General features: G+C 55.8%; 47 protein-coding genes (2 of these 47 running past the window's edge). 38 read left to right on the plus strand and 9 right to left on the minus strand.

Annotated features, from left to right (window positions below; translation table 11 throughout):
* Window positions 1-37 carry the start of an ABC transporter permease gene (locus EOI86_RS23455; RefSeq protein WP_127768107.1) on the minus strand. 671 nt of this gene lie to the left of the window's left edge, so the window shows 37 of its 708 coding nt (coding positions 1-37); it begins with the start codon at window positions 35-37; its stop codon lies beyond the left edge, outside the window.
* Window positions 38-380: 343 nt separating this feature from the next.
* Between EOI86_RS23455 and EOI86_RS23460 the strand changes: the two genes are divergently transcribed.
* The 12 genes from EOI86_RS23460 to xrtD all read left to right on the plus strand — a co-directional run bounded on the left by EOI86_RS23460 (window position 381) and on the right by xrtD (window position 13,871).
* Window positions 381-1,001, plus strand: coding sequence for a hypothetical protein (locus EOI86_RS23460; RefSeq protein WP_127768108.1), 621 nt, complete (start codon window positions 381-383; stop codon window positions 999-1,001).
* A gap of 514 nt (window positions 1,002-1,515) precedes the next feature.
* A complete protein-coding gene (locus EOI86_RS23465) occupies window positions 1,516-2,109 on the plus strand; it encodes a DUF3305 domain-containing protein (protein WP_161973989.1) in 594 nt (197 codons plus the stop codon).
* Window positions 2,106-2,858 (plus strand): DUF3306 domain-containing protein, encoded by a 753-nt coding sequence (locus EOI86_RS23470; protein WP_127768110.1) that lies wholly within the window; start codon window positions 2,106-2,108, stop codon window positions 2,856-2,858. Before EOI86_RS23465 ends, EOI86_RS23470 begins: the two co-directional genes overlap by 4 nt.
* Before the next feature lie 201 nt (window positions 2,859-3,059).
* Window positions 3,060-3,677 carry a TorD/DmsD family molecular chaperone gene (locus EOI86_RS23475; protein WP_205032304.1) on the plus strand — a complete coding sequence of 206 codons (618 nt, stop codon included), beginning with the start codon at window positions 3,060-3,062 and terminating at the stop codon, window positions 3,675-3,677.
* A 119-nt stretch (window positions 3,678-3,796) separates the two neighbouring features.
* A complete protein-coding gene (locus EOI86_RS23480) occupies window positions 3,797-3,991 on the plus strand; it encodes a formate dehydrogenase (RefSeq protein ID WP_127768112.1) in 195 nt (64 codons plus the stop codon).
* 160 nt (window positions 3,992-4,151) lie between these two features.
* Window positions 4,152-7,028, plus strand: a complete 2,877-nt coding sequence (locus tag EOI86_RS23485; protein WP_127768113.1) for a formate dehydrogenase subunit alpha — start codon at window positions 4,152-4,154, stop codon at window positions 7,026-7,028.
* A gap of 11 nt (window positions 7,029-7,039) precedes the next feature.
* The gene (fdh3B, locus tag EOI86_RS23490; RefSeq protein WP_127768114.1) at window positions 7,040-7,636 is read left to right on the plus strand and encodes a formate dehydrogenase FDH3 subunit beta; all 597 of its coding nucleotides are present in this window, start codon (window positions 7,040-7,042) and stop codon (window positions 7,634-7,636) included.
* Between the two features lie 187 nt (window positions 7,637-7,823).
* Complete coding sequence (locus tag EOI86_RS23495; protein WP_240035794.1) at window positions 7,824-8,984, plus strand: formate dehydrogenase subunit gamma; 1,161 nt, start codon at window positions 7,824-7,826, stop codon at window positions 8,982-8,984.
* Window positions 8,985-9,017: 33 nt separating this feature from the next.
* Entirely contained in the window at window positions 9,018-10,385 is a 1,368-nt protein-coding gene (locus tag EOI86_RS23500; protein ID WP_161973992.1) for a c-type cytochrome, read from the plus strand.
* On the plus strand, window positions 10,385-11,380 hold the full coding sequence (locus EOI86_RS23505) for a S1C family serine protease (protein WP_127768116.1): 996 nt from the start codon (window positions 10,385-10,387) through the stop codon (window positions 11,378-11,380). Before EOI86_RS23500 ends, EOI86_RS23505 begins: the two co-directional genes overlap by 1 nt.
* Before the next feature lie 26 nt (window positions 11,381-11,406).
* A complete protein-coding gene (locus EOI86_RS23510; protein ID WP_127768117.1) occupies window positions 11,407-11,781 on the plus strand; it encodes a c-type cytochrome in 375 nt (124 codons plus the stop codon).
* A gap of 578 nt (window positions 11,782-12,359) precedes the next feature.
* Window positions 12,360-13,871 carry a VPLPA-CTERM-specific exosortase XrtD gene (gene xrtD / locus EOI86_RS23515; protein WP_240035806.1) on the plus strand — a complete coding sequence of 504 codons (1,512 nt, stop codon included), beginning with the start codon at window positions 12,360-12,362 and terminating at the stop codon, window positions 13,869-13,871.
* Window positions 13,872-13,901: 30 nt separating this feature from the next.
* Here the strand turns inward: xrtD and EOI86_RS23520 are convergent, their stop codons facing one another.
* Window positions 13,902-14,828: a glycosyltransferase family 2 protein gene (locus tag EOI86_RS23520; RefSeq protein WP_127768119.1), complete on the minus strand. Its 927-nt coding sequence runs from the start codon at window positions 14,826-14,828 to the stop codon at window positions 13,902-13,904.
* A gap of 314 nt (window positions 14,829-15,142) precedes the next feature.
* Between EOI86_RS23520 and EOI86_RS23525 the strand changes: the two genes are divergently transcribed.
* From EOI86_RS23525 to EOI86_RS23590, 14 genes are all read left to right on the plus strand, one after another.
* Window positions 15,143-16,597 (plus strand): undecaprenyl-phosphate glucose phosphotransferase, encoded by a 1,455-nt coding sequence (locus EOI86_RS23525; protein WP_127768120.1) that lies wholly within the window; start codon window positions 15,143-15,145, stop codon window positions 16,595-16,597.
* A gap of 65 nt (window positions 16,598-16,662) precedes the next feature.
* Entirely contained in the window at window positions 16,663-17,232 is a 570-nt protein-coding gene (gene rfbC, locus EOI86_RS23530) for a dTDP-4-dehydrorhamnose 3,5-epimerase (protein WP_127768121.1), read from the plus strand.
* Between the two features lie 4 nt (window positions 17,233-17,236).
* On the plus strand, window positions 17,237-18,310 hold the full coding sequence (rfbB, locus tag EOI86_RS23535; protein WP_127768122.1) for a dTDP-glucose 4,6-dehydratase: 1,074 nt from the start codon (window positions 17,237-17,239) through the stop codon (window positions 18,308-18,310).
* A gap of 27 nt (window positions 18,311-18,337) precedes the next feature.
* Entirely contained in the window at window positions 18,338-19,234 is an 897-nt protein-coding gene (rfbD, locus tag EOI86_RS23540) for a dTDP-4-dehydrorhamnose reductase (protein WP_127768123.1), read from the plus strand.
* 4 nt (window positions 19,235-19,238) lie between these two features.
* Window positions 19,239-20,111, plus strand: a complete 873-nt coding sequence (gene rfbA / locus EOI86_RS23545; RefSeq protein WP_127768124.1) for a glucose-1-phosphate thymidylyltransferase RfbA — start codon at window positions 19,239-19,241, stop codon at window positions 20,109-20,111.
* Between the two features lie 168 nt (window positions 20,112-20,279).
* Window positions 20,280-20,627, plus strand: coding sequence for a hypothetical protein (locus EOI86_RS23550; protein ID WP_127768125.1), 348 nt, complete (start codon window positions 20,280-20,282; stop codon window positions 20,625-20,627).
* Window positions 20,628-21,276: 649 nt separating this feature from the next.
* Complete coding sequence (locus EOI86_RS23555) at window positions 21,277-21,867, plus strand: hypothetical protein (protein ID WP_127768126.1); 591 nt, start codon at window positions 21,277-21,279, stop codon at window positions 21,865-21,867.
* Window positions 21,868-22,378: 511 nt separating this feature from the next.
* Complete coding sequence (locus EOI86_RS23560) at window positions 22,379-22,966, plus strand: hypothetical protein (RefSeq protein WP_127768127.1); 588 nt, start codon at window positions 22,379-22,381, stop codon at window positions 22,964-22,966.
* Between the two features lie 549 nt (window positions 22,967-23,515).
* Window positions 23,516-24,088: a polysaccharide biosynthesis/export family protein gene (locus tag EOI86_RS23565; RefSeq protein ID WP_161973998.1), complete on the plus strand. Its 573-nt coding sequence runs from the start codon at window positions 23,516-23,518 to the stop codon at window positions 24,086-24,088.
* Window positions 24,089-24,191: 103 nt separating this feature from the next.
* Window positions 24,192-25,376: a porin family protein gene (locus EOI86_RS23570; protein WP_127768129.1), complete on the plus strand. Its 1,185-nt coding sequence runs from the start codon at window positions 24,192-24,194 to the stop codon at window positions 25,374-25,376.
* Window positions 25,377-25,445: 69 nt separating this feature from the next.
* Complete coding sequence (locus EOI86_RS23575; protein ID WP_127768130.1) at window positions 25,446-27,251, plus strand: hypothetical protein; 1,806 nt, start codon at window positions 25,446-25,448, stop codon at window positions 27,249-27,251.
* 30 nt (window positions 27,252-27,281) lie between these two features.
* Window positions 27,282-28,058: a hypothetical protein gene (locus EOI86_RS23580; protein WP_127768131.1), complete on the plus strand. Its 777-nt coding sequence runs from the start codon at window positions 27,282-27,284 to the stop codon at window positions 28,056-28,058.
* Window positions 28,059-28,182: 124 nt separating this feature from the next.
* Window positions 28,183-29,130 (plus strand): CpsD/CapB family tyrosine-protein kinase, encoded by a 948-nt coding sequence (locus EOI86_RS23585; protein WP_205032305.1) that lies wholly within the window; start codon window positions 28,183-28,185, stop codon window positions 29,128-29,130.
* 441 nt (window positions 29,131-29,571) lie between these two features.
* Window positions 29,572-32,292: a LamG-like jellyroll fold domain-containing protein gene (locus tag EOI86_RS23590; RefSeq protein ID WP_127768132.1), complete on the plus strand. Its 2,721-nt coding sequence runs from the start codon at window positions 29,572-29,574 to the stop codon at window positions 32,290-32,292.
* A 90-nt stretch (window positions 32,293-32,382) separates the two neighbouring features.
* Here the strand turns inward: EOI86_RS23590 and EOI86_RS23595 are convergent, their stop codons facing one another.
* Together EOI86_RS23595 and EOI86_RS23600 are read right to left on the minus strand one after the other, a co-directional pair.
* Entirely contained in the window at window positions 32,383-33,642 is a 1,260-nt protein-coding gene (locus EOI86_RS23595; RefSeq protein WP_205032306.1) for a Coenzyme F420 hydrogenase/dehydrogenase, beta subunit C-terminal domain, read from the minus strand.
* 13 nt (window positions 33,643-33,655) lie between these two features.
* On the minus strand, window positions 33,656-34,960 hold the full coding sequence (locus tag EOI86_RS23600; RefSeq protein ID WP_127768133.1) for a polysaccharide pyruvyl transferase family protein: 1,305 nt from the start codon (window positions 34,958-34,960) through the stop codon (window positions 33,656-33,658).
* A 394-nt stretch (window positions 34,961-35,354) separates the two neighbouring features.
* On the opposite strand from EOI86_RS23600, the gene EOI86_RS23605 reads away from it, so the two are divergent.
* The 6 genes from EOI86_RS23605 (at window position 35,355) to EOI86_RS23630 (ending at window position 44,368) form a co-directional block, all read left to right on the plus strand.
* Window positions 35,355-36,380 carry a glycosyltransferase family 2 protein gene (locus tag EOI86_RS23605; RefSeq protein WP_127768134.1) on the plus strand — a complete coding sequence of 342 codons (1,026 nt, stop codon included), beginning with the start codon at window positions 35,355-35,357 and terminating at the stop codon, window positions 36,378-36,380.
* A gap of 279 nt (window positions 36,381-36,659) precedes the next feature.
* Window positions 36,660-39,050 carry a tetratricopeptide repeat protein gene (locus EOI86_RS23610; protein WP_161974001.1) on the plus strand — a complete coding sequence of 797 codons (2,391 nt, stop codon included), beginning with the start codon at window positions 36,660-36,662 and terminating at the stop codon, window positions 39,048-39,050.
* A 94-nt stretch (window positions 39,051-39,144) separates the two neighbouring features.
* Entirely contained in the window at window positions 39,145-40,041 is an 897-nt protein-coding gene (locus EOI86_RS23615; protein WP_127768136.1) for an ExeA family protein, read from the plus strand.
* Window positions 40,042-40,121: 80 nt separating this feature from the next.
* On the plus strand, window positions 40,122-41,852 hold the full coding sequence (locus EOI86_RS23620) for a hypothetical protein (RefSeq protein ID WP_127768137.1): 1,731 nt from the start codon (window positions 40,122-40,124) through the stop codon (window positions 41,850-41,852).
* An 86-nt stretch (window positions 41,853-41,938) separates the two neighbouring features.
* Complete coding sequence (locus tag EOI86_RS23625; protein WP_127768138.1) at window positions 41,939-43,441, plus strand: O-antigen ligase family protein; 1,503 nt, start codon at window positions 41,939-41,941, stop codon at window positions 43,439-43,441.
* A gap of 27 nt (window positions 43,442-43,468) precedes the next feature.
* Entirely contained in the window at window positions 43,469-44,368 is a 900-nt protein-coding gene (locus EOI86_RS23630; protein ID WP_127768139.1) for a glycosyltransferase family 2 protein, read from the plus strand.
* 3 nt (window positions 44,369-44,371) lie between these two features.
* On the opposite strand, the gene EOI86_RS23635 is transcribed toward EOI86_RS23630, so the two are convergent.
* Both EOI86_RS23635 and EOI86_RS25000 read right to left on the minus strand, forming a co-directional pair.
* The gene (locus EOI86_RS23635) at window positions 44,372-46,177 is read right to left on the minus strand and encodes a hypothetical protein (protein ID WP_127768140.1); all 1,806 of its coding nucleotides are present in this window, start codon (window positions 46,175-46,177) and stop codon (window positions 44,372-44,374) included.
* 363 nt (window positions 46,178-46,540) lie between these two features.
* Entirely contained in the window at window positions 46,541-46,960 is a 420-nt protein-coding gene (locus EOI86_RS25000; protein WP_127768141.1) for a GtrA family protein, read from the minus strand.
* A gap of 75 nt (window positions 46,961-47,035) precedes the next feature.
* Between EOI86_RS25000 and EOI86_RS23645 the strand changes: the two genes are divergently transcribed.
* Together EOI86_RS23645 and EOI86_RS23650 are read left to right on the plus strand one after the other, a co-directional pair.
* On the plus strand, window positions 47,036-47,992 hold the full coding sequence (locus EOI86_RS23645) for a glycosyltransferase family 2 protein (RefSeq protein ID WP_127768142.1): 957 nt from the start codon (window positions 47,036-47,038) through the stop codon (window positions 47,990-47,992).
* Window positions 47,976-49,514 carry a hypothetical protein gene (locus tag EOI86_RS23650; protein ID WP_127768143.1) on the plus strand — a complete coding sequence of 513 codons (1,539 nt, stop codon included), beginning with the start codon at window positions 47,976-47,978 and terminating at the stop codon, window positions 49,512-49,514. Before EOI86_RS23645 ends, EOI86_RS23650 begins: the two co-directional genes overlap by 17 nt.
* Before the next feature lie 19 nt (window positions 49,515-49,533).
* Here the strand turns inward: EOI86_RS23650 and EOI86_RS23655 are convergent, their stop codons facing one another.
* The 3 genes from EOI86_RS23655 to EOI86_RS23665 all read right to left on the minus strand — a co-directional run bounded on the left by EOI86_RS23655 (window position 49,534) and on the right by EOI86_RS23665 (window position 53,230).
* The gene (locus EOI86_RS23655; RefSeq protein WP_127768144.1) at window positions 49,534-50,508 is read right to left on the minus strand and encodes a glycosyltransferase family 2 protein; all 975 of its coding nucleotides are present in this window, start codon (window positions 50,506-50,508) and stop codon (window positions 49,534-49,536) included.
* Window positions 50,509-50,562: 54 nt separating this feature from the next.
* Window positions 50,563-52,059 (minus strand): oligosaccharide flippase family protein, encoded by a 1,497-nt coding sequence (locus tag EOI86_RS23660; protein WP_150132811.1) that lies wholly within the window; start codon window positions 52,057-52,059, stop codon window positions 50,563-50,565.
* Between the two features lie 190 nt (window positions 52,060-52,249).
* A complete protein-coding gene (locus EOI86_RS23665) occupies window positions 52,250-53,230 on the minus strand; it encodes an acyltransferase family protein (protein WP_127768145.1) in 981 nt (326 codons plus the stop codon).
* A gap of 59 nt (window positions 53,231-53,289) precedes the next feature.
* Here EOI86_RS23665 and EOI86_RS23670 point away from each other — a divergent pair, with 59 nt between their 5' ends.
* The 4 genes from EOI86_RS23670 to EOI86_RS23685 all read left to right on the plus strand — a co-directional run.
* Window positions 53,290-55,881: an AMP-binding protein gene (locus EOI86_RS23670; RefSeq protein ID WP_127768146.1), complete on the plus strand. Its 2,592-nt coding sequence runs from the start codon at window positions 53,290-53,292 to the stop codon at window positions 55,879-55,881.
* A gap of 37 nt (window positions 55,882-55,918) precedes the next feature.
* A complete protein-coding gene (locus EOI86_RS23675) occupies window positions 55,919-56,368 on the plus strand; it encodes a glycosyltransferase family protein (protein ID WP_127768147.1) in 450 nt (149 codons plus the stop codon).
* Entirely contained in the window at window positions 56,365-56,838 is a 474-nt protein-coding gene (locus tag EOI86_RS23680) for a glycosyltransferase (RefSeq protein WP_127768148.1), read from the plus strand. Before EOI86_RS23675 ends, EOI86_RS23680 begins: the two co-directional genes overlap by 4 nt.
* Before the next feature lie 110 nt (window positions 56,839-56,948).
* Window positions 56,949-57,671 carry the 5' portion of a DUF2336 domain-containing protein gene (locus EOI86_RS23685; protein WP_161974007.1) on the plus strand. The gene runs 549 nt beyond the window's last position, so only the first 723 of its 1,272 coding nucleotides appear in the window; it begins with the start codon at window positions 56,949-56,951; its stop codon lies off the right edge, out of view.

Consider the following 57,671-nt stretch of genomic DNA (forward strand, 5'->3'; position numbering starts at 1 on the left):
GACCTGCTTCCCAGAAGGCGGACTGAAGTTCCTGCACGCGGCGATGTCTCCCACCCGGACTATGTACTATGTGATGAATTATGTTTTTTTATGTTGTTTTCTTCGACGTTTTATCAGTTTCACTTGCTTGGTCAAGGGATCTGCGGGTTTGGCTGGTTTTGTCGGATTTGAAAGCGTTGCTCGAAGATTGGCTAACGCGTGCCGTTCGTTGACGATTCCCAGGATTTGGCTGGCGCTGTGAACGTCTGTTGACGATGTCCGGTGGTCAAGCGCGTGGAATACACGTTACGGTTTGGTGCTCATTCTCTTATATGACCGGCATGAGTGGCAGGCGATTTCTGGATGGGCGCTTGAACGCCTTGATGAAAAGGGAGATTGGCATGTTGAAGAGTGCAATTGCCGGGTTGGCGATGACCGGGTTGGCGATAACCGGGTTAGGTGCGGGCACGGCGGAGGCCGCCACGGTCGGTTTTGGCGATACTGAATTGTTCGGTGTCAGCAGCTATAGCGAGGGCGGGTTCACTTTTGAACGTTTTAGCGGAGACCAGATCGTCAAGGCCCCTAATGACCCCAACAATACCGGCAATTTCAATGGCTTCGATTCAGTCCTTCTCGAACTGGATATCGAACAGGGGGCAGCGGAAACGCGCATCACCTTCAATGGAGGGGCCGCTTTTTCATTCCTTTCCGTTCTTGCCAGCCAATCCCAGGCATTGAACCCTCTCATCTTTACCGGGGTTTTTGCAGATACGACGACGATTGTATCGGAAGTTTTCGCTTCCAACGCGCCTCTCGTCCCAGCCGCAACCCTGAATTTTACGGGGTTCACGAATATCGTTGAACTTCGGGTGGCAACCAACGGCAATACTTTCGGCCTTTTCGACAATTTTGTTTTTGAAGAGGGTGTCCAGGCAGTTCCCGTGCCGATGGCGCTTCCTCTTCTAGCGTCGGCCTTGGCGGGCCTCGGCCTGTTCGGTTTTCGAAAACGCCGACGCGCGTAACCGACCAATCTGGAAGATGGTGCAAGCGAAGTCCCTGCCTTCAGGTGGGGATTTTTCGTTGCGATGGATGGAAATCAGAGAATGCGGGACGCAGACTAATTCCGTGCGGTTGGCATGGCCTGTCCAAGAAAGATAGCGGCGCAGCATTTTATGTTTGTTGCCTAGGGCCCTCGAGCACTGATCGCGCCGGTTGCCGGATCGATGGGGTCTACGCTTCTTGGACCTTTTCTACGTGGATTCGGTCATTCACTCTTGGGGACGAATGTTGGGGGCATGGGATCGTCGGGTTTGCCGCTCCGTTTTCGCCGTCGGATATGTGATTTCTGTTGAAATTTGTCTTTATTTTCGATCTCCCGACCATTCATCCGCCGACTCGAAAAAATATGCTGCTACATAGGGTTAGACCCCTCGACGAAGCCCGGCCCGGTGCTATGTTGATTGGGTAAGGCCATCCGCGAAGAGATGTGTTTTACCGCGTCGGTGTGTGACTGGCGCAAGGGTTGGGAGAGTAGACGTGTCCGAACTGAATTCGGGGGCGAATCCAGGTTCAGAACTGAAAGACGAGCTTCCTGTGGGAATCGTCGCGGAAAAGCGGCGGATCGATCACCCATGGCAGGAGTTCAAGTGGTTGCCTGTCGCGGTTGTTCCGGGCGCCGGGCCGAATGACGGCTGGCTGAAGACTGGGGGCGGCGATGGGTACGAGCAATTTCTTATCGGGACTCTGACGGTCGAGGTCTTCCGGAAAGAGACGGAGGCCTACAAAGCCAACTTGTCCGGCACCCGCCCCAGCGTCTATGTGGTGCTGCGCACCGCGGAAGATCCTGACGATCCGGAAATCCGCGCCGTCTTCGCCACGGTGTCCCCTTATGAAGCGCAGGATTATCTGGATACGGGCGAAGACATCGTCGAGCCGGTCCCATTGCCCGAAAGTATGGCGGCTTGGCTGCAGGCCTTCATTGACCGGCACCATGTCGACGAACCGTTCAAGAAGAGAAAGCGTAAGGATTTCAAAGACGAAGAGCCTAAATTTGGTAAGGTTCTTCATCCCAGTGAGCAGCGCTTTTACAAGACCGGCGCACGCGATCTGTTGGGCGAGGGGGGCGAATGAGCGATAGCGGTTCCCGTCTCTCACGTTGGTCGCAGATGAAGTCGGAAGCGCGGCGTCAGAGCCGTGTGCGCTTCTCGGTGCCGGAGGAGGAAGTCGCCGCGCCTGTTGCCGCAACCGAGAATGCTGGTGAAACGGCAGATGAATGTGCGCCGTTGGATATCGAAGAAGCGGTGCTGTCTGTCGAACCCAGCAATGTCGCCGAGGCAAGCCAAGATCCGCGCGATGATGCCCCGGATTTGCCCGATATCGAGGATTTGGATGGGGCTTCCGACTATTCCGCCTTCATGTCGGACAAGGTCTCCGACACGGTGCGGAACATGGCCCTTCGGAAATTATGGCGCACGGATTCGGTCTTCGCCAATCTCGACGGTCTGATCGACTATGGGGAAGACTTCACGGATGCGGCGACCGTGGTCGAAGGGATGAAGTCGGTCTATACGGTTGGGCGCGGCATGGTCGACTACGAAGCCGAGGATGCCGCCAAGCTTGCGGCGCAAGAAGCGGAGGCAGCTGAGGCGCAATTGTCGGGCGGCGCCGGAGAGGCTCCGGCGGATACTGAAAATGACAATCTTGATGGTGCGGACGAAAGTGACGTCGTGCGTCGGGATGTCGCGGAGGATGGTGAGCGTGAGGCTCTCGATTCTAACATTGAACATCAGAGTGATTACATAATTAACTCTAATCAAAAGAAAATAGAGAGTTCTGATGGCGCAATCGTTGACCCGGAGAAGCGGGAGGCGAGTGTTTGATTGGTAAGAGTTTCGCCGCATGGGCGCGCGCTAAGAATTGTTGCCGGCGCATGGAGAAGTTTAGTAGACCTTAGAACGATTCAAGGATAGTCTGAGGCAAAGGTAATATAAGATTGGATGGATTCGTATGCCTGTATTCGTTTGGACGGCGGAGCGGGTAACGGAAAACCAGCCAAGGTGCAGGGTAGGGAAGGAACTTTGGTGCCAGAGTCTGTTGCAGCGGCCGTGAATGATATTGCTCCGGAAGATCGGGGACGGGCGATACTATACTCATTCCTCGCCAAGGTTCTCTATGCCGCACCAAAGCAGGACATCACCGAAACAGCCCAATATTATGCCAGCGACGATTCTGAATTAGGACGTTCTTTCAAAGAGTTCTTGTCTGCTTTCAAGGGTTCGGATGAGGCTGTCGTCGGGCGAGAATATCATGATCTTTTCATCGGCGTCGGGCGTGGTGAACTGCTGCCATTCGGCAGTTATTACCTGACCGGATTTCTGAACGAAAAACCGTTGGCAGAGCTTCGCGCCGACCTCAACGAGTTGGGGTTCGAGCGCGCGATGGGCGTCAGCGAGCCCGAGGATCATATCGCAACCCTTTGCGATGTGATGAGCCAACTCGTCGTCGGCACCGCGGATGGCGAATTCACGCTTTTCGATCAAGACAGGTTTTTCGCCGCCCATCTGAAGCCTTGGGCGGGCAAGTTTTTCGCCGACCTTCAATCGGCGAAGAAGGCCGATCTGTACCGAACCATCGGTCGGATCGGTGAAGTGTTCATGACGATTGAGGAGGACGGGTTCTCGATGATCGCGCGGGCCTGAAGGTCCGGCGGTCAATGGAAAGTCCCGGTCGCAGCGGCCGTCATGAAATTCACCGCCGGATTGGCAGGTTGCTCCGATAGGAGGAACGCCGGGCCGGCACATTTGGGAGACTTTTGAACATGGCAACGCAAAGCAAGGAAGAAGTCAGCCGTCGCGCTTTCTTCGGGGCGGCCGGTAAGGGCGCCGCGATTGGATTGGGCACGGTCGTGGCTGCGGCCAGCGGTGCGCAGGCGGCCGAGGTGGAAGCACCCGGCGGTCAGCACTATCGCGCAACCGACCACGTGAAGACTTATTACAATTCGGCCAAGTTCTAACGTGTCCCGGCGCGCAGACGGATGCACAGCATCCGCGGCGCCGACGATAACGAAAGAACCTGGGAAACAGGGATAGCAAAATCCGGCAAGCTTTTGAAATAACCTGGAAACAGGCTTTTAAAATCAAGATCGGATTGCTCAATCAGAAGGATAGAAGGGTATGCTTCGCAAAAAGACAAACGGGGTTGCATTCGGCCCCCGGGCGTCGCTAGCCGCCGGCTCAGGCCGCGGCGAAGTCGTCGATAGACGGACGTTCCTGACCCGCTCCGGCCTTGTGGCCGGAACCGCCGCCGCCGTAGCGGCCGCACCGGCAGGTCTCGTCACTCGGAAGGCTCGCGCGCAATCGGCAGGCGCCAGCCGCACGATCCAGACAGTGAAGAGCGTGTGTACGCACTGCTCCGTCGGCTGCACGGTGATCGCGGAAGTGGATAACGGCGCTTGGATCGGGCAGGAGCCCGGTTTCGACAGTCCGTTCAACCTGGGTGCCCATTGCGCCAAAGGGGCCTCGGTCCGTGAACACGCCCATGGTGAACGCCGCCTGAAATACCCGACGAAACTCGTCGACGGGAAATGGACGCGCGTTTCCTGGGAAGATGCGATCAACGAGATCGGCGACAAAATGTTGGAGATCCGCGAGCAGTCGGGACCGGATTCGGTCTACTGGCTGGGATCGGCGAAGCATAGCAACGAACAGGCCTATCTGTTCCGGAAGTTCTACGCTTTCTGGGGCACCAACAACGGTGACCATCAGGCGCGTATCTGTCATTCGACCACGGTTGCGGGTGTTGCGAACACCTGGGGCTACGGCGCGATGACGAACTCTTACAACGATATCCACAATTCCCGCGCCATCTTCATCATCGGCGGGAACCCGGCCGAGGCCCATCCGGTCTCGCTGCTCCACGTTCTGAAGGCGAAGGAACAGAACAACGCGCCGCTCATCGTCTGCGACCCGCGCTTCACGCGCACGGCCGCTCATGCCGATGAATATGTCCGGTTCCGTCCGGGCTCCGACGTTGCGCTGATCTGGGGCCTTCTCTGGCACATTTTCGACAATGGCTGGGAAGACAAGGAATTCATTCGCCAGCGTGTCTGGGGCATGGATCAGATCAAGGAAGAAGTGAAGCGTTGGACGCCGGAAGAGACCGAGCGCGTCACGGGCGTCCCCGGCTCGCAGCTGAAGCGGGTCGCGCGCACCATGGCGAACAACCGTCCGGGTACCGTGATTTGGTGCATGGGCGGTACGCAGCACACCAACGGTAACAACAACACCCGCGCTTACTGCATCCTGCAATTGGCTTTGGGCAACATGGGTGTTTCCGGCGGCGGCACGAATATTTTCCGCGGCCATGACAACGTTCAGGGCGCCACCGACCTCGGCGTGCTCTGCCATACCCTGCCGGGTTACTACGGCATCAAGACCGGCTCATGGAAACATTGGTCGCGTGTCTGGGATGTCGATTACGACTACATGCTCGGCCGGTTTGCCTCAAAGGACCTGATGGAGACCGCCGGCATGCCGGTGTCTCGCTGGATCGACGGCGTGCTGGAGGCGAAAGACAGCCTGCAGCAGCCCGACAATCTGCGGGCCATGGTGTTCTGGGGTCACGCGCCGAACTCTCAGACCCGTCTGAAGGAAATGAAGACGGCGATGGAGAAACTGGACCTGCTGGTGGTCGTCGATCCATATCCGACGGTCAGCGCGGTGCTGAGCGACCGGAAGGACGGTGTCTATCTGCTGCCGGCCGCGACGCAGTTCGAGACCTATGGGTCCGTCACCGCGTCCAACCGGTCCCTGCAATGGCGTGACAAGGTGTTCGATCCACTGTTCGAATCGCTGCCCGACCACACCATCATGTACAAATTCGCCAAGAAGTTCGGATTCGCGGACGAGATGTTCAAAAACATCTCGGTCGAAAATGACGAACCGAATGTCGAAGAGACCCTGTTGGAAATCAACAAGGGCATGTGGACCATCGGCTATACCGGCCAGACGCCGGAACGGCTGAAGAAGCACATGGCGAACCAGTACACCTTCGACAAGACCACGCTGCAGGCAGTCGGCGGGCCGTGCGACGGTGAGTATTACGGGTTGCCTTGGCCTTGCTGGGGAACGGCGGAAATGGGGCATCCCGGAACGCCGAACCTGTACGATCCGTCCAAGCCGGTGGCTGAAGGCGGTTTGACCTTCCGCGCCCGGTTCGGTGTGGAACGCGATGGGGACAATCTGCTTGCAGAGGGTTCCTATTCCGTCGGATCGGAAATCAAGGACGGGTATCCTGAGTTCACGATGGCCATGCTGACCAAGCTCGGCTGGGACGGTGATCTGACGGCGGACGAAAAGGCCGCCATCGATGCCGTCGCGGGCGAGAAGACGAACTGGAAGACCGACCTGTCCGGCGGTATCCAGCGCGTCGCCATCAAGCATGGTTGTGCGCCCTTCGGAAACGCCAAGGCCCGTTGCGTGGTGTGGAACTTCCCGGATCCGGTGCCGACGCATCGCGAACCGCTCTACACGTCGCGGCGCGATCTTGTCGCCGATTACCCGACCTACGAGGACCGCGTGATGTATCGTCTGCCGACGATGTTCGCGTCGATCCAGAAGAAGGATTTCTCACAGGACTTCCCGACGATCCTCACCTCCGGCCGTCTGGTCGAATACGAGGGCGGCGGGGACGAAACCCGCTCCAACCCGTGGCTTGCGGAGTTGCAGCAGGACATGTTCGTCGAGATCAATCCGCGCGACGCCAACAATCTCGGCATCCGGGACAAAGACATGGTGTGGGTCCACGGGCCGGAAGGCGCCAAGGTCAAGGTGATGGCGATGGTCACCGAACGGGTCGGTTCAGGTGTTGCCTTTATGCCCTTCCATTTCGGTGGGCATTTCGAGGGCAAGGACCTGCGCGACAAGTACCCGGAAGGGGCTGACCCATACGTCCTTGGGGAATCAACAAACACGGCACAAACATACGGCTATGACTCGGTGACCAATATGCAGGAAACCAAAGCCACCCTGTGCCGCATCGAACGCGCGTGAGGAGACGATAAATGGCTAGAATGAAGTTCCTCTGCGACGCCGAGCGCTGCATCGAATGCAACGCCTGCGTCACGGCGTGTAAGAACGAGCATGAAGTGCCCTGGGGCATCAACCGGCGGCGGGTCGTGACCATCAACGATGGCAAGCCCGGCGAACGGTCGATCTCGGTGGCCTGCATGCATTGCTCTGATGCGCCTTGCATGGCCGTTTGCCCGGTCGACTGTTTCTATCAAACCGATGACGGCGTGGTCCTTCACTCCAAGGACCTCTGCATCGGCTGCGGCTATTGCTTCTACGCGTGCCCGTTCGGCGCGCCGCAATATCCGCAGGCGGGCAATTTCGGAAGCCGCGGCAAGATGGACAAATGCACCTTCTGCAACGGCGGTCCGGAAGAAGACATGTCGGAAGCCGAATTCCAGAAATACGGCCGCAATCGCCTGGCTGAGGGCAAGCTTCCGCTTTGCGCGGAAATGTGCTCGACCAAGGCATTGCTCGCGGGTGACGGGGACGTTGTTTCCGGCATTTACCGCGAACGCGTCGTCGCCCGCGGCTTCGGCAGCGGCGCCTGGGGTTGGGGCACGGCCTATGATCAGAAGGGCGGGTCGTAACCCATCTTTCGAGGTTGTGTGACAGTTGATGGGGGAGGCGACCGTGCTGGGCAGGGTCGCCTCTCTTGTCGATTGCCCCGCTGGATGTCGAATCCAATGGAATGTCTACCCATGTGGAATGTCCGATAAACCAGGCCATTGATAAGCCCGCGAAGCCTTGGCGCCTGTCGGACCTTCGGAGGAAAAGATGAAACGGTCGATGATTGCTACGAGAAGACTGAGCGGCTTGATCGCGTCCATGGTGGTGGCCGCGGTATTGTTGATGCTGGCACAGCCGGTTATGGCGCAAAACTCATCATCCGTCCGGCCGCCCGAGAGCGCTGTCGGCGGGGCCGTTCCCGGCAATACGCTCGGTACCGAAAGCGATGCCGATCAGTGGCGCGCCATTGAATCGGGCGCGGCGGGAACAACCAGCGCCGGCGGTTTCAACGCCAATGTGCTGATCCAGAATCCGGTCCTGACCGCTGGCGCCAATGCGGGGACTATCGGCCGAACAGTCAGTTCCGGCATGCGTTGGTTGGAAGTCCGCAATGGGCCGTTGCAGAAATATGGCAGCTATGGCCTCGGCGCGATTATCGTGGTCCTCGTGTTGTTTTTCGCAATCCGGGGACGGGTCAGGATTGAGCACGGCGCGGCGGGCCGGACGATCGAGCGCTTCAAACTGATCGAACGGATCGGCCATTGGCTGACGGCGGTTTCCTTCGTGCTGCTTGGTCTGACCGGTTTGTGGCTGCTCTACGGCAAGACCATTCTCATCCCCTATATCGGCCACGAGGCCTACGCGTCGATCGCCTATGTCGGCAAGCATATCCACCATTATTTCGGCTTTGCTTTCATGGTTGGGCTGGTGCTGATCTTCGTGATGTGGGTCCGTCACAACATTCCGAACATGATCGACGTAAAATGGGCTGCGAAGGGCGGCGGCGTTCTGGTAAAGGGCGTTCATCCGCCGGCGGAGAAGTTCAATGGCGGACAGAAGGTCATTTTCTGGGCGACGATTCTGGGGGGCGTGTCCCTGTCGCTGTCCGGTCTTGCCTTGATGTTCCCGGGTGAACTGCCTGCAATGTTCGCCAAGACCTTCGCGCTTATCAATATGCTGGGTTTCTCGCTACCGACGGAGCTCTCCCCGGTTCAGGAACTGCAATTGTCCCAATTGTGGCATTCGATCGTGGCGCTGATCATGATCGTCATCATCATCGCGCATATCTATATCGGCACCATCGGGATGGAAGGTGCGTTCGATGCTATGGGAACGGGCGATGTCGATGTGAACTGGGCCAAGGAGCATCACAGCCTTTGGGTCGAGGAAGTCGAACGGAAACAGGCAAGGAAAATGCCCGCGGAATAGGCGGTGCGTCGGGCGTTTGACTGAATGCTTGGTATGGATCGCAAACAGACGATGGCCAGTGCGCTCTTAAGGGGCGCGCTGGCCCTCTTTGTTTCTGCCCCTATGCTGATCGCTTCGGGCGGTCCGGGGCATGCGGACCTTGTCGCCCATACGGCGCCGGTCCGTGACATCGTCATATCCAAGGACGGGCATCGTGCCTTGACGACCGGGTTCGATGACCTTGTCATCCTTTGGGATCTTGAGACGAGCGAGCCCAAGTTGGAATTCGTCGGGCATGAGGCCGCGGTCAATGCGGCGGCCTTCCTGGACGATGGTCGGATCGCATCCGTCGGCGATGACGGCACGTTGCGGGTTTGGGACGCGAAAACCGGCAAACCGCTTCTCAATATCCAAGCGCATTCAAAGAAGTCCGTTTCTGTGGCGGTATCGCCGGATGGCCGCTTCATCGCAACCGGGGCGTGGGACAGGCTGGCCAAAGTTTGGGACGCCACCACGGGTGAGGCGGTTCGGGTGTTCGATGGCCACCGGGCGAGTATTAATGTCGTCGCCTTCACAGGGGACGGAAAGTACGTTCTATCGGGGGGCTATGGCGGGTATGTCTGGCTTTGGCCCGTCGATCCGCAAGGCGGCGAGGCACGCCTTATCGCTTCCACCGGCTTCCCAGTGAACGACATGGCGGTCAGTGGGGATGGAAAAGTCCTGGTGGTGGGCGCGGCGGATGGGATGGTGCGGACATTCAGCCTGCCCGACGGCAAGGAACTTCATGAGTATAGCGGCCATAAAGGCGCCGTGCTCGCCGTTGCAGTCAATGGGGATGGAGGGGTAATCGCATCCGGTGCGACCGATGGATATTTGCTGCTGTGGGATGGCGGCGAGCAACCCAAGGAACGCTTGCCGGTCGAGTATTATCGCGCGGTCTGGTCGATCGCTTTCACGCCGGAGGCCGATGCAGTCTATGCGGCCGGGGTCGACAGTGTCGCCCGGGGCTGGACCGTGGCTACCGGCGAACCTGTGGGCGGCGCGACGACACCGTTCCAACCCATCGAACGGGTCGATGCAGCCTTGCAGAATTCGGACGATATCGTCGAGCGCGGCAGTTTTCATTTCCGGAAATGCGCCGTCTGCCATTCGCTTTCCGATGACGGACGGCATCGCGCCGGGCCGACCTTGGAGGGTATTTTCGGTCGCAAGGTCGGTACACATCCGGGCTATGACTATTCGGCGGCGCTGACGAATTCGGATATCGTTTGGACGCCTGAAACCCTGTCGCGTTTGTTCGAAATCGGCCCGGACGTCATGCTCCCCGGGACCAAGATGCCGCTCCAGAAACTGCCGAACCAGGAAGACCGCGACGCTTTGGTCGAATTCTTGAAGGCAAAGACCCAGGGAGGATCGGATTGATGGGGCGTCGCACCATCCATGTCGTATCCGTATTCCTGCTGTTTGCCGTCTTCGCTATCGGACCTGCTGCCGGTCCTGTTTACGCGGCCGACCGGGTGGCGGTTATCGGCAAGGCGCTGCAATCGGTCGTCAGCGTATTGCCGCTTTGGCCGGGGCAACCCCAAGGCGGCGGTGCGGATATTCCCGCGGGGGCTGCGCCGGAAGGAACGGGCGTGGTTTTGGACGGGGCGGGGCATATCGCGACGGCCTTGCATGTTGTCGAACGGTCACTGTCGGTATCGGTGCGTTTGCCGGATGGCCGGATCTTGCCGGCGGCCCTGATTGCCGGTGATTTGGCGACGGATATAGCGGTTTTGAAGATCAACGCGGTCCTGCCTGCCTTCGAGGAAGCGGGCCAAGCCCAGGTCGGACAGTCCGTTTGCGCGATTGGCAATGCGTTTGGATTCGATCTTTCCGTAACATGCGGCATCGTCTCCGCCACCCGGCGCACGGGCATGGGATTCAATGCGATAGAGGACTTCGTCCAGACAGATGCCGCCATGAATCCGGGATCGAGCGGCGGGGCCTTGATCGACGACGAAGGGCGGCTTGTCGGGATGCTGTCCGCGATCATCACGAAAGAGTCCGACGCGGATGCGGGTTTCAACCTGGCGGTCTCGCAGGGCTTGCTGCGGCGAGTGACGGGGGACCTTATTGCCGCGGGTAAGGTGGACCGCAGCATCAGTGGGATCGGTTTCGCCGGTCTTTCCTTCAAGCAGCGTGCAGACGGGACCGGTGTCCTGGTTCGGACGATCCGGGCGGGCGGTGCAGGCGATGCCGCCGGACTGCGACAGGGCGATATCGTGCAATGGATAGATGGTCGCCGGATCGATCGTCCGACCGACGCGATGACCGCGCTGTATCTTCGACGCCCGGGTGAGGCGGCCGAGATCGCCTTCAAGCGCCAGGGAAATGAAATGTCGACGCGGTTGGTCTTGAATGGATTGACCCAATAAGAAACGCGCCGTCAGGAGGAAAGGCGATGCGACGAATTTTAGCGGTTCTGTGCGGGCTTGCCTTCATCTTCTGGTTGCCGGCAGGGAATGCCCCTGCAAGCGACCTGAATGCGGCAGGGAAAAGGGTGGCGGAGGAACATTGTTCCAGGTGCCATGTCGTCGGAGAGGCCAACCGGATGGGTGGAATCGGGTCGACACCGAGTTTTGCGCTGTTGCGGCGGATGCGGGACTGGGAAGAACGGTATTCGTCCTTCTTCGCGCGGAATCCTCACCCATCCGTCATTACGGTGAATGGGCTATCCGAAGCCCGCACATTGCCGCCGAACGCAGTCCCGATCACCCTGACGGAACAGCAGGTGGACGCATTAATGATCTATGTTCGGAACATGAAGGTCGAATAGGACGCTGGATGGCCAATAGCCTGTCCGGGGCGCGTGTGGTGGTTACCCAGCGAAGGCTTCGCCAAGGGCGAAGACCGCAACAATGGCCAAGAAAAACAGGATCAAGGCGATTTTCTTGTTCTTGGAACCCGGCTGATCACTCATGCGCTGGACCCTTTCCTAATATTAAGCCCTTATTCAACCGATCAGAAACAGTCATTCCCATAGCTTGTCAATGCGGCGCGCAATATCTGAATAAAAGCGGGTGGACTGTGATTTGCATCATAAACGGACGTTAACCTTAGTGCGAAAAAGTGTTTGCGGGGGCGGTCGACCGATGCGTCATTTGTGACGTACTGTCGGCGTGTGACGGTTCCAGGCATATTAGCCGCAAGGAAACGTTAGCGTGAGTTTCGTTTTTGGACGAAACATGTAATTGTCCGCCGCGCCCACACCGGCTTGCCGGCGGTTAGAATAAGATATCAGGGTTTTGAGGAAGTATTACAAACGTGTCTTCCACCTCGTCTCATAGCCGGGTTAGTGCCGGTTCGCTATTCGGGCAATACAACGGAACGCTGCTGTTTCTTTTCAGTTTCGCAATGGCTATTCCGGTTTTTTGGTTTGGTCTCGTCTCCCTTAAGGAGGCGTGGTCGGTCCCTGAATACAGTCACGGGCCCCTGATCCCGATTGTTTCGGCTTATCTCTTCCTGCGGGAAATGAAGTTCGTTCCCCCGACGGACCGGCCGGTTACGGACCGTTGGCCTGGCTTTTGGGTCATGATGGTCGCGCTGATGATTTCCACCATTGGGAACGTCGCGCGCATTCCGGATATCGTCACCTATGGGATGATCGTGTGGCTTTGGGGGCTGGTGCTGCTCAGCTTCGGGGCGCATCGCGGGATCGTCCTTTGGACCGGCGTGCTGCATTTGATCTACATGTTGCCGCTGCCGAACTTCATCTACTGGCATCTGTCGACCCAACTTCAGTTCGTATCCTCCGAAATCGGTGTTGCGCTTGTCCGCTCCTTTAGCATTCCGGTGTTCCTTGATGGGAACGTGATCGACCTGGGCGTATACAAATTGCAGGTGGCCGAGGCCTGTAGCGGTCTGCGCTACCTCTTTCCCGTGCTCAGTTTCAGCTACATTTTCGCTATCCTTTACCAAGGACCGCGTTGGCATAAGGTCGTCCTGCTGGTGACGGCGGCGCCGCTGACGGTTTTGATGAACAGTTTCCGGATCGGGGTGATCGGCGTCTTGGTGAATGCCTATGGCATCGAACAGGCGGAAGGTTTCCTTCATGCCTTCGAGGGCTGGGTCATTTTCGGCGCCTGTGTCGGTATTCTGTTTGTTCTGGCAATCCTTATGCAGCGGTTGACCCCGAATCCGATGCCGCTGGCAGATACGATCGACTTGGATTTCAGCAAGCTGCAGACCGAATTCGCCCGTATTCTCGATCATGTTCCGTCCCGGGCCATGATCGCGCTGGCTGTGGTGATGACCGTGCTGACAGCGGTTATGTACGGCGTTCCCCAGCGGGAATATGTGGAGGCGCCGAGGGAAGATTTTTCCTTCTATCCGCTGTCCTATGAAGGTTGGGAAGGTCGCCGGCAATATTTGGACCCGGTGATCGAGGGTGTGTTGGGCGCCGACGACTATCTGTCGACCAATTTTGCACATCCGGAAGAAGCAGCGCCGGTGGATCTTTTCATCGCCTTCTACAAGAAATTGACGGAAGGAAGCGGCGTCCACTCACCGGAGGTTTGCATTCCGTCGGGTGGATGGGAAATGTCCCGGATCCAAGAACGGACGATCAATTTGTCGATCGACGGCCAGCCGCAAGACCTGCTCGTCAACCGGGCGATCATTCAGAAGGGATTGAGCCGGCAGTTGGTCTATTACTGGTTCGACCAGCGCGGGCGAAACCTGACGGGCGATTACGAGGCGAAGGCCTACGCGATCTGGGATGCCGCGGTGCGTCGGCGTACTGATGGTAGTCTTGTTCGGGTGATCACGACGATCCGGCAGGGAGAGCCGGAAGCCGCGGCGGATGAGCGCCTGAAGCATTTCCTGAACGACAGTGTCGGGAAACTGCCGCGTTTCATTCCAAACTGATTTAAGGGGCCCCTACAAACGGTTCCGGTTTCACCGGTTCCATTGGGGCGCCTTCAATTCCTCCTCCGACAGGCGGCTCAGCGTCACCATGAAGGCGGCGCGGAAACTTCGGATCGCGATCAGGCAGCGGGCCGCTTTCACCTTGTTGCGCAGGCCGGGCACGCGGTCGCTGGTCGCGATTTTCAGAATATGCACGAAGCCTGAAGCAAAGACCGCGAAGGCGCGGGCATACCACGCCAAAAGGCTCTTTCCGGCATTTCGGTGATCTTCGAAGTCATGCAGGGTGTGGCGGCGCCATTTCTGCTGCATTTCCGAGAATTCCTTGCGCGCGGGGTGGTAAACCCGCATTGGCGAGCAATAGAGTGTTCGGACGCCCAGATTGTGTGCCCGTCGTCCCCAGTCGCGGTCTTCCGCGACATTGATTCCGGCAAACGGTCCGACCTTGTCATAGGTCGCCCGTTTCATCGCCAAATTCCCGGTGCCGGTGAAGTTCTGCTTCTTGATATAATTGTCCATCCGATAGGCGAAAACGGATTCATAGGCTTCAAGGTCGGTCCAGTTGTCCGGGTCCTCAATGCCGATCCTGACGTCGCCACCGATGGCGCAGTCCGGATTTTCCCTTAGTTTGGCGATCGCGGCCATCAGCCAATCCGGGGCGGCGAGGCAATCTGAATCGATGAAAGCGAGGAAATCGTGCGCTGCGTTTCGGACGCCCAGGTTTCTTGCCAAACCGGGGCCCGGTTCGGACTCATGCAGGACGGTAATGTCCGTGATGCTCTTCAGGTGTTCCAGCGCTTCGGGACGGGACCCATTGTCGACAACGATGATCTGCATCTTGTCTCGTGGATAGGTCTGTTCCCGCAGGGCCTGCAGCGATTTTTCCAGCCATCCTATTTGGTTCAAATGGGGAAGGATGACCGAAACAGCCGGCAAATCGTCTTTCGCGTCCGAAGTCATACAAGTTCCCCCATCCGTTTTCCCAGCGATCGTATCCGCACGGGCACATCGAGTGTGATGCCGCGCATATCGCCATGGCCCGAATTGGTGTTGGCTAGGGGAAGACATACACAGGAATGGGAAATACGGGCAAGTCTGGGCCGGTCGAATTACAGCACGAACACATGATGCTGTAGTAGAATTAGGTGAAAGCGCTAAGTTAAACTACGGGACAGTGTAATAGTTTCATGATCCGGCACGTAGTTGATTGCGGAGCAAATCGAAAGGGAATACTGTCCGCCGGTTCCCGCAAGGACCCAAATACCCAATAGCCGATGACAGAGAACGCCAACCCATCCGCGGACTACCATCCCGCCATTCGCAGGGCTTCCAGCTACCCCATATCTTCGGCCGTCGTGTCTGGGATTTTCGTATTTCTGGATGGCCTGTGGTTCCTCATGTCCGGCGCAGCTGTGTACAGCTATTACATCGGTGGAAACCTGTGGTCGGCTGACCTTTACCCGGCCGCGGTTTGCTTTGTCTGGCTGGTAGCGCTTTTCCTATTCAGATACAGCGGCTTATACCGTTTCAACGCGGTTATGGCGCCGTTCGGCAATTTGGCGCAGATCGTCGTTTCCTGCGCGACGGCTTTCCTGTTCCTGATGGCGGTTTTCTTCTCACTCAAAGTTTCGGGTGAGATCAGCCGGGTCTGGACCTTTAGCTACGCGACCACAGCGCTCACCGGGATTTTCGTTACCCGGGTTATCGGGTATTTCGTTATCAGCCATCTGGCGAATATCGGTGTCTTCGCGCGCAATGTCCTGATCGTCGGCGGTGGCAGACAAGCCGAACGCCTGTTGGAACAGTTGGAAAAGGAAAAACCCCGTTTCAACAATGTGATCGGTGTCTTCGATGACCGCCATGCCCGGATCGGCCCAAGCGTCGCTGGTGTGCCGGTCCTAGGCAATTTGAGCGAAATGATGCGGTATGTGCGCGCCAATCGCGTCGACGACATCATTGTGACCCTGCCCTGGAACGCCGACGAACGATTGCTTTCGATCATCAGCCGTTTGCGCGAACTGCCTGCGAATATCCATTTGGGGTCCGATCTGGTCGGCTTCCGCTTCCCCTATCGGCCATCGCCCAACCATTTCATCGGTATCCCGATGATGCAGGTGGTAAAGACGCCGCTATCGGGGTGGAACATCGTCGTCAAATGGCTGGAAGACCGCGTGCTGAGCGCTTTATTGATTGTACTGTTCGCCCCCATCTTGGCCGCTGTCGCCTTGGCGATCCGTCTGGAGAGTCCGGGCCCGGTAATTTTCCGGCAGAAGCGGTACGGCTATAACAACGAAGTCTTCCACATCTATAAGTTCCGCTCGATGTATCACGGCGAAGTGCCGGTGAAGACCGTTCAGGCGACCAAGGATGACCCTCGCATCACGCGGGTCGGCCGTTTCATCCGCCGAACCAGCCTCGATGAGCTGCCGCAGCTTTTCAACGTCCTCTTCGGGGACATGTCCCTGGTGGGTCCCCGGCCGCATGCCGTGGATCACAACGAAGAATACGGCGCGATCATCAAAGGCTATTTCGGTCGTCACAGGGTGAAACCGGGAATCACGGGGTGGGCCCAGGTCAATGGGCTTCGCGGCGAAACCGACACGCTTGAGAAGATGGAAGCGCGCGTCCGCTACGACACCTACTACGCTGAGAATTGGTCGCTTCTCTTCGACCTTCAGATCCTCGCGAGAACGGCCGTGGTCGGATTCGTGAACAAGAACGCCTATTAATCTGCCATCAAAGGGAAGGCCGGACCGATCGGTTCCGGGCCACTCCCGAATTACGGACCAGCCGCATGATCGTTACGGAAACCAACATCCCGGAAGTGAAACTGATCGCCGCGAAGAAATTCGGGGACGAACGTGGTTTCTTTTCCGAGACATTCAATCTGGAACGGTATCGCGACGCCGGCATTTCCATGGACTGCGTCCAGGACAATCACTCCATGTCCGGCCCGGTCGGCACGGTTCGGGGACTGCATTTCCAAATACCGCCGAAAGCGCAGGCGAAACTGGTTCGGGTGGTGCGCGGTTCCGTCCTCGACGTGGCGGTGGATATTCGCAAAGGCTCGCCCACTTATGGTCAGCATGTCGCGGCCGTGATCAGCGCGAAGGACTGGAACCAGCTGTATATCCCGAAAGGGTTCGCCCACGGTTTCTGTACTTTGGAGCCGGATACGGAATTCCTGTACAAGGTAGACGACTACTATTCGCCGGAACACGAGAAGGGCATTCAATGGGACGATCCCGACCTTGGCATCGCCTGGCCCGTCGAAGGCGACAAGGCGTTGTTGAGCGCTAAGGACACCGGGAATCCCGGTTTCGCGGATCTTCCGGACTATTTCATTTACGGCAAAGAGGGCTAAGCCTGTGACCGAAACCATATTCGTTACCGGCGGCGCGGGTTTCATCGGGTCCGCTGTGGTCCGTCAATTGATCGAAACGACGCCCCACAATGTGGTCAATGTCGACAAGCTGACCTATGCGGCAAACCTGTCATCCCTGGTACCTGCATCGGACAGTGACCGCTACACGCTGGAACAGGTGGATATCTGCGACGCACCGGCCGTGAACGCGCTGTTCGCGAAGTACAAGCCGACCAAGGTGATGCACCTTGCCGCTGAATCCCATGTGGACCGATCCATCGACGGCCCGGCTGAATTCATTCAGACCAATATCAACGGAACCTTCGTTCTGCTGGAAGCGGCGCTGAGTTATTGGCGCGGTTTGGACGACGGCGCCAAGGAAGCGTTCCGCTTCCTGCATGTCTCCACCGACGAAGTCTATGGGTCGCTGGGCGCTGAAGGTTATTTCCACGAGGAACATCAGTATCAGCCAAATTCACCCTATTCGGCCAGCAAGGCGGCATCGGACCATCTGGTACGTGCCTGGCACGAAACGTTCGGCCTGCCGACCGTAATCACCAATTGCACCAACAATTACGGCCCCTACCAGTTCCCCGAAAAGCTGATCCCCGTCGTGATCCTGAAGATCCTGAACGGCGAGCAGATCCCGGTTTACGGCAAGGGTGAGAACATCCGCGACTGGCTCTATGTCGAAGATCACGCGCGTGCCCTGTGGCAGGTGATCAACGAGGGGCGCCTGGGTGAGACCTATTGCATCGGCGGACAATGCGAGATGCAGAATATCGACGTCGTCCGTTCGCTCTGCGAATTGATGGATGAATTGGCGCCGGATCCGGCACGCGGCAAGGCGACCGACCTGATTTCCTTCGTCACCGACCGCCCAGGGCACGATCAGCGCTATGCGATGGATATCGGCAAGATCAACCGTGAGCTCGGTTGGTCCCCGGTCGAGACCTTCGAGACCGGATTGCGCCAGACAGTCGCCTGGTATCTTGAGAATAAGGACTGGTGGCAGGCGATCCTCGACAGCCGTTATGCGGGCGAGCGTTTGGGAACCGGCGAGAAGAAAGCCGGTTAAGGCCATTGGGCTGATTGGGGCAAAGACGTGCGTATTCTTCTTTTCGGGCCGAACGGCCAAGTCGGCAGTGAGTTGCGGTCGCTCCCCTGGGGGGATGGGCTCGAGCTTATTCCTGTTGGGCGTAACGATGCGGACCTGTCGGCGGATGACGCCGCTGCAGCAGCCATCCACCGTGAAAAACCGGACCTTGTCGTCAATGCCGCCGCGTACACGGCTGTGGACAAGGCCGAGAGTGAGCCGGACCTGGCGAAAGCAGTGAATGCCGACGCGCCAGGTGGCATGGCCCGGGCCTGTGCCGATCTCGGCATCCCATTCATCCATATTTCCACCGATTTCGTCTTCGACGGAACAAAGTCGCAGCCCTATGACGAAGAGGATCCGACCGGGCCCGTTTCGGTCTATGGGCAGTCGAAACTGGAAGGCGAAGAAGCGGTCAGGGCCGCACATGCGGATCACTTGATCCTGCGGACCGCCTGGGTGTTTTCGCCTTATGGCAACAATTTCCTGAAAACCATGCTGCGGCTGGGCGCCGAACGCGATGAGCTGGGGATCGTTGACGACCAGCGGGGCTGCCCGACCTCGGCCGCCGGGATCGCATGCGCGATCCGCATCGTCATCGATCGCTTGAAGGCCGGCGAGCCGATGCAGCCCGGCACCTATCACTATTGCGGAGATGAACCGGTCACCTGGTTCGGTTTTGCCAGTGCCATTTTCGAGGCGGCCGCGGGCCGCTTACCGGGTGGGGTCAAGGTCAAGCCGATTGGGACGTCGGATTATCCGACGCCGGCGCGCAGACCGGCGAATTCGGTCATGTCTTGCGCAAAGATACGGGCTGTATACGGTATCGAACCGGATGATTGGCGCCGTGAAGTATCCAGGATCGTCGACCGATTGTTGAGTGAATCGTCGAAAACAGGGGAGTAGGACTGTGAAGGGCATTATTTTGGCTGGCGGAAGCGGGACCCGCCTCTATCCGGCGACGCATGTCGTCAGCAAACAGTTGCTGCCGATCTACGACAAGCCGTTGATCTACTATCCCCTCAGCAGCCTGATGCTCGCCGGGATCCGGGACGTGTTGATCATCACGCGTCCTGAAGAAGTTCATCATTTCGAACGGGTGCTGGGGGACGGCGCGCAATGGGGCATGAACATCCAATACGCAGTTCAGCCAGAACCGAAGGGAATCGCGCAGGCCTTCCTGATCGGGAAGGAGTTCATTGACGGCAGCCCGACCACCCTGGTCTTGGGGGACAACATTTTCTATGGCCACGGCATCCCCGATACTCTCTACAGAATGACGCAGTCGAAGAAGGGTGCCACGGTCCTGGCCTATTGGGTGAGCGATCCGGAACGCTACGGGGTGCTGGAATTCAATGAAGCGGGCAAGCCGGTGGGAATTCAGGAAAAGCCGGACCCGGCGCCGTCGAATTGGGCCGTCACGGGCTATTACTGCTACGATGAACGGGTGGTGGACATCGCTGAGAACCTGAAACCCTCCGCGCGTGGCGAACTGGAAATTACGGACGTCAACGCCTGGTACCTGGAGAACGGCGATCTGGCGGTTGAAAAACTCGGCCGTGGTTACGCATGGTTCGATACCGGAACCCATCAATCCATGTTGGACGCCTGCAACTTCGTTGCCCTTCTTGAGGCACGTCAGGGCATGAAACTCGCCTGTTTGGAAGAGATTGCGTACCACATGGGCTATATCGGATTGGACAAGCTTCATGAGCATGCTGAGGCTCTGAAAAAGTCCAGTTACGGCCAGTATTTGCTGTCAGTCTGCAACGGGCAGCGCTGAACGATAAACGTCAATATCATCCAATTATCAACGCCGGTTCACCTTCTTGAACCGGCGTTGTCGTTTGGGGCGCCGCACTGTGATGGCCGTCAACTTCGGCAGACGCTCCAACAGGATACTCCATCACCACGCGCTGCAGATCGCGGCGCGGGACAGATGGAGAGATATATGTTTTCGGGGGTACGGCGTTTTGCTTTGGTTCTTGCAGCTGTGTTGCTGGTCGCCTCGTTGAATGCACAATCGAGTGTCGCAGCCGATGCAGGCGGCCTGGAAGCGACGGCCGCGACCGGGGCGACCCGGACCAGTATCGCCGAAAGTGCGCCATCCCCGGCGCAGCCGGTGAATTTAACCCTCGATCAATCCAGTCCTGCCGTGTTGAGCGATCCGGAAGGGCCGGCCGATGGGGTTGAGGAAAACTTCATTCTTCCAGTGCCGCTGCCGCCCGCTCTGCTCTGCCTGTTGACGGCTTTTGCAGGGATTGCCTTGCTGGGGCGTCGCCGCGCCGGCATTTCCTGATAGAGCATTCGTGACCTTCCAGCCGCCCAAAAGGCTGATTTTTTTATCGGCGACCATTAGACATGGTGGTTGGGAACGAGCCGGTCTTGCACTCTGTTAAATAGCGTTCTCTTTGTTTTGCAATTGCGCGTTTCCCTTCCTTTGGTTTCCCTGACACGCGGTCCTAGGCCCGGCTGCCTCGATCGTTGAGCCTTCGCGGCGTTTTCTCGAATGGTTGCCGCGCGCAGGTTGCGCATAGTTCATCGATAAAAATATGCGTCCGAAAATTCATGCGACGGTTTGTCGGCGTGGAATAATTCCCCGCGACTTTGGTCGTTGATCCAATGTTAACCGCCTTGTTCGGATGGCCTATCTGAAAAAGAGTGGGGGTGGATAAAATACAATGAAAAGCAGTAAAAAGAGCTCAGTATGTTTCTTTCCTCAATCGGGCGCGGGCGCTTGGAAGCTCCCGAAACAACGGAGTTTTTTGTGCGAAAGTTGAAAGTAATATCAACGGCTGTTGTCAATATGATGAGTTTGTGACGAAACAGGTAGATTATCAACGGTAGTTCAACATATGCCGCTGGCTGTTGATTGACTCCTTATCCGCCTATGCTACACCCGGTGCGTCGTTGAGGTTTCACTTCATGCACTCCAAGGGGGTCCAATAATGTTTGATACGCTTAAGAATTCCATCGGTGCCGTGGCGCTTGCCGCGCTGATGGTGGTTGGGGCTGCGTCCAGCGCCAGCGCCGCTGTCGTCAATATCAATCCGGGTGACAGCAACATCCTTGCTCTGGATACGATCTATAAGACTGGTGATCAGGATAAGCTGGGCGGACAGGCGTTCTCTGACGTCTATAACTTCTTCCTTCCCGATCTCGGCGAAGCCAATGGCAAGAGCTCGGTCTTCTATTCGTACGACGTCACGTTCCCGATCCCGTCTGGCGCTGCTGCCGGCCAGGGCATCCGGGACCTGACCTTCACGATCTTTGACGTCACGAATGGCAACACGTTGTCTGATGTCACGCTGACGGATGCGAACGGTTTCGCTCTTCCGGGTTTCGAAGGTGGCTTCAACTTCGTTGGTACGTGGCCGGCGCCGATCGACCTGACCCTGACGATTTCCGGTACGGCTCTGGCGATCGACGGTTCCTATTCGGCGACGCTTCGCCCGATTCCGTTGCCGGCTCCGCTGGTGCTGTTCGTCAGTGCTCTTGTCGGGTTGGGCTTCCTCGGCCGTCGTCGGTTGAATGCCTAACACTACATATGGGGCTAGCTTGATGCTTCGATGAGGCCCCATAAAGCATCTGGTTAGTAGCTAGAGTGTTCGAGGAAATGAGGGGGAGACCCCTCATTTCTTTTTTTGTTTTGGGGCAGAAGGTCCTGAGGACATGCCGGATAGGGCGTGTGATGTGTTGCGCTGCCGCCTGAGTGGCGGCCTTACAGCCGCTCTCAACGAGGGGATTTCAGCAGTTAGCTGATGCCGCTGTGTTCCGCGCCGCAATCTCTCTATTTAGACCAATTTTGCTGCCTGGCTGACCCTTTTGCAGTGCAGTTTTTCATAATACTTTAATATATAAACTCAACACGTTACCGTTGGGTGCAATGCAACAAATACTGCCAAAAACTCCCGATTCATGTACGATCATGCACATATGTGAATGGTTGTTATAATTTAAGGCAAATCACTGATTGCTCCCGATCCAAGCCGGCCCTATGACTCTTTTGTCGTCGAATTCAACTCTATTAGTTTCCCAGAGAGGGCCAGTATGTTTCGTTTTTTGAAGAATGGGTTGGCGGTTGCTGCCGTCGCCTTGATAAGCCTTGGTGCACTGCACGATGCCGATGCGGCCGTCGTCAATATGGACCCAGGTGACAGCAACATCATCGTCAATGACGTTTTTTATCGGACCCAGACCGAAGAAAAACAGGCCAATGAAAGTTTCAGCGATGATTACCATTTCTTCTTGCCGGATCTGAACGGCGTGAATGGATTGACGAGCGTCAGCTACTCTTATGACGTGAGCTTCCCCATTCCGGTTGGTGCCGCTGCTGGTCTTGGCATTAGAAACCTGACGTTCACGCTGACCGACCTGACCAACTCCGAGACGCTCTCGGTGGTTAATCTTACGGACAGCAACGGCTTCGTGATGGCAGGGTTTGAGTCCGGCTTCAATTTTACCGGCACATGGGGCGCGTCGATTGACTTGCTGTTGACTGTCACTGGGCAGGCGCTGTCGAATGGCGGATCCTACAATGCTTCGCTTGCCGCTGTACCGGTTCCGCCCGCGCTGATGCTCTTTGTTGGTGCTCTTGCTGGTATTGGTTTCCTGGGCCGCCGGCGCTTGGGGGCCTAACGGGTACAGTCGGATCAACGGTTGACGTTTTTCCGAAGGTTTCGAATGCACTTGAACGAGGGATACCCTGGTATCCCTCGTTTTTTCTTGCTGATCGTGTTCTCCCCAATCCAGCACTCGTCTCATGAGCCGACGGTGACTGGTTTCTAGGAACCGGGGAGGGGTATCTGAGCATTGCTTGGGTGCATGCCGGAAATAGCTAGGTGTTTTCGACTGCGGGTTGCCCGCCTCCGAGGCGACAGCCTACGGCGACTGTTGCACGTACCGGCGATTTTCTTGACCAATCTGGGCGGTTTTCGCAGATTTCGGCAGGGAATAAGTAAGCAGGTAATAATAGTTGGTTACGTATTTTTAACCCTATTGAGTTTTCTTGGGTGTTCACACGCTGTTACCTTGTTTTGGTCATGGATCAATTGTGTGGCGAGAGCGTTCAGGACCCGATTAGGCTTGGAAATAGGTTCTTTTTATTGAGAATGCATGGTAATACGTGATCGCTTAGTTGGATCACTCTTGCCTTTCCAAACAACAATCATCGATGGAGTAGTCCCAGTGTCGAGGGTTTCTGTTCTTTTTGCGGCGATGGCCACGGTCATGGTCCTGTTTTCGACTCAGGTGCGGGCCGAGGACGCGGACGCGACCGGTTACAAGCTGCTACCGGGCGACCTGCTATCCGTCTCTGTCTGGCGGGAAGAGATCCTGGACCGCGAGTTGAGTGTCCTCCCGGATGGCAATATTACGTTTCCGCTCGCTGGACGCGTTAACGTTGCGGGATTGACGACGCCGCAAGTGGAAAAAGTACTGTCTGAAAGGCTTGGGCAATATTTGGCCGAACCAGTTGTCACCGTGTCGGTAAGTGCCGTTAGCGGGAACAAGGTGTACGTTGTTGGCAAGGTTACTCAGCCTGGTGCGTACATCATGACGACGCCGACAACGATTTCTCAGATTCTCAGCGTGGTAGGCGCATTCGACCGATTTGCGGAACTTGACGAAATCAAGGTGCTCCGCGGTGCCGGTGAAAATGCTGAGTATATTTCATTCAGCTATGACGATCTTGTTGACGGATCGAATGCCAAGAAAGCCACCATGCTTTTGGAAGCAGGAGACGTTGTTATTATACCGTGACTTGGCTTGCGGGGGTTTGCTGCCCAAACGCGATCTATTTGGTTGTAGGAATATGAACACTCCGCGTGTCCGGACTCTAGTCCTCGCGACTTCTGTTGCTTGTTTGGCTTCTGCAGCCGGTGTGTCGCCTGTTCATGCCTACGATTTGAACTCGACTGCGCGCGTGACGGCAAGCGGATCGTATGAAACCAATCCGAATTTGGTTCAAAGCAACCAGCGACATCTGTTCGAGAAGCGGCTGGCGCCCGGCTGGTCCGGTGTTTTGGATGGCGAAACCTATGGATTGGCCGCCGATTTCGGGACTTCGTTCGTCCGGACGAGCGATGAGACGATTTCACCGGACTCCTTGCGGTATGACACAAGCTTGGCGGGGAACTTGGATTTCGAACGCGCCAGAACGTCGGGTGGATTCGACTACTCGCGCAGGGCGTTCAACAATACCGAATTCAATGACAACGAATTGACGACGGATGAGACGGATGCGTCGGTTAGCAACGCCGTGACTGTTGATGACGCATCCTTGGCAACGCGTTTTGAGTATGACGCGACCGAGCTTTTGCAGGTTTTCGTCGATAATAACTATCGTCTTGTCAGTTTTACGGGTGGGAACTCTACGAGTTTCACGAGCAATACCGTGACGCTTGGCAGTCGCTACGAAATGAGTGATTACCTGTCGATATCGCCCGAGTTCGAATACCGAATCTTCGAACCGGACGATTCGGATTCCCAGAATACGTACGAGGCTAGACTTCGGGGGAACTACCAGGCGAGTGACGTTACGCAGTACAACGTTGCGATTGGTATGATCCGGACGAAACAGGAAACAAATGTGAGCCTCGATGCGACTTACATCCAGCAGCTTGACGACGTTCTGCTGCAGGTAACAGCGTCAAGGTCCCTAAGTCCTAGTGACGACGGTGAGTTGCGCGACAGCAAACGGCTCTCGGCTCAGGTAAGCAAACCGCTTTCTGACGTAACCACGATTGGTGCAGATGCGCAGTTCAGGTTGAACGATGAGGTTGAGGCTCGTCGCGGGGGCTTTAACCTGACCCACGAATTGTCCGATGCGCTGGTTGTCGGGTTCAATCTGAATGTTATTGAAACGATTCCGGATAACGGCTCTTCAACCATGCAATACCGGGCGGACCCATTCTTGAATTGGCTTGTTCATGAGAATGTAAATGCGCGCGTGTCATATCGTGAGCTCTGGCAGGAGACCGGAAGTTCAGGATCGGTTAACACCCGCCGTATTAGTCTGGCGGTAACCTATACGCACCCCTTCTACTGACCCACGCGTTGGTATGGGGCGGCAGGCAATAGCTAGAACGTCTTTACGACGAAGAGCAGGTATTTTCATATGGAAACTGAATTTCGCCTCGGCGACTACATTAAGATACTGAAGAAGCGGTACTTGTTCTTGATCGTGCCGATCGTTGTCCTGTTCGGGGCAAGCGCAGGCGTGGCCGTAATGTTGCCGCCACTGTATGAATCGAAGGGGATCATCCTCATCGAATCCCCGCAAATCTCGAAAGAAATTGTTGCCGGAGCGGTCGATAGCGCAGCGCGCGAACGGATTGCTGTCATCGAACAGCGCGTCATGACCCGAACGAACCTCATCAGGATTGCGAACGAGTTCGGAGTGTTCGGAAATTCTGAAAAAAAGCCGTCTTCAACGGACATCGTCGCAGCCATGAGGAGCGGCGCAACTGTCGAATTCGTCAGTGCCGGCGCCAGCCGAAGGTCGCAGACGACAATCGCGTTCACCGTGTCTTTCGAACACCGCTCACCGCAAATTGCCGCACGCGTTGCGAACGAAATCGTTACGCTGTTCATGGATGAGAACGTAAAGACGCGCACGAAGATCGCTACGGAAACGACCGACTTTTTGAACCAGGAAGCGCAAAAGCTTGAAGACGTCCTGGCGGAAATTGAAGGTAAGATCGCGACCTATAAACAGGAAAATTCCAATTCGTTGCCGGAGAATCTCGACATTCGAATGGCGATGCGTGAGCGCGCCGAGGCGCAAATTCGCGAAACAAGTAGAGAAATCAAGGCGCATGAAGAGGAACTGAGGTTCCTTGATATTCAACTTTCGAGTCTGAAAACCAGTTTAGGACAAGTCAACTCGGCCGTATCCAATGCTTCGTCGGCATCCGGTGGATCTGCAACTTCGGTCGACACGACAAACCCGGAATTAGAGAAACTTCGTACCCAATACGAACTTGCCAAGTCCAAGTACGCCCCGGCTCATCCTGACCTGAAACGCTTGGCGCGTGAGGTTGAAAGTCTGGAGGATCAGTTAATCGCGGAAGGCGGGGCCCAAGGGATTGGTGTGCAGATTTCCCGTTTGGAGACCAAGAAAGACGAAGCGATTGCTGCCGGCAAAACAGCTGAGGCAGACAGTGCGTCCGACGAGATTGCCAAACTCTACGAACAGCTCCAGGCCGGTGCAGTTGACACCAACCGCAGCAACCTGTTGGACCAAAAGGTAGCGCAACAAAAGTCGGCATTCGAAGCGCAGCGCGCGCAAGCCAAGGCGCAAATCGAGCTTAATATCGCTAATGTCGAGACCAAGATAGCGGTCACGAATGAACGCATTGCCTCCCTGCGCGATCAGCAGAACGAGCTTGCTGAGCGCTTGGAGGAGATCGAGAAAGCCATTTTGCAAACGCCGCTCGCAGACCGCGCTTTGAAGACTTTGAATCGCGACTATGCAAATGCGCAGCAGAAATATAACGAGGTTCGTGCCAAAGCGATGGAAGCTCAGATCGCTGAGAACGTCGAGGAGGCCAGCAAAGCCGAGCGCTTTGTCCTGGTGGAACCGCCGACGTTGCCCGATGAGCCCATTAAGCCGAACCGGCCGCAGATTATTCTGCTTGGATTGGCCCTCTCCATCGGGACCGGTGTCGCCTCGGTGTTCGGTGTTGAGTTCATTGATGGCAGCATCCGCGGTACGGCCGGTGTCATCGCGGTGACGAATATGGCGCCGATCGCGACTATTCCCTACATTCTGACGTCAAATGAGTATCTCAAGCGGCGAAGAAGGCGAATAGGCCTTCTGATCGGGGCGGTATTGGCTGGTATGATAGGGCTTGCCGGCATTCATTTTGTATACAAACCCTTGGATCAGATATTCTACAAAGTCGTTGATCGACTTAATTAGATACCGCCTCAGGGGGGCTGGAGAGGGTCGGTGGAAAAAATACGCGAGGCATTGGCCAAGGCGCGCATGGACAAATCGTTCCGCGACCAGCATCCCGTTGCTGACGAGGAAAGAACCGCGGCCGATGGGGCAGGAACGGAGTTCGGGACGACATTAGGCCAGCAGGATGCGCCCTATATTGGGCAATCGCCGATGAACGATCTGCCCGAGGAGCCGGCATCACCGAAAGTGTTGCCAGCAGACAAGGCGGAGTCGTTATCGACCTCGACCGAAGGGCCTGGAACTGCACTAACGAAAGACGCAAGTTCCAGTATTACCGGCGAAGCACATGATGATGTCCCGGTTCAGTCGGTAGAGACAAATGCTCAGGCTGTAGCGCCCGTCACTGCCGATAAAGTCGAAGGCGGATATCAATCCAAAACGGCTTCCGTGCCGGAGGAGGGGGCAGTACCGAACCCTCCACTGTTGGATGTTGACGAAAGTGCGTTAGAGGAAGGTGCAGGTCGCGAAGAGAGCAGGGCGCAACGGGACGATGACGCACCGGCCTTGGTGCAGAAAAGAACTTGGTCCCGTCGGGACACCAGACGTCTTCTTGCAGCGGTATTCCTCGGTGCCTTGCTCATTGTTTGGGGCGTGCACAAGTTTTACTACCCGTTGAACTCGTACTTTGATGGGGTTACGGAGATTGTTGATCAGTACCGAGCTTGGCTTTCCGCGGCGGTCGACCCTTACATTGAACAGGCGTTGGATGGGTTGGCGGATGCCTGGATGAGCGCATTGGAGACTGTTCGAGAATTGATTAAATGACTTCGGGTACAGCCAACATGGCACTGTCCGTCGGCTGTTCAGGCACGGCACGTAGACGTGTCAGGCCTATTTGATTGGCGGAAATTGGGCGGCTGGCTGCGGCGTAATTATGTGAGGAATTACAGTGGAACGTATCAAGGAAGCGGTGATGCGCGCACGTGCGAAGCGCGCCGAAACAGAAGGAGACGCTGATGCGACAGCTGGGGACGGTCAAAACGCGTCTCAGGCCATAGGCGCGGCGACATCCGAAAACCATGCTCCATTGGCCATTCCTGCCTCAGGACAGGCTGCAGCCAACGGCGTGGCGCAAGATATTGTGACTGCCGGAAGCGTTCCCGCGGAGGCAGGAAGCGGGGTAGACAACGCAGTTTCCACGATCAAGTACAAGCAGACGCGGGTGGTTAGTCTGAACCCGCAACATCTCGAAAAAAACAGGATCATCTCGTTCAGCAAGACCGACGCGCGAACGGTCAGTTTCGACCGGCTTAGAACGCAGGTTTTGCGGACGATGCGCGACTACGGATGGCGAACGCTCGCCGTGACGTCCCCGACGCCCCATTGCGGTAAGACGACCGTCGCCTTGAACCTTGCCTTGAGTATTGCGCACCAAACTGAACAGACGGTTGTCCTGGCCGACTTCGATTTGCGGGATCCGCAGGTCGCGCCCTATCTTGGCCTTCCAGAGTCTCCGTCCTTGGTGGATTACCTCAATGGCGATATTCCGCTCTCCGAGGTTTTTGTGAACCCAGGAATTCCGCGTCTTACGATACTGCCGAACCACAAAGCTATTTTGAACTCGGCGGAAACGCTGATGGCAAAGAAGATGACGGACCTCGTTTCCGATGTCAGGAACAGGTACGAGTCCCGAATGGTGATTTTCGATCTTCCACCTTTGCTCACCACGGATGATGCTCTTGCATTCCTGCCGCAAGCAGATTGTGTATTGCTGGTTCTGGCCAACGGTGAAACGACCAAGTCGCAAATTCGGGAAGCGATGATGTTGCTCCAGGGCAACGAGGTTCTCGGCACTGTGCTGAACAAGGCCGACGAAATGCGCGGTTCCGCCGGCTAGTCCTCCACTCTCGGATGGTTTGTCCAAGCGCGGCTTCGCTACAGCCGTTTGCTTTTCTTGGCTTCAATGCGCCGTATTAGGCGGCAGAGAATTATCCGTTCCGTTTCCGTTTCTTTGATAGGTTGTATTTGCACGTGTTCGACCTCCGGACAGCGGGTGGGGAACCTGTGGGAGGGGCGTGTTTGCAAATTGTCCCTAACCTTGCAGTCTAATGTCTGGTAATACTTAAATTAGTTGAATTTTTAAGCGTTTTTACAGGTCAAGATTTGCCAGCTTTTTTAGCTACTTAACAAACTGCAATAAAAGCCACGTAAATCCCGAACGATAACCGATGACCACGGAGAAAGTGTCTTGCAAAGGTTCGCCAACGCACTGACGGGCAAGCGGCCTTGCCGATCCATCATTGCGGGTCTTGCAACACTTTTTTTGTTGGAGGTTATTGTGACAAACGAGGTATTTTCCGCGAATAGCGAAATTGATTTACTTAAAGAGAGCTGGGATATATTCCAGAGTGATAGTCAAAGTGATTCATTGATTAATAATAGTTTGCAGTTCTCGACCGAGGGCTTGGCGAATTTAAGCGGTCTGGCGACCAGCAGCGTTTCAATTGTCGAGGAGGGACCGGTGACCATAGTTGTGTCAACGAGCGACGAACTCGACGCTGCGGTTAAGCAACTTGCCAAGACGGGTGGGGAAATTGTCCTCAACCCGGGTGAATACGGTCACCTTTCGGTGCGGTACACAAACCCGGAATCGCCGATTGAATTTCGGTCGGCTGATCCCGAGAACCCTGCTCAAATTGGCAGCCTTGGCGTTAAGGATAGTTCGAGCCTGGTCTTCGACGGCCTTGATCTGGGCCGGGCGCTCGGACCGAACGAACCGACCTATATCCGCCTGATCAATGTTACCGGGGCAAAAGACGTCACGTTTATCAATAATGATATCCACGGCAGCGTCGACGGCGATTCCAGCAACGATGGTTACGGTCTTTCCGTTACCAGCAGTGAAGGGATTGTCGTTGCCAACAACGAGTTCCACGACTTGGCGCGTGGCGCATTGTTCGGTCTGTCGAGTGATTTGACCATCCAAGACAACTTCATCCACGACATCCGCACCGACGGTCTTGATTTCGCCGGTGTGCACGACGTGCTGATCGAAGGGAACTATCTGACGAAGTTTTCCCCGACGGGCGGCGACCATGCGGACTTCATTCAGTTCTGGACGACCGGAGCCGGTAACTCGAGCGACGTGACAATCCGCAACAACGCCCTGATCGAAGGAAACGATAGCGTCGTCCAGGGTATCTTCATCGAGAATGATATTGAGGGGAATACGTTCTCCAACTTCAATATCGAGGGGAACATCTACTACGGTTCCTCGTCCCACGGCATTGTCATTGATGACATGCAGGGCGGTTCGATCATCAACAATACCGTTCTGGCGACACCGACCAGCAACAATGAACCGACCATTCGGTTGGCCGGCTCGACGAACAATGTGGTCGTGACCAACAACGTGGCGACAAACATTGGCGGCGACTCGAAGGCAAGTGTGTTCGAGAACAATGTGATTGCGGAATATGACAATCCAAGTTCTCCGACGCATATCGAGAACCTCTTTGTGAACCCGACTGCTGGCGACGATGCGTCGGTTGCCGATCTTGTTCCGCGGCAGGACGGTCTTCTCACGGAAATGGGCGTTGGTGCGCTTGTCGACTCCGTCGTCGATGTCGCAATCCTTACGGAGCAGCGGCACGGCACCTCCGAGTCTTTGATCGTCGACTTCTCCGCGGCTGACTATGCCGACGATCTCGGCGGCAACGTTACCTACCGCTGGACGTTAAGCGACGGAACCGTGTTGAACGGTGAAGATGTTCAGCATGAATTCAAGACGGGCGGCAGCCACCATGTGGTTCTGTCGGTGTTGAATGCAGAAGGTGAAGTTCTGCGGACCACCGATAAGACTATCGAACTGGTCAATCCAATTCTCGTCTCCCTCGACTTCGAGGGTGATGTGGAGGATGCGAACAACAAAGATAGCAACAATCATTGGATTGGTGCGGAAACCTATGCGGATGGCAGTTCAGGGCAGGGGGCTGTGTTCGACGAGGACACCCCTTCCAAGATCGTAATTCCGGATAGCCCGAGCTTGCGCGGCATGTCGGAACTGACCGTTCAGTTCGACATGATGATGGGTGATCATGATTACTCAGAATCCGGAAGTACCCAGCGTGTTGTCTGGTCACATCTGAATTACGGCGTTGAAATCGTTAACCCGCACACCGTCAAGTTCTACCTGTGGCTGGAAGATGGCGGTCTGCAAAAGATGACGGTTAACACCAGTTCCATGCAGGACGGCGAGTTCCATCAGCTGACGATGACCTATAGCGACGAAGTCGGTTCGCTCGTCGGATATATCGATGGGGAAGAATTGGGGCGTCTCGATGGTTTGTCGGGCAATGTTGCCGACAATCCGCGAGGGGTGGTCCTGGGAAGCGGTCCTCATCGTGACGCCTTCGACGGGGCTTTGGACAATGTTCTGATTTCCCAATCCTTCACCCAACCGGGCGAAGAAACGGATTCGTCTGCTCCGTCGTTCCAAGAAAAGTTCGACGGTCAAGACAGCGGTTCGTTGCTGATCGAAGACAAGACCGATGTGGCTACCTTCACGGATGCCGGGCTCCACGGTACCGTGCAGGATGACGACCAGATCAGTGTTTTCCTTGACTTGAAATCTTCCGGTGACCTGAGCGGCAGCCAGCGTGTTCTTTGGAACCATATGGAATATGGTATCAGCATCGAATACGGGGCCTTGGTCTTCACGATGTTCGATGAAGGGGAAGGCATGCACCGCGCTTTCGTCCGTGGGCTCGATCTCGACGATGGCGACTGGCACCAGGTCGGCTTTACCTTCAATGAAGAGACCGATGAGTTCACGGGCTACTTTGATGGGGAAGCCGTTACGGAAATGGATGGCCTCGACCTGGAACTGGATGGCAAATCCTTCTGGGGCGTGACAGTGGGCGGCACCCCGTGGGGTCGTACATTCGAAGGTGAAGTCGATAACCTGTACGCATATGCCAATGTCATTGACCCGGCGATAACTGCTGAGGAAAGCAATTCGGACTTTGGGTCCTTTGCTACCGATGAGTTGTTTGCTTAAGGACGTTTCCGCTAAGTCTTTTTGGTAAAGTAATAAGGCAACCTGAAAAGGTTGCCTTATTCTTTTTAAAATCACTTTTGAAAGGGCCGCCTAGCTTTCGCTAGGCTCTATGCGCTTTGTAAGGCCCTTTTTGAAGACGCGTTTTACGGTGCCTGAGAAGGATCGGATTTTTGCAATCAAGGAGAGTTCACTGAACCAGAACCTTGCCAACCCAAATCCGCTGTAAACCGGCGTAGCCGCGCCGAACAATTTAAGTGTTATGAGCCTGGCCCAAAGTGCGCCCCTGGTTTCAAGCAGGTTCGGTTGAGAACGCGGAAGCAGGTCCGGATCTTCCGTTTCCAACACGATATAGCCGGCAGCCGCCGCCTTCTTGATTGTTTCCAGACCTCGTTGCGTCCTGGCGACGATCAGCGATTTTCCTGGCTCGCCTGGTTGTACCGGGCGGTACCAGGGGTCACCGACAGCGATATCGGCGAACTCACCTGTATGGTCCGGGCAGATGTAGCAGCGCCATTGCCGGTATTGCTGCAGAAACCCCCAAGACTCGGCATATGTCATCTCTGACTTTTCGGTCTTCCCGTCATCCTTCTTGTAGACAAGCGACCAGAGACCCGGCCAGCCGTTGCCGCGGTAGCGCAAAGACTGGATGCTCGATGAGCTCTTCGCTCCGCGGCGTTTGGCCAGTTCAAGGTTGCCGGCGGTCGAAGGTACCCCCGCACAAAAGAATGCGATGGTTATGCCGATTTTACCGTCGAGGTCCGGCCGATTTTTGCGCGCCTTGTACGCGCCCGCTACGTCACAAGGTTTGCCGACGAACACGCTGGGTGTCGGTTGGTCCAACACGTCCGTCAGGCCCTCACAAGGACTGGACGGGGCGTATCGTGAACCAGTCGCCCGGAGCAGGTCTTCACGCGAACGACTCATGACTGTCTTGTTTAGGTATGGGGCGGAGGGATCCGCGGCCGTATGGACGACCTGGCCGTTGCCCTCCTGTTCCAAACAAAACAGGGACAACGCAGTCGCGGCGCCGCCGCTTGAAGCCGACAGGCGGATTTCATCGTCGGCGGAATAGCCTTCCCAGACCGCTAATACCGGTCCCCAGCCGCTGACCAATTCTTGGCGCAGGTTAGGGGTGTTCGGATCGAATGTATGTTTCAGGCCTATGCCTGGACAGACAGACAGACCTTCGCCGGTTTCCGGTGCTGGGTCGCTTTTCAAGAAGGGGCGTTTTCCGATCTGGGGCGCATCGGCCATGCGAAATCGCTCAGGTTCCGCAAAAGCACAGGCACCGCATCCAGCACAGAGCTGGCGTGCAACGACATCGTCGATAGATTTGATAGTATTCGCCATTTATGTCGGTACCTCAGCCGTGACCGCGTTTGGCGTCACCGGACGCATTTCGGATACGGGCGGCAATCATGTCCATTTGTTGCTGTGCCTTTGCCAGAACGCTCGGCAGCTTGTCTGACAAAGACTCTTTCGCCGCGATCCGGGTCGTAAAGGAGTTCAACAATTCCTCGACGATGTCGTCCGTATTCATCAAGCGCGGGTCCAGCGCGTGGGATTCCTGCCCGCAACTCGCGAAGACACCATTGGCTTTGTCGCTATAGACAATACTGGCCGTGGCGACGCCACTGGACAGAGAGGCTATGGTCGAATGCATTCTGGTCCCGCAGAACCACTCCATCTTTGAAATGACCCACTTCGCCTGGCTCTGATCTAGGTTCATGGGGGAAACGACGATCCTGTCCCGGTAGACCTCCGGCAGGGCGCGCGAAAGGGCCTCGCAAGCCTCACCATCGGACTCGTAATTTCCGAATGGCTGCATCACATGGGGAACCAAGACCAATTTGTGCTGCGTCGTCTCAAGCAATTTGGTGGCGAACCTGACCAAGGCGGTTTCATAGTCCGCACGGAACCCATAATGGTCCTTAGCTTTGACAGGATCCAGATAGATCAACCCACTGACATTTATGCCAGCCATGGGCTCTCCGTCGCGAATCCACGTCTTCAACGGCTCGGGCAATTGCTCGTGGGCATCGCTTGGCGCCAAACCGAATGCAACGTCGACACCGCAGAGATGATTGTCCGGATTGAATTCCGTCCCCAACAGATCCTTGAGTATCTCAAAACTGTTTTCATCGCGCGCCCAACACATTTCAGCCCTTTTGACAGCATTGGCCGCCGTATCTCGAATACCAGGGTTTTTGTAAGGGCCATAGGTTTGCGGCGGTAGTATCAATGGAATGCCAAGCATGTGGGCGATTTGCATCGGGCGGACGATAGCCGAAAAGCGGGCGGGGCCATAGATGTCGCTGAAACTGTCGCCGCCTGAGATATTAAGGATGGCGTCGCAAGACTGCAGGTCTTTTAAAATTGGATGCACCGTTACGAACGGGCCGCCGACTTTTGCGCAGGTTGCCATCGTTCCGAGGTTTTCCGGCAGATAATAACGGTTGCCCACGCGTGCGCCGGCCAGCGCGACATCAATGCTCTGATTATTACCGATCCCGATCGTCGATTGGCGCGACCCCAGTTTGTTGTCGAACACCAGAAAACTGGGCGTCGGCAGGCGGGAGGAAAGGCCATCAAGCATCGACGCCAAAAGGGCGGAAACACCAAGATTCATAGTATCCGGAGCGGCCCCGAAGATAGCGATCCGTGTCATTTCACTGGGTTCCTATTGAACGATCAAGAAGCCGGACCCGACAGGTCAGGGGAGCAATTCCCCGTCGTTGGTGCGACGAACAAGGCCGGGATGCAATTGTGTTTATTCATCGATTGCCGCAAATTGTCGGTTGGGTGAAAATACCATCTTGCACAGGCAGCCGAAATCCCGTCGGCACCATGCGCCGCAAGATAGCGTCCGCCGATCTATTAACGCAACTGGCGTGGTGATGAGGTGACGACCTTGACCTTTCCCGGCCAACCTTCGGGAGCTTTCCTGTTTGAATAGTCTAGCCTTTTGCCCGGCGGCTAACGTATGAAGAGTGACGACGAGCCTTTAACGTTTCACGGCAAGGACCCGGCTGGCAATCTTGCCGTCTAGAGCGACATTTCTCATGAATAACCAACAGAAGACTTTCGGCGTCGTAATCGTCACGTACCGTTCCGGTGATGTCATCGAAGCGTGCTTGTCGAGTTTGATGAAAATGACCCATCAGCCGATCCGCGTGTTGGTTTGTGACAACGCTTCACCGGACGACACGGTCGATATCGTCCGGCGCTGGGCGGAAACGACCGGGACGTCGCTTGCTGAGTATCAGTCATCCGGATCCGAAGGCCTGTCCTATTCCGACCTCCGGGACGTGACGATAATCAATACCGGCGGGAACCTTGGATATGCGGGCGGGGTCAATGCAGGCCTTAAAATACTGCACCGTATTCCTGAAATCGACTTGTTCTGGGTCCTGAACCCGGATGCCGAGCCTGAACCGGACACCGCATCCGCGTTCGCCGAGCATGCCGCGGAGTTTGGTGAATTCGGACTGATGGGCGGTCGGATTTTATATAGCGAGGAACTCGGGCGCATCCAATCCGACGGGGGAAGGGTCAATCCCTGGACCGGCCAATGCCGGAACCTGAACCAAGGCCTACTGCCGGATGCGGCGTCTTTTCCGCGCAATGAAACACTGGACTTCATTTCCGGGGCCAATGTGGTCGCGTCCAGGCGGTTCCTGGACAGTGTCGGATTGATGAAAGAAGACTATTTTCTTTATTATGAGGAGGTTGACTGGGCCCAACGGCGTGGCGAGTTGAAGTTGACGGTCGCGCCAAAGGCGGTGGTTCATCATATTGGCGGAACAGCCATCGGCAGCGGCGCCGTTGGCCGGCTTGCGTCGCCGTTCGCCACTTACTTCAATTTTCGCAATCGCATGCGTTTCGTGCGCCGGTTCCACCCTTGGTCATTACCTACTGCCGGCACATTTGCGGCTTTGAAAATAGGCCAATTGCTGTTAGCACGCGCGTATCCGGAGGCCTATGCCGCCCTACGGGGCACATTGCAGCTTTCTCCGCCATCTGGGGTTGCTAAAATACTGCCCCAGGATGCCCGTGAACTCGCGTTCGGGCGTGCCGGACGAAACTAAAATTCCGCACTATTGTTGTGGCGATTAGTCCGAAAGGGTAAGTTCTTCGGTCATGTGAATTGGGAAAAAGATCTGATTTCATGGAAAATAATACCTTGGACAGCACTATTTGATCATTGTAGTAACTTGGCTAAGATCTCTCGGATTGCGCCTTATTTCCGCATGGGTGCGAGAGTAATATGGTATTTCTATTCTTTGTTGACCTATGGAGCCGTTATGATTGCGTGCCGTAAAGATCTTTTGCTTGGATTGGCTACCTCCCTGCGGACTGTTTTTTTTGTGTGTGTGACAACGCTGCTGCTCGCAACAGCGTGTGATTCACCGGAAGAACGGCTCGTAGACCATGTCAAGAATGGCCAGGAACTGCTTGAGCAAAGGAGCTTTGACAAAGCGTCGCTCGAATTCCGCAATGCTCTGCAGATTAACAGCGATCACATTCCCGCCCTTTACGGACTATCGCAGATTGAAGAGCGGCGTGCGAATTGGCGGGCCGTTCGGAATCTTCTGGAAAAGATAATCGATCTGGATCCGAACCACCTTGAGGCGACGGTGCGCCTGGGTCGGATGATGCTGTTGGGCGGACAGATCGACAGGGCACTCGAACTCAGCAACAAGGCTTCGGAAATCGACCCGGAGTCGATTGATGCACTGACCTTTAAAGCCGCGCTTTTGCTGAACTTGGATGATCCTCAAGGTGCGCTGGCGGCGGCGAATAAGGCGCTGCAAAAGGACCCAGGGAACGTTGATGCGCTTTCCGTTCTGGCGGCCGAGCGTATGGCGGCGGGCGAGATGCGGGAGGCGATTGCGCTTCTCGATACCGGAATCAAGCAGGACGAGCGCAATGTCGCGCTACAGTTGATCAAAATCCGCGCGCTTGCGTCGCTCGATGCGATCGACGAAGTGGAAACGGTCCTGAAGCGTTTGATTGATCTCTATCCGGATACGGACGCGTTCAAGACCAGTCTCGTTAACTTGTACATGCGTCAGGAACGCCTGGATGACGCCGAAGCCATCCTGCGGGAAAAGGCAGATGCAAATCCCGGCGACATTGAACCTGCGCTGAACGTCGTTCGGTTCCTGAACACAGTTCGCGGACCTGACAGCGCGATTGTCGAATTGAGGCGCCTGATCGACCAAGGCGATGCAAACGTTTCCCAGTATCGTATGGCCTTGGCCCAACTCTACTTCACTCAGCAGGACAGCGACAAAGCCACACAGGTTCTGGACGAATTGTTGGCTTCTGAAGCGAGTGCTGAAGACAAGCTGACAGCCAAGAACCAAATGGCTGAAATGGCGCGCTTGGCCGGCGATTTCGACCGCGCGAAGGCGATATTGGCGGAAATCCTGGGCGAAGACTCAAAGAATGCGGCTGCGCTGATGACCCGGGGGGCGATACGGAATGTCGAGCAGCAATACGACGATGCGATCATCGATCTCAGAACCGTTCTTCGGGATGAACCGGATTCGCTGAGGGCCCTGGTTTTGCTGGGAACCGCCTATGAGGGGAATGGAGCCCCGGAATTGGCCGATGACCAGTATACGCGGGCGTTCCAAGTCGCTGAAGGAGCGGCATCCATCGGTTTGCCTTTTGCTAATTTCTTGGCCCGCCGCGGTGATCTGAACCGCGCCGATGAAGTCTTGTCCCGTGTTGTCCAGGTCGAGCCAAACAATGTCACTGCGCATCGGGCCTTGGCACAAATTCGTATCAACCTGCGTGACTGGGCGGGTGCCGAACAAGTTGCCGAACGCCTGCGAGAGCTTCAGGACGAAGACAGCGTCATCAATCGGATCAAGGGAATTGCCCTCCAGGGTCAGCAGAAGTTTGACCAAAGCGTTCGGGCTTTCGAACAGTCGCAACAGGCCGCGCCGGATGCCTTCCGTCCGATGGCTTCGTTGGTCGATGCGTATTACCGCAGCGGCGAGCCGGAGAAGGCTGAGGCGTTCCTGAAGTCAGTATTGGAAACCAGTTCTGACAACGTTTTCGCACATGTCCTCCTGGGACAACTCTATTCCGAACTCGACCGGAAAGAGGATGCGGAGCAGGTATTGCTCGAAGCGGTTGAAAGCAATCCCAAGTCAGCGGTTGCCTACACTGCATTGTCCCGCTTTAAGTCGCTGCAAGGTGACCGTGACGGGGCATTGGCGGTGCTTGATCAAGGCCTGGCGGAAATTCCAGGGGATGCGACGCTTGGCTTGCTCAAGGCCGGGATATTCGAGCGGGAAAACAAACCTGAATTGGCGATGCGCCAGTACAAGGAGATGTACGAGGCAAATGTTGATTCGCCGCTCGTTGCGAACAACTACGCATCCACATTGCTTTCCTTGCAGGGCAGGTCCGCGGCGAAGGAAGTGTTGGAGGTAATGCAACCGTTCATGAATGCCAGTGTTCCGCAGTTCAAGGACACGATTGGCTGGGCGTATTTCCTAGATGGGCAGAATGAGAAGGCTCTTGCCTATCTGCGGGATTCCGCTGAGCAACTGCCCAATCTGGCGGAAGTCAGGTTCCATTTGGGACAGGCATACCGGGCTGCGGGCAATGTCAGCGCGGCGATCGCGGAATTTGAGAAGGTTGTCGAAATTTCCGAGCAAACACCGTTCCCCCAGATAGACGAGGTCAAATTGGCCCTGGAGGAACTCAAAAAGAAGGTTGGAACCTTCAGCGGCGACTGACCAGGACGCATTTGAGATACAGTCGCTCCAAATCTATTTGAGAGGCCGCGTTTCGCATTGTATTCAGAGTATTCGGTAAGATTGGGTATCGCGAATGTATGAAGCATTCTTTGGCTTGAAGGAGAAACCGTTCTCTATTCAGCCTGATCCAGACTATATGTTCTGGAGCAAAGCACATTCGCTTGCTTTCGCCATGATCGAATACGGGATCATGAACCGTGCCGGCTTTACCGTGATCACCGGTGAAATCGGTAGCGGCAAGACGACCCTGATCAGGCACCTGCTGAATAACTTGGGTGAAGAAGTTACCGTTGGCCTGGTCTCGAATGCGTATGAGAACCGCGGTGAACTCCTGCATTGGGTGCTGATGGCTTTCGGCAAACCCTATGAAGACAAGCCCGTGGTCGCCTTACATGCTCAATTCACTGAATTCTTGATCGAAGAATATGCGGCCGGTCGCCGCACGATCCTAATTGTCGATGAAGCCCAGAACCTTGGGCCGCAGACCTTGGAAGAGCTTCGGATGCTCTCCAACATCAATGCGGACAAGGACCAGTTGCTGCAGGTGATCCTGGTTGGGCAGCCGCAGTTGAAGCAGCTATTGCAGAGCCCCGAACTCGTACAATTCGCTCAGCGCATCGCGTCGGATTTTCATCTTCGACCGTTCAATGTCGAGGAGACCGGGGACTATATCAATCACCGTCTGAAGCTTGGCGGCGCAACACGCGAAATCTTCACTAAAGCGGCGCGCGAACGGGTCGCCAAGGCCACGGATGGCATCCCACGTCTTATCAATGTCATCTGCGATACGGCGCTCGTGTATGGATTTTCCAGCGGTGTCGATACGATTGACGTCGATATCATCGAGGAAATTATCCGTGACAAGGCGGAACACGGGATATTCGCCTATGACAAACCCCCTCGCGCTGAACAGGAACCCGACCAGAAATCGGTGTATTGGCGCCAGCACAAGGTTATCTCTATAGAATAGTGTGCTCCCGCGGAAAGCTGGAGGAGGGAACCGAAATAAGTTCCTCCACGGCGGGGGATGGAACTTTGGGGGAAGATATCTTGCCATTCGCGAGCATGCAGACCATTGGAGAGAGCTGGCGCTGTCGGACCGGTATAGCGCCAAGCCTCAAGTGGTTTCTGCGCGCTGTCTCAGCAGTGGGTGTTGTCGCAATCTTGGCCGCGCCGGTGGCGAATGCGCAAAACTCTTCTCCCTCGGTCAGTGTTTTCGACATGCCGCGCGCTCAACAAGCACAATTGGCGTTGGCCAGCCTTCTTCGATCCGGGGAATTCGACAAAGCAGAACTGGCCGCGCGGAAAATTCTGAGCCGTTTCCCCACCCTGCCGTTCCCGAATTTTGTCGCTGCTTTCACCTCCGCTCGAAAGGGTGATGGGGCAGCCGCTTTAACAAGCCTTGAGACGGCGGCTGACAACGGATTTCAGGATTTGACCGCATTGGAGCAAAATGCGGCCTTTGATATTATTCGCGCAGACCCAAGATTCGTGGCTTTGCTCGAACGAGCCAAAACAAAGCCGCCGGCGACCTCAAACATCAATTCTGAAATTGAACCAGCCCCCATTCAGGGTGGGGTCGGCATGGTCACGGACAAAAATACGGCCTGGGATCCGCGGCTTAACCTGCTGAAAGCCAGTTTTGCATTTGGGTCGAAATTGTTCGCGTCACGGATCGTCGATGCCGGCAAAAACGATCCCGCAGGCCGTTTGTTGAACGACCTATACCGTGCTGGCGAAGCCGCTGGAAACATCGGCGACCTGTATGACAATCGCGATCGTGACCATTCGCAAGTGGCGATGAAACGCGTTCCGCAGGTCAGCTATGTTGAATATGGCAACAAGGCCAAGCAGGCCGGTTTGGATTTCGGGTTCAACAGCACGATCTTTTTCAATGCGCCGACATACGGAAATTCTTCGGTCGGCGTGAAAGGATTGTACAGCGTGGCCCGCTTTGCCCTGGGCAATGCGCGGGAGGCCGGCATTCTCTATCTTCAGTATCGTTCCAATCACCTCTACATTTATCCGTCGGTAAGGGACCATGCGCCGTTCAAGGTCGACCGGTTCCCGGCGAATATCCCTTACTACTTGGTCAGCCGCGGCAAATCCGGTTCAGATTGGCCCTTCATGCTGGCGGTGGCCAATATAATGGCGGCCTTCAAACCCGAGGTTAAGAAGCATCTGGTCGAAAACAATTTGCTGATGCCGACGGTGCAAATGGTTTTTCGGCGTGGGCAGGACATTGTCGCGAAGCCTTCCGATTATCTTTTGCCGACGGCCCACCCAACCGTATTCGACGGCAAGCAGATTAATCGTGAGAAAATGGTCCGTCTGGCCAATTCGCTACAGATCGGCGACATCCCACCGATGGTTGTTCTAAAGGTCTTGCAGGAAAGTGACGTCTCAGCGCCGGCGGGTAGGGGGAACAGCAAGGGGGTGGTCTTCGATACGCCAAGTGCCATTGCCCGCGCTGTCACGACTGCAGGAGAGCCTAAAAGTTTGACGGTGAGCGTAGAAGAAACCGCTGGTGTATCCGATGGGGGGCTGACGTTTCATTGGGTTGTCTTGGAAGGGGACCCGGCGAAAGTAAAGATCGCGCCTAGAAATGCCGCAGGGACGACTGTCGAGATTACAGCTTCGTGGCAAGGACGGCACGACTCTACAGCGACACCGGGGATTAAGAGCGACCGGATCGATATCGGCGTGTTCGCGCAGCGTGGGAACCATTTCTCCGCACCCGCGATTATTTCCGTTGCGAATATTAAAAATGATGACGATTGAAATCCCGCCGCGTCAAACAGGCGATCGATTTGGCGATCTTCCCTGTCAGCTCGGTTGCGGCGTAGTCGCGGGCCCTGGAACGCAGTATGGCGCATAGAACCGAAATGAATGACGGTACAGAAAAACGGGTGCCTGACAGACCGCGTCCCCCGGCATTCCTGCCGCCGAACGATAAAGCCAAGGATTCGAAGGCGGCGAAGGCCTCCATTCTAATTCCTATCTTCATCCTTCTGCTGATTATTCCTGTCGCCCCTCGCGTGGGGACTTTTCGTGTATCCCCGTATTTGATCGTGCTCGTGCTTTTGTTCTTCCCGTGTTTCTTCAAATGGGTTTCGGGCAAAGCCGGAAAGATGAATGTTGTCGACTTCATGATCGTTGGGACGACGATTTGGCAGTCTTTGGCAATGATCGTCAGTGCCGGCTTCGGCATGGTGATTGAACCGGTCGGAATTATTTTTCTGCAAGTGATGGGGGCATATCTCATCGGCCGAACGATGGTTCGCAACGCAGACGCTTTCATTACCGTGGTAAAGGCGCATTTGGGCGCAGTCGCTATCATGCTGCCTTTTGCGGTTATGGAAACTTTAACGGCCCGGCCGTTCTTCGTAATGCTGTTTCAGCCAACGGGCGTTGCGTTCTTCAACGTGCCGAAGCCACCGAGACTTGGTTTGGATCAAGTCCAAGGCGGGTTTGAGCATCCCATCCTCTATGGCGTGTTTTGCGCCTCGGGTTTCGCGCTTGTCTTTTTCGGCCTAAAGCACTGGAAAACAATTTATCGGTTGGGCGCGATCGGTGTGATCGGGCTATCCACCTTCGTATCCCTATCAACCGGTGCTTTGCTCGTCCTGACAACGCAAATGGGGCTTATTTCGTGGGGGTGGTTGTTTCGCAAAAATCCGTCGCGGTGGAAGATCCTCGGCTTTCTCACGGCTTCCGGTTATATCATCATCGACATGCTGTCCAACCGGACGCCCTTCCATGTTTTCGTCGATTATATGACGTTCAACCAAGGCAACGCGTATAACAGAATTCAGATTTGGCAATTCGGTACGGCGGAAGTTGCGAGGCATCCGATATTCGGGCTTGGGCTGTATTCCGGAAATTGGGTCCGCGCTTGGTATATGAGTGCCAGCATGGACAACTTCTGGCTGGTGATCGCGGTACGTTACGGTCTGCCTGCATTGATTTTCCTCATCGGCGCACTGGTATTCCTGTTGTTCAAGGCAGGGGCCCGACGGGAGCTTAGCGAACGCGTAACGAATATACGGTTGGGGGTCGCAATCTCGCTCGTCGGGATATTCTTCGGCATCAGCAGCGTGCATTTGTGGAACGCGTCATTTGTTTGGTTCATGTTCCTGATCGGCAGCAGCGTTTGGTTGCTCGAAGAGGGCAAAAGTGCAAAACAGGTGAAAATTGAAGAGCGGCTTCGCGCAGAAGAAGAGAGCCAACAGAATAGAAGAAAAAAGGCCGGTCCCGCTGGTAAGGCCGGTCCCCCTGGTAAGGCCGGTCCCCCTGGTAAGGCAGGACCTGCAAAACAACGGCCGGGCCAGTCTGGTGATATGGTGCCCCAGCCGCCTTTCCGCCGATGATCGATTTTGGACAATGGGTGTCGCGCTATGACGACTGATGACCTGGTTTCTGTAATCATCCCTGTCTTCAACCGCGAGAAAACAATCAGGGCTGCGGTCGACAGCGTGCTATTGCAGAGCCACGGCAACATTGAAGTTCTCGTCGTAGACGATTGTTCCAGCGACCGAACGCGTGAAGTTGTTGAGGCCATTCCCGACAAGCGCGTCCGTTTGATACCACGGGAAAAAAACGGCGGCGCCGGGGCGGCGCGGAATGCGGGCATCGCAGCCGCCAAAGGGGACTACATCGCGTTCCAGGACAGCGACGACCTTTGGCTTCCGGGCAAGTTGGAAAGGCAGATCGAGGTCTTCAAGGAAGCGCCGGATAAAGTCGGCGTCGTCTTCGGCGGCAAGATCCTGTATGGCCGCGATTCTCAACACAATTACGGAATGGGCAAAGTCGCCTATGCGCCGCCGCCCGTCACGACGGAACTGTATTCCTTCCCCCGGTATGCGGATTTGTTGATCAACAATCGGGTGAGTATGCAAACCGCCATGTTCAAACGGTCGAAGATTAACCTGGAATATTGGTTCGACCCCCGACTGCGGTTTGATGAGGATTGGGAATTCACGACCCGCCTGGCGCGGGGGACCACCATTATGGAAGTGCTTGAACCCTATGTCGTGGCTTTCATTTCCGACGATAGTATTTCGGTCCACCGTAAACCACGGTTCTCGCGGGCGACGCTGGCCGTGCTCAGAAATCACCGTTCGGAACTCGCTGGGTTGACGCAACAGTCGGCCTTGCTTCGCTATCGCCTTGGCGCATCGCTGCAACGCTCAGGGCGTCCCCGGCTGGGACGGCGTTTCATCTTCCAGGCATGCCTGTTATCGCCGTTTCAGCCCAAGTGGTGGGCAAAGTACCTTATTTCGTTTGGCGTGCGGTAATTGTCATGCATCCCGCCTGGCGAGGTCAGGTCTTCTAAATCGCAAAAACAGAATACCCAGCGCCAGTATGATGGCAGCAAGACCGCCAACTGCTGATCCAATCCGTTCGGCCTTGGACGTGCGCATTTTCAGCGTGTATTCGCCGCTACCCTTCGGCAAGTCGACGGAAAGAAGTCCAGTTGCCCGGTCCGGATAGGTCGCCAATCGGGTGTCATCGGCGGACGAGGTGAATTCCCAGAGCGGGAAGTAGGATTGTTTCAGCACCAGGGTTACCGGAGCAGTCAAGCGGGCTGATACGGACAGCCGGTCCGGCCATTCGGGTGTTACGGTTAGGTCCTCGACGGCATCAAGAGGCCTGTTTGTCAGTCGCTCCGGCAAATTGGCGAGTTGTTCTGTATAAGCGAGGTAAGCCCGGTGGAAGTTCCCGTCGTTGGCGTCAAGGTGCTGCCGCATCGACGCGCTGTTCCGCACACTCGGAAGAACATATTCCGGCGCCTGAACGCAGCAGGATGTAAACTCTGCTTCCCGCCAGTCCATCAATTCCGGCTTGGTCTTTTGGACGACAAACCAGCTCATACCGGCCGCATAGACCGCAAGCACGGCAAAAAAGCCCACAAGTATCCTGTCCGCAGCCACAAGGCGGGTAACGAAGCGCGCGCGGTTGAGCGCAAGGACCCCGATAGTTGCTGTTAGGAAATCTATGCAGGATCCGAGGCGCCAGGGGAATTGGACCTTCCGAAAAAACTCCATGTTCTCCCATATCCAGGTTGTCAGTTCGGTCAGAAATATCAGACAGGGAAGAAGAGCCCATAATGCGGAGATCGAAACGCGCTCGGACGTCAGGAACGGGCGTCTTGCCTCTGCCGATGGCCTTGGGAAGCGAAGTCCAAAATGAAGCGCAAGGGCCAGGGCGCAGGGAAGAAGAATGAATACGGTGACCATCGTAGCAAAAGGGGTAAAAAACAGACCGTCTGGCAGCAGCCAAGTTTCAGGCAGAAAATGTTCTCCTTCGGACCAGGCATCTTTGTGCAAATGCTTCCGAAGCAGGATGGCGGGAATTACATAGGGGCTTGCCAGTAGAACACCGCCGATACCGATAAAGGCCAAGCGCAGCATAGCTTTCAGGATAGATGCGCGGAAAAAGGATGCCGTATAGGCCACCATTGGCAGCACGGCTAAAAGCGCGCTGGGCAAATGCGAGTAAACCAACGCGGTATAACCGAGGAGAGCGGCGAGGGTGCAGCGGCCTTTTCCCTGATTATTCTGAATACCCCAGAAGATCAGAGGCAGCCAAACATAGGCCATACATTCGCCGATCGCATTGCGAAGTTGCAGGTCGACAAAGTGATAAGGCAGCAGCATATAGGCGATGGCCCCAAGGACTGCCAAGCGTCTTTCGACCCACGCGCCAATCCAGATGTAGAAAGTCGCTGCGGAAAGAACCAGGATGACGCTATGTGTCAGCAGCAACCCGGTGTCGGCGTCTTCTGAGAACGACAAGACGGACAGCAGACTGTTCAGATAGAAGGGCAGGGGGGCGTAAAAATAGAAAATCGGTCCGCCCAATTTGTCCGGAAACGCGTAGAGCCAGCGCGGATACAATGTGTCGAGAGACAATTGGTCGCTGAACGCATGCGCCCAGGGCACATTGTATTGGGCACTGTGGCCGTTGGGATAGCCGTAGTAGATCTGCGGGATAAGCGCGATGACAACAAATGTCGTTATAATTGCAACACAGAGCGCAGCGCTGCGGGCGCGCCGTATCGCGTGGGACCAGGGGACATGGAGAGACGGGCGGGTGTCTTCCATGCGGATGGGTCAGACTGCGCAATAGATGGATAATGCGTACAAGCTGAAGCCCCGATTCACAGAATATTTTGTAAAGTTTCCTCGTCCCTGAGATTTTCGAACAGCCACACAAACTGTTCATTGAGCGACAGTTTGCCAGATACGGGCCGTATTATTGCGTGATATGCCCAAATACAGTTGGCATCGCACAACACTAGTCTTCAACCGTAGGCTAGCAGCGACGTTTCTTCAGTTCAATAAAAAGAAGTATATTGTTTGTATATAACAACTTGATGATGCAATTGAGTTTTACTCGCGCAATTGCGGCAGCCGGGAAGCGGATTGAAAAGCGAATGATACTAAGCGGGAAGGGGGAAAGCCCTGCTATTCCCCAACTCGGCTTGGATCGAATTTGAATACTTTCGACGCAAACGTGTAGTTCCACACAAAAACGACAATTATCGACAAGGCTTTTGCAATCATCACATGCACGAAGGGCGAGAGCGAATAAATGAGTAGGGTTGAGAGCATGAGCCCACATGCGCAAACCAGGAAGAACTTTACGAAATAACTAAAATCCCCATCGATGCGTTTGGATGTGGCAAAGGTCCATCTTTTATTGAGATTGTAACTGACCAACACGGCTGTGCAGAATGCTATGGTGTTTGATACCAATGCGTTGGGCAAAACGTAATTGTAGAAAACATAAAACACTCCAAAATCCAAAACCGTGTTAAGGGCACCTACACAGGCGAAACGAAACATGGGGACTAAGTGTTTTGCCTTTCTGATTGAATCAATCATCGTTCGCTTTTACTTTTCTTTAGTTGTAATGCCATTGACAAACCGATTAATGCTTGTTCGGGGTGAGTTGATATAATGAAAACTATTTCGATCGTTGTTCCAATGTACAACGAGGCAGAAGTATTGCCGAAAATGTACTCGGAACTGACGGCAACAATCAACGCACTGGACTACGGTTTTGAAATCGTCCTTGTGAATGACGGTAGCCGTGACGACACAGTCCAAGAAGCCCTGAAACTGGTTGAAAAAGACGAACGCGTACTTCTAGTGGACCTTAGCCGCAACTTCGGTAAGGAAATTGCGCTCACCGCTGGTTTGGACAAGGCGTCGGGCGATGCGGTCATTCCGATGGACGCTGACCTGCAAGACCCCCCTACGCTCATCCCGGATTTGGTCAAGAAATGGGAAGAGGGGTACCAGGTCGTTAACGCCAAGCGGATTTCCCGCGACGCCGACAGTTTTATGAAGCGCACCTCGGCAGCGATTTTCTATAGGCTTTTTAGAAAGTTGAGCGGAAAAACGGAGATCCCGGAGAATGTCGGTGACTTCCGTTTGCTTGACCGCCAGGCGCTCGATTCTTTGCTGAGCATGCGGGAACACCACCGTTTCATGAAAGGCTTGTTCGCTTATGTCGGATATCGGCAGGCGACTGTCGAATACGAAAGGCCGATCCGAGCGGCGGGCGAAACGAAGTTCAATTATTGGAAACTGTGGAACTTCTCCTTGGAAGGGATCACTTCGTTCTCCATCGCACCGTTGAAAGTTTCCACATATTTGGGAGTGGCGTCGGCGGCATTCGCTTTTCTGTACGGCATCTACATTTTTGTAAGAACGGTTTTGATCGGGGAGGACGTCCCCGGTTTTCCGACAATCGTTGTTCTTGTGACCTTCCTTGGCGGTGTGCAGCTGTTCTTCCTTGGCGTATTCGGGGAGTATATGGGAAGAATGTTCAACGAAGTGAAAAACAGGCCGCTGTACTTTGTGGCGCGGGAATATAGGCAAACCAAGAATGACAATGGCGACAAAGAATGACCAACGGTTTTGGCTTGCCGCCGGGTTAGCTGTTGTCCTTCTTTCGTTAGTTCCAAAACTCTACGCGACATTTTCGGCGCCGCTCTGGTTGGATGAGGCCTATACGGTCTGGTTTTCAAACCAGACATTTGTGGATTTATGGACTTGGGTTCCGACCTTTGAATCCCATCCGCCACTCTATTACAGCTTCATGAAAATGCTCACGATCCTTCCATTTTCGGAAGGGATTGTGTTCAGGCTCGCCTCTCTTGTTTGCAACATGGTCACTATTGTTGCGGCGGCGGTCTTGGTCAGAAAAATCGGCATCCAAGAGAATGCCGAGCATCGGTTCCATGTTTTCTTTGTTGTATTGTTCGTAAGTTTGCACCCGGAGCTGACGTGGTACGCAAGCGAGGCGAGGCCCTATGCCTATGAAATCATGATGATTTCGTTGTGCATGCTCTCTGCCTATGACATTGGAAACGCCCCGGAAAATGCCGGCTTCGGTAAATGGCTGCAGTTTTCTGTCTTAGTCGCCCTGTTGAACTACGCACATTACTCCGCCCCGCTGTTTGGGCTGTCGTTCTACATTTATCTTTTTGCCTGCAATCTCGCGCGTGGCGGGAACGTCAAGGCGTTTGGGATGCTCATTGCGTCTGGTGTACTCGTTACGATTCTGTGCGCTCCAATGCTCTATTTCGTGGCCAAACAGGTAATGAATTGGAGCGGTGGCAGCTGGGTGGAAGAGTCGTCCATGCGGTACGTCATCACCAAAGTCTATACGATCGGAAAGCTTGGCTATTTCAATCAGGTGCTGTTGGAAAGGGGATGGACCCTTTTATGCTATGCCGCGATTGTCATCGTCTATCTGAAGAACATTAGGGCATTGGGCAGTGCATTGGCGCTGTGTTTGCTATTGATCGCACTGGCGCCGACGGCAATGTATCTTGTGACACTCTTGGGACCGAACATCTTTCTGCCAAGATTGATTGTGCCACTGGCCTTGCCGTTTGGTGTACTAATCGCCGTTGCGCTCGTCAAAGTGCGCAACAGATACATCGTCACGGTTTTATGTTGTGTCACAGCCGCTTCATTCGCTTTCCAGACCTACACTATGATGACCGAAAAACCGAAGGGCGGGTATTTGCGGGCATTTTCTGTCGCCCTCCAGGAAGAGTATCAGCCGGACGATCTACTGCTGTTCTTGCCGAATTCCCTGGAACTCCCCCTGTCCTTGGAATTGGAAGGCCTGAAAAACGTGCCGCTAGACAGGGTAGCTTTGCCCCATGTCTATCCTGCGATCGGTGTGTCGGATTTTTATCCCGCAGGCACGCCGTCAGTACCCGGACTGACTGAAGCAGACGCGGACTTGATCAAGGCCAAGATCGGGTCGCGGAACCGGGTTCTCGTCTTGACGCGTATTGAGGAATTGTTCGATCCGTCTTCCGTCCTACGGCGGACTTTGGCGGAAATGGGTTTCCGGTCCGTGCGGTCGATGGGCGAGGACATCAGGCCGCTCTACTTTGATGTTTATGAGCGATGAGGTCGCGGCAGCAGCAGGTCTATCCGGACCGTTTGAATTTGTCCCGCTGTTTGAAAACCAAGCGATATCCGTAGGTTCCCAGCACCAAGGCGGCTAATACTTTGATGGAGGAAGTCAGCCGGTTGGGGTGGTATTTCAAGGATGCAAACAGGCTTTTGATCCAGTTTTTGCTGCCGGACAGTCTCTCCAGGTAGGATTTCTCGAACAGAACGCCGCTGAAGCTTTTCCCGATCACATCCCGTTGCGACGGCGTCAGGTCCATCGCGAGCAATTCCATCAGGCTCTGCTCAATATAGGAAAGGGCCTTCAGCCGGTTTTCGTCGTATAGATTGATCAGGGCGTCCTGATCACCGGCAAGCCGACGGACTTGGGCAAGGACATCCCCGGTGAAAACCCATGCGCCCTTGATCGCCAGTTTCGAAAAGAGCGATGTGTCTTCATGAACCGGCATGTCTTCGGAGAAGCCGCCAAGGGCCAAGGTCTCTTCTATCCTGACCGCAGTGACGCTTGGGAATATGCCCGGCAGGATCAGGCCGACTGCATCCGGTATTTGGGTGCCTGAAGCCTCGTCGAAGGACAGGTTGCGAAGTTCGAACAGACGCTTCGAATACCCGTCGCCGGTCAACCGCATGTCACCGGTATGGGCGACCGTATTTTGCCCGGCAACGGCAAGGTCCCGGTGCAGGGAAGCCATTCGGCCCGGCAGCCACAAATCATCAGAATCCAGGAATGCGGCCCAGCTGCTATCGGCCAGCTTGATCCCGGCGTTCCGCGCCGCCGCCACACCCGCATTCTTTTGGCGGAGGACCTTGATTCGGTCGCCATAGGCCGCAAGCACCGTCGCCGTATCATCGGTGGACCCGTCATCGACGATGATGACTTCGTCTGCGGGCGGGTCCTGGTTCAAGACGCTGTCGATCGCATCCCCCACGCAATGGGCGCGGTTATAGGTCGGAATGATAACCGCGACAGTGACTCCGCTCTCAGGCTGCATGTTTCGGTGTTCTCTTGGAGTTAGTCGTTGAACGTAAACTATTGGGAAGACGCATCAGTCCACCGGCCATCCCAGTTTACGGTAGATTGTTGCAACTTTTGTAACAAGGCGTCCATGGGAGCCGATTTTCTCCAGCACGATGTGGACGCCGACAAAACCGGTCGCAAACCCCAGGACCAGGGACAGGATGCCACCGATCAGGGGAAATTCCGGCGCAAAAACCAGCAGACCGCCGGCAAGCGCGGCATGCAAGCAGAACAGGACCAAGGTTAGTTTTTGCCATTTGAAACGGTGAAGTTTCCTGGCCAGCAATGTGACAACGAAAAAATCCACCGTTTGGGCGATGACGAAGGCGATGCCGGTCACTTTCAAACCGAATTCCGACAAGCCGTACCAAACGAGAAGAAGGAAGATGGCATTGAAGATCAGCGTTGTCGTCAGGCTGACGCGCGGTTGTCCGGCAGCGATAAACACGAATCCCAAACTCCAGGTCGCCAGTTTCAGCACATTGCCGAACATTTGCCACTGAAGGATGGTCACGGCTTCTCCGAATTCGGAGGAGTAGAGCAGGCTGATGAGCCATGGGGCGCAGCCGATCAGTGACAGGATGAGCGGCCCTCCAAGGGCCAAGGCAAGCTGCAATTGGTCGTTCATCAACTGGACGGCCTTCTCGCGCTCGCGAACGATCTCGGTGAGGCGGGGGAAATAGTCCGCCCCCATCGCCTGAAGCAGAAAGCCGATATAGACGGTGCCGACGCTCCAGGCCGCGGCGAAATAGCCCGCGTCTTCAAGCGACATGTCTTGCGTGATCTTACTGCGCACCAACAGCAAGGTGCCGAACATGGCAAAGCTGCCGACCATGAAGACGACCCCCAAACGGGTCATGGGGAGCCATACCCGCCAGATATCCCGAAGGCTCATCTGTACCGGCACTGGTTTCGGCAGCCGTCGAATATATACGAAACCGAAGAGAATGCTGAAGACGGGCGGCAGAAGGATCAACCAAACCAGGCCGGCCTGATCGGCCATGATGACCGCCAAAAGGCCCCCGGCGGTCCCGATCAGGGTGCTCCAGACGGTCACCTTCCCAAGGTCGCCGATGCGTCGTAACCCCTGAAACAAGGTCGTTTGCGATGTGGCTAACAGGAAAAGCAGCACACCGACCCCGACCAAGCCGACATCGGTCGCATGTTTTGCATCGTCGAGGATCCACACGGCCAGTTGTTCGCGCAGGAACCAGATTACCAGCATGGCAATCGCACCTTGGGTGAACAGGGCGCCCAGCAAAACCCGCCGGACGCGGGATTGACCTTCGGGACTATCCTTGGCGCCGGCCAGTTCGCGCACGCCGCTGCCGCTCATCCCCAACCCGGCCGCCATGCCCGCGATTTCGCGCAGGTTGGTGAGCAAGCTCAACAAACCGATGCCGGCAGGGCCGAGCAGCAGGGCCACGATCTTGGCACGGGCCACGGTGATGATGATGCGCAACGCCTGTGCGCTGGCGATGATTGCCATCGACCGCACCAGCCCGCGAAAAGACGAGTCAGACACTCTGTGCCCCCTTAGCGTTACCGGGCGTCCACAATCTCACTCTGCCGCAGATATTGCCACCGGCGTTTGCATTGGGCTTGGCCTGTGCGTGTGAGATCCGATGCGGATGGTCCCTGAATGCCGCGCGAATGGAATGGCATCGCCCAGATTACGGTCAAATGGGCGCGTTGAGACCGAAAACTCGTTCCGTCTATCGTGATGCAAGCTTGGAGACAATGGACGCACGAACTTTTTCGCTCGGCACTTCGACAATCGCATAGAAAATGCATGTCGATAAGGCGACGACCGCCAGCACGATGACTTTGTCCGGTGTCTGGATCGGGCCGAAAAAATGTCCGTATAGGGCGATGACCGGCCAGTGGGTGATATAGAGCGCGTAGGACATATTGCCGAAATGCCGGTCCAGTTTGCCGCTCTTCTGGGCCACGTTGAACGCGTAGAATGGAATTAGCGCGGCTGTCCAGATCATGCCGAACCAATCCTCGTTGAAGGGGGAAACCGTGTTCTTCAGCAGCAGGGGCCTCGCGTCGTCCCAGATCCACACGACGACCCCAATAAGAATGAAGCCGGCGGCTGAGGCATAGGCCGTCGTTTTCCTCGGTTTCCAATCCGTCAAATATATCGCTATCCCGATCGCGAATGACGGAAGGTACATGAAGACGGTCCAAATACCGACGTTCATCTGCAGGTACCATCCGACCGGCAGTAAGAAAATACTAAGCAAAATGATCGCGGCACTGGCCCTTGCCGGGGACCGCAGACTGGCCGCAAGACCGGCGATCAACGGCACCAGCAGGTAGAACTGAAGCTCAAGGTCCAGAGACCATGAAACGCCTAGGACGTCGTTCTGCGTCGTCGCTATACCAAAAATAGGCAAACCGAGAAGTTTGCTGTAGTCGGGGTCTCCGTATGTCCAAGCGAATATACAAAAAAATGTCACGTATGCCGCAAAGAAAGGCAAAAATATCCGCAGTGCGCGCGACGTGTAAAAGACTGTCACATCACTGTATTTGGAGTATTTCTCCACATACATTCTAGTGACCCAGTAGCCGCTTAACGCAAAGAAGGCGAACACGGCCGGCCGGCCAATTTCCAGGTTTGAAAGATGACTGATAACGACTAGACCTGCTAGAAGGAGCCTGAAAATACCGGGCGGTATTGAGGGAATCATATTCGGTCGGCTTACAATCGGGTCGTTGGAGAAGTACTCATCGCTTGTCGGGGGACAGAATGCCAGATTATTTCTGGGACAATCTAGAAAATTATTCTGACAACCTGGCCGTAGTCTCCAGCGACGGGCAGGGGCATTCCTATGCAGATTTAGATAAAGCGGCGAAGGTATTTGCCGAAGAGCATTTCGCCGGTCTGGAATACCGGCCGCTTGTCTTGCTGGAAACCGCCAACAGTTTTCCCGTCATTGCTGCGTATATAGCTGTACTTCAGGCGCGCTATCCCGTCATATTGCTGGCGCCCGGTGCTATCGCGGAAGACTCGCGGATAGCGGATACCTACCAGCCGAACATCGTGATCCGAAGCAATGGCGATGCGGTGACGGTGACCCGCACGGACGCGCCGCCGGTCGATATGCATCCCGAACTGGCCGTTCTGCTCTCCACATCCGGAACCACGGGCGCGCCGAAACTGGTGCGCCTGTCGCGGGACAACATCCAGTCGAACGCGGAATCAATTGCGCAATATCTGGAGCTGGACGAGACCGAACGTGCCATCACGACGCTTTCCTTCCATTACTCCTACGGGATGTCGGTCGTGCACACGCATCTTTCGATCGGGGCGGCCCTCGTCACGACGGATTCATCGGTAATCGAGGACGCGTTCTGGGCTTGCGCGGACCGCCACGGCGTTACCTCGCTGGCATTGGTTCCGTTCCAGTTCGAGCTTCTGGAAAGAAGCGGGTTTGAAAACCGAAGACTTCCCTCCCTCAGATACATCACTCAGGCCGGCGGAAAGCTTGCCGAACCCTTCGTACGCCGATTTGCAGAACTGGGTAAGCGGGACGGCTGGCGTCTTTTTATCATGTACGGCCAAACCGAAGCATCGCCGCGCATGGCCTATCTGCCGCCCGAGGATTTGGATGAATGGGCGTTCAGTATCGGGCGGGCCGTCCCTGGCGGTAAATTCCACCTTCTGGCGGACGACGGATCGCCCATTGATGTCCCCAACAAGACAGGCGAACTGATCTACGAAGGTCCCAATGTGATGCTCGGCTATGCCGAGGAAAGGGGGGATCTGGCCGCGCCGTCAGGTCCGTCCGAACTCCATACCGGCGACATGGCTGAAATGTTGGAAAATGGATATTTCCGTATCGTCGGAAGGCTGAAGCGGTTCATCAAGATCTTCGGCCTCAGGGTCAGCCTGGATGAAGCCGAAGACTTTCTGCGCCGGGAAGGGTTCACCGCCTGGTGCGCGGGCAAGGACGAGCGCCTGGTCGTCTTTTTGACGGAGATGGACCGGGCGGACCGGGCCAAGGAGATGCTGGTTGAGCGCTATCACCTGACCGAAAGCGTCGTCTTCGTGACCCAAATCGATGCACCGCCGCTGCTGTCGTCCGGCAAGGTGGACTACAGCACTCTGACGGCCCATGCGAATGCGCTAGAGGCCGCCCAAGGCCACGGCCAAGGGGCAAGGGTCGAGGATACCGGCGGTGTCGCCGCAAGCCTCAAACGAGCAATGCGCGTTGCCAAAATCGACGCCGACCGCAGCTTTCTAGAGCATGGCAGCGACAGCCTCGGCTATGTCGAGGTGCAAATGGTCCTGACAGAGCTTCTCGGTTCTCCCCCGCCGAACTGGGAAGAAATGCCTATGGGCGAATTGATTGCCCTGTGTAAGTCGGGGCCGGATCGCGGAAGCAGGGCGTTGCAAACGCGGCTTCAATGGACGCCGACGAGCTTGATGCTCAGACTCGTCGCGATCACCGCCGTAATCTTGCTGCATAGCACCAGTTTGCCGGTCTCTGGCGGCGGTTACCTTCTGATCATGCTCGTCGGCGCATCGCTAGGGCGCTTCCAATTCGAGCAGTTGAAGGCAGGCAAGGTCGGCCAAGTGATCGGCACGCAGCTGACAGACATCGTGATTTGGTACTTCTTTCTGATTATCGGTGTCAGCTTTCTCTTCAATCCGGTGAATCTGAGCTGGTTTCTGCTTCTGGGGAATTTTGATCCGGCGGTGAAGCCGGATGGAATCTCGCCCTATTGGTTTGTGTGTTTCTATGCCCAGGCGATCCTTATCGTCTGCGCCTTTTTCCTGGTGCCGGGGCTTCGGCAAACCATCGCCGGGCGGCCGTTCCTTTCCGGGCTTGTTGGCGTAGGCGCGTTTTCCGCGCTTGCCATTCTCATCGATCCGTCTTCTACGGCGACCGGTGGCATCCAGATCCGTCATCCATTGTTCGCGATGCAACTGGTACTGCTCGGTTGGACTATTCAGTTCTCCAAGACCCTGCTTGAGAAACAGATCATTTCAGTCGTCTTGATCGCGAATGCGCTATTGATCTGGTTCTATGGAACGACAGTCCTGCCGTTTATCATCCTCGGCGGGTTGCTTATGATTTGGCTACCCACGGTCGAGCTGCCACAAATGCTGTCACGGTTGGTATTCTTTCTGGGTGCAAACACCATGTATTTCTACCTGTTGCACCCGGTAATGCTTTACCTCGTGGAGAAGAATTTCAGGTTGAAGGAACTCGATTTGTTCCTGTTTACGATTGCTTTTACTTTGCCTGTATCGATCGGATGCCGGATTATCGCGCAGCGGTTCCTAAGTGTTTCCAAGCAACTGCTGTTTTCGCGCCGGGGGGCGGCGAATTGACGGATTTCCGAAGGAATGTGAGCCGGGGGACAGGTGTGTGACTAAGAAGATTTTAGCGGTCGCGTCGGGCGGTGGACATTGGCAACAACTGATGTTGATGCGTCGAGCCTTCGAGGGGAATGACGTGCGCTTCATCACCACTTTGCCTGGGCTGCCGGAGCAGTTCGATGCGCATCCCGCGGCGATCGTGCGTGACTGCAATCGGAATGAACGGGTGAAATCCTTCCTGTCGCTGCTGGCGATTACCTGGCAGATACTAAAGTTTCGTCCGGATGTAATCATTTCAACGGGTGCCTTGCCCGGGGTGATGGCCCTTGCGGTCGGCCGTCTTTTCGGTGCCCGAACGATTTGGGTCGACTCCATCGCGAATGCTGAAGAAATGTCGATGTCCGGAAGGCTGGCACGACGTTTTGCCCATCTTTGGCTCAGCCAATGGGACCATGTGGCGAAGGATGCGGGCGCTGAGTATGCGGGGGCCGTACTGTGATTTTCGTAACCGTGGGTACGCAGCTGGCTTTTCCCCGCTTGATGGAAGCGTTCGATACCTTGGCCCCGGGATTGGGTGAGGACGTTGTCGCCCAAGTCGGACCCGATACAGGTAATTATCCGAACCTGAAGGCGCAGCCGAACGTCGCCCCCGATGAATTCGAGCGCCTGTTTACCGAAGCCCGTTTGGTGGTCGGCCATGCCGGGGTAGGGACCATCCTGTCCGCCAAACGGTTTGGAACGCCGCTGGTGCTGATGCCGCGGCGGCATGCCTTGGGCGAACATCGCAACGATCATCAACTGGCGACGGCCAAGGCGGTCGAAAAATTACCCGGCGTTTACATCGCGTGGCAGGCGGATGAGCTTGCCGGATTGCTTGTCAGGGATGATCTCAAACCGATGACAAATGATGAAAGTCCAACACATTCCGCCCTTATCGGCCGTTTGAAAGCGTTTATAGAAACCGCTTAAGTTATTGTCGGCACGCTGAATCGCCGGGCCTTCTTCTTGTCAGGTTCCTATTGTCGCTGATGGCGTCGATGGTGTTTGATGGTTGCAACAGCAAACGCACACGGAACACGATGACCGGTCCTTCCCTGAACGATTTCTATAACACTGGCGGCAAGATGGCCGTTGAGCGCGATGCGGCCTATGACAGGGCGAAGAGTATCGCCGAAAAGGGCTCGGCGACGGAACGGATGGCCCTGGCGCAGGAAGACGATGTACCGGCGGAAATCCTGTTCTTCCTTGCAAATGACAAAAATGCCGACGTTCGCCGCGCGGTTTCCGGCAACGACAGCGCACCAATCCATGCCGACCTGATTCTCGCCAAGGATGTGGAAGACGATATCCGCGGTGGGATCGGCGAGAAAATGGGCCGGATTTTACCCGCCATGTCAGGCGAGCAGAATCAGAAGGTCGTCGATATGGCGTTCCAGGTGGCGGGTGTTCTGGCCCAAGACCGGTTGCCGACGGTGCGGGCGCTGATCGCCCAGCAGGTCAAATCACTGAACAACGTGCCGAAGGACATCGTCATGACCCTGGCACGGGATACCGAGGCCATGGTGTCTGTTCCGGTTTTGGAATTCTCACCACTGTTGAGTGAGGTGGACCTGATCGAATTGATTTCGACCGGTGTGAATGGTGAGGCGCTTGCCGCGGTCGCCCGGCGCGAGAACCTGACATCATCCGTGTCCCAGGCCATCGTCGCGACGGAAGATGACCTTGCGGTGCCGGCCTTGCTCGCCAACAGGACGGCGGAGATCGGGCAGGAGGCGATGGAGGCGATCGTCGAAGCGGGCGAA

This window comes from Hwanghaeella grinnelliae, assembly GCF_004005845.1.
Lineage (GTDB): Bacteria > Pseudomonadota > Alphaproteobacteria > UBA8366 > Aestuariispiraceae > Hwanghaeella > Hwanghaeella grinnelliae.

What these genes read in the sequence shown, in the direction of transcription:
- EOI86_RS23460 (WP_127768108.1), top strand. Translation starts at nt 381, where the DNA reads ATGTTGAAGAGTGCAATTGCCGGGTTGGCGATGACCGGGTTGGCGATA.
- EOI86_RS23470 (WP_127768110.1), top strand. Translation starts at nt 2,106, where the DNA reads ATGAGCGATAGCGGTTCCCGTCTCTCACGTTGGTCGCAGATGAAGTCG.
- EOI86_RS23480 (WP_127768112.1), top strand. Translation starts at nt 3,797, where the DNA reads ATGGCAACGCAAAGCAAGGAAGAAGTCAGCCGTCGCGCTTTCTTCGGG.
- EOI86_RS23485 (WP_127768113.1), top strand. Translation starts at nt 4,152, where the DNA reads ATGCTTCGCAAAAAGACAAACGGGGTTGCATTCGGCCCCCGGGCGTCG.
- fdh3B (WP_127768114.1), top strand. Translation starts at nt 7,040, where the DNA reads ATGGCTAGAATGAAGTTCCTCTGCGACGCCGAGCGCTGCATCGAATGC.
- EOI86_RS23495 (WP_240035794.1), top strand. Translation starts at nt 7,824, where the DNA reads ATGAAACGGTCGATGATTGCTACGAGAAGACTGAGCGGCTTGATCGCG.
- EOI86_RS23500 (WP_161973992.1), top strand. Translation starts at nt 9,018, where the DNA reads ATGGATCGCAAACAGACGATGGCCAGTGCGCTCTTAAGGGGCGCGCTG.
- EOI86_RS23505 (WP_127768116.1), top strand. Translation starts at nt 10,385, where the DNA reads ATGGGGCGTCGCACCATCCATGTCGTATCCGTATTCCTGCTGTTTGCC.
- EOI86_RS23510 (WP_127768117.1), top strand. Translation starts at nt 11,407, where the DNA reads ATGCGACGAATTTTAGCGGTTCTGTGCGGGCTTGCCTTCATCTTCTGG.
- xrtD (WP_240035806.1), top strand. Translation starts at nt 12,360, where the DNA reads ATGGCTATTCCGGTTTTTTGGTTTGGTCTCGTCTCCCTTAAGGAGGCG.
- EOI86_RS23520 (WP_127768119.1), bottom strand. Translation starts at nt 14,828, where the DNA reads ATGACTTCGGACGCGAAAGACGATTTGCCGGCTGTTTCGGTCATCCTT.
- EOI86_RS23525 (WP_127768120.1), top strand. Translation starts at nt 15,143, where the DNA reads ATGACAGAGAACGCCAACCCATCCGCGGACTACCATCCCGCCATTCGC.
- rfbC (WP_127768121.1), top strand. Translation starts at nt 16,663, where the DNA reads ATGATCGTTACGGAAACCAACATCCCGGAAGTGAAACTGATCGCCGCG.
- EOI86_RS23550 (WP_127768125.1), top strand. Translation starts at nt 20,280, where the DNA reads ATGTTTTCGGGGGTACGGCGTTTTGCTTTGGTTCTTGCAGCTGTGTTG.
- EOI86_RS23555 (WP_127768126.1), top strand. Translation starts at nt 21,277, where the DNA reads ATGTTTGATACGCTTAAGAATTCCATCGGTGCCGTGGCGCTTGCCGCG.
- EOI86_RS23560 (WP_127768127.1), top strand. Translation starts at nt 22,379, where the DNA reads ATGTTTCGTTTTTTGAAGAATGGGTTGGCGGTTGCTGCCGTCGCCTTG.
- EOI86_RS23575 (WP_127768130.1), top strand. Translation starts at nt 25,446, where the DNA reads ATGGAAACTGAATTTCGCCTCGGCGACTACATTAAGATACTGAAGAAG.
- EOI86_RS23595 (WP_205032306.1), bottom strand. Translation starts at nt 33,642, where the DNA reads ATGGCGAATACTATCAAATCTATCGACGATGTCGTTGCACGCCAGCTC.
- EOI86_RS23600 (WP_127768133.1), bottom strand. Translation starts at nt 34,960, where the DNA reads ATGACACGGATCGCTATCTTCGGGGCCGCTCCGGATACTATGAATCTT.
- EOI86_RS23605 (WP_127768134.1), top strand. Translation starts at nt 35,355, where the DNA reads ATGAATAACCAACAGAAGACTTTCGGCGTCGTAATCGTCACGTACCGT.
- EOI86_RS23615 (WP_127768136.1), top strand. Translation starts at nt 39,145, where the DNA reads ATGTATGAAGCATTCTTTGGCTTGAAGGAGAAACCGTTCTCTATTCAG.
- EOI86_RS23625 (WP_127768138.1), top strand. Translation starts at nt 41,939, where the DNA reads ATGGCGCATAGAACCGAAATGAATGACGGTACAGAAAAACGGGTGCCT.
- EOI86_RS23630 (WP_127768139.1), top strand. Translation starts at nt 43,469, where the DNA reads ATGACGACTGATGACCTGGTTTCTGTAATCATCCCTGTCTTCAACCGC.
- EOI86_RS23635 (WP_127768140.1), bottom strand. Translation starts at nt 46,177, where the DNA reads ATGGAAGACACCCGCCCGTCTCTCCATGTCCCCTGGTCCCACGCGATA.
- EOI86_RS25000 (WP_127768141.1), bottom strand. Translation starts at nt 46,960, where the DNA reads ATGATTGATTCAATCAGAAAGGCAAAACACTTAGTCCCCATGTTTCGT.
- EOI86_RS23645 (WP_127768142.1), top strand. Translation starts at nt 47,036, where the DNA reads ATGAAAACTATTTCGATCGTTGTTCCAATGTACAACGAGGCAGAAGTA.
- EOI86_RS23650 (WP_127768143.1), top strand. Translation starts at nt 47,976, where the DNA reads ATGGCGACAAAGAATGACCAACGGTTTTGGCTTGCCGCCGGGTTAGCT.
- EOI86_RS23655 (WP_127768144.1), bottom strand. Translation starts at nt 50,508, where the DNA reads ATGCAGCCTGAGAGCGGAGTCACTGTCGCGGTTATCATTCCGACCTAT.
- EOI86_RS23665 (WP_127768145.1), bottom strand. Translation starts at nt 53,230, where the DNA reads ATGATTCCCTCAATACCGCCCGGTATTTTCAGGCTCCTTCTAGCAGGT.
- EOI86_RS23670 (WP_127768146.1), top strand. Translation starts at nt 53,290, where the DNA reads ATGCCAGATTATTTCTGGGACAATCTAGAAAATTATTCTGACAACCTG.